This is a genomic window from Actinomadura pelletieri DSM 43383, assembly GCF_003634705.1.
Lineage (GTDB): Bacteria > Actinomycetota > Actinomycetes > Streptosporangiales > Streptosporangiaceae > Spirillospora > Spirillospora pelletieri.
This window is the reverse complement of the sequence record NZ_RBWU01000009.1, coordinates 56,886-113,802: the sequence shown is the minus strand read 5'-3', so window position 1 is coordinate 113,802 and position 56,917 is coordinate 56,886. Positions and strand designations below refer to the sequence as shown.

The window sequence follows — 56,917 nt, the reverse complement described above, 5'->3', positions numbered from 1 at the left end:
CCCCCTCGGGGGTGCGGTGCGCGAGCACCTGCCCGAGCAGGGAGGGCGCCACCTCGTCGACGGGACGGTCGAAGAAGTCCCGTGGCAGCAACGGTCCGTCCATGGCCTCACACCCTATGGCGGCCGTGCGGGTCAGGCGTCCGAACCGGCGGCCCATTCGGCGTGGGCGTTGACGAGGGCGCGCAGCGCGTCGAGCTGCTCGCGGACGCGGTCGGGCGCGGTACCGCCGTGGGCCTTGCGCGACGCGAGCGCCCCCTGGACGTTGAGGACCTCGCGGACGTCCGGGGTCAGGTGCGGGGACACCTTGCCGAGTTCCTCGTCGGTCAGGTCGTCGAAGTCCTTGTCGTGGACCTGGCACCAGACGACGAGATGGCCGACGACCTCGTGGGCGTCGCGAAACGCGACACCGCGCCGGACGAGGAGTTCGGCGAGGTCGGTGGCGAGCGCGAACCCGTCCGGGGCGAGGGCCTCCAGGCGTTCGGTGTTGACCCGCATGGTCGCGATCAGTCCGGACATGGCGGGCAGGACGAGCAGCAGCGTCTCGACGGCGTCGAACACGCCCTCCTTGTCCTCCTGCAGGTCACGGTTGTAGGTGAGCGGCAGGCCCTTGAGGGTGGTGAGCAGGCCGACGAGGTGGCCGATGAGCCGGCCCGCCTTGCCGCGCGCCAGCTCGGCGACGTCGGGGTTCTTCTTCTGCGGCATGATCGACGACCCGGTGGCGTAGGTGTCGTCCATCTCGATCCAGCGGAACTCCTGCGAGGCCCACAGGCAGATCTCCTCGCCGAGCCGCGACAGGTGGACGCCGATGAGGGCGGCGGCGAAGAGGAACTCGGCGACGAAGTCGCGGTCGGCGACCGCGTCCATGGAGTTGGGCGCGGCGCTGTCGAAGCCGAGTTCGGCGGCGGTGGCCTGCGGGTCCAGCGGCAGGGACGAGCCGGCGAGGGCGCCGGAGCCGAGCGGGGAGACGGCGGCGCGCCGGTCCCAGTCGCGGAGCCGGTCGACGTCGCGGGTGAGCGGCTGGACGTGCGCGAGGAGCTGGTGGGAGAACAGCACGGGCTGCGCGTGCTGCAGATGCGTCATGCCGGGCGCGGCGACACCGAGGTTGTGCTCGGCCTGGGCGATCAGCGCGGTCTCCAGCTCCACCAGCCGGGACACGATCTGGCGGGCGTGGTCGCGCAGGTAGAGGCGCAGGTCGGTGGCGACCTGGTCGTTGCGGCTGCGGCCCGCGCGGAGCTTGCCGCCGAGGGCGCCGAGCCGTTCCAGCAGCCCGCGTTCGAGGGCGGTGTGGACGTCCTCGTCGGCGACGGTGGGCCGGAACTCGCCGGTCCGGCACGCCTCCTCCAGGTCGTCCAGGGCGCCGAGCATGCGCGTGAGCTCCTCGTCCGTCAGCAGCCCGGCCCGGTTGAGGACGCGGGCGTGCGCGCGTGAGCCCATCAGGTCGTAGGGGGCGAGCCGCCAGTCGAACTGGACGCTCACCGAGAGCCGCGCCAGCGCGTCCGACGGTCCGCCCTCGAACCGGCCGCCCCACAGCCGCGTCGGTGCCTTCGTCACGAAAATCCTCTTCTTCCCGCCACTGAACGTTGTCGTCTCATCTGACCACGACCATCTCACCATGTCGGCGCGTACACGCACGACCGGGGGACGCCGCGGTCACGGCGTCCCCCGGGGTGGGTCCCGACGCCCGGGTCAGGCCTCCCGGTCGCGCTTGGCGGCGATCTTGCTGGGGAGTCCCCAGAGTTCGACGAAGCCCTTGGCGAGGCTCTGGTCGAAGGTGTCGCCGGTGTCGTAGGTGGCGAGGTCGTAGCTGTAGAGGGACGCGTCGCTGCGCCGTCCGGTGACGACGGCGCGGCCGCCGTGCAGCGTCATCCGGACGTCGCCGGACACGTGCTTCTGCGCGTCGGCGATGAACGCGTCCAGGGAGTCCTTCAGCGGGGAGAACCAGAGGCCGTCGTAGACGAGCTCGCCCCACCGCTGGTCGACCGAGCGCTTGAAGCGGGCGAGGTCGCGTTCGACGGTGACGTTCTCCAGCTCCATGTGCGCGGTGATCAGCGCGATCGCGGCGGGCGCCTCGTAGACCTCGCGGCTCTTGATGCCGACGAGCCGGTCCTCGACCATGTCGATGCGGCCGACGCCCTGCGCGCCGGCGCGCCGGTTCAGCTCGGCGATGATCTGGTACGGGGTGAGCGGGCGTCCGTCCAGCGCGACGGGCACGCCGGACGCGAAGGTGATGACGACCTCGTCGGCCTCGCGCGGCTCGGCGGGGTCGGCGGTGTAGTCGTAGACGTCCTCGATCGGCCCGTTCCAGATGTCCTCCAGGAATCCGGTCTCGACGGCGCGGCCCCACAGGTTCTGGTCGATGGAGTACGGCGACTTCGCCGACACGTCGATCGGCAGGCCCTTCTCCTCGGCGAACGCGATGGCCTTGTCGCGCGTCCACGCGAAGTCGCGGGCGGGCGCGATGACCTTCAGGTCGGGGTTCAGCGCGGACAGTCCGGCCTCGAACCGGACCTGGTCGTTGCCCTTGCCGGTGCAGCCGTGCGACACGGTCGTCCCGCCGAACTGCTCGGCGGCGGCGACGAGGTGCTTGACGATCAGCGGCCGGGACAGCGCGGACAGCAGCGGGTAACGGTCCATGTAGAGGGCGTTGGCCTGCATGGCGGGGACGCAGAAGTCGGCGGCGAACTCCTCCCTGGCGTCCACGACGACGGACTCGGCGGCGCCGCAGGCGAGGGCCCGCTTGCGGATGCTCTCCAGGTCCTCGCCGCCCTGGCCGACGTCGACGGCGACGGCGATGACGTCCCCGCCGGTCTGCTCGGCGAGGTACGGGATGGCGACGGAGGTGTCCAGACCCCCGGAGTACGCGAGGACGACGCGCTCGCTCATGATCGTTGTCTCCTGTGAAGTGTGCGTGAAGTTTCGGTGAGGTGGGATGGGGCCGCGGGCGGCCCTAACTTCGTCGTTCGCGCCCGTTCGTCAGCTTCAGCAGCGCCTGCGCGACGTCGTCGCCGCCGTCCGGGTCGCGGGCGATGACGAGGATCGAGTCGTCGCCGGCGACGGTGCCGAGGATGGACGGCCATTCGGCGTGGTCGATCGCCGAGGCCAGGTACTGCGCGGCGCCCGGTGGGGTCCGGACCATGACCAGGTTGGCCGACGCCTCCGCGGAGACGAGCAGTTCCGCGGCGAGCCGGGAGAGGCGTCCGGTGAAGGTCTCGGCGTTGCCCGTGCGGGCGCGCCTGATCCGTTCACCGCCCTCTCCGGGGACGGCGTAGAGCAGGCTGCCGTCGTCGGCGCGCAACCGTACCGCGCCGATCTCCACCAGGTCGCGCGACAGCGTGGCCTGGGTGACGTCGACGCCCTCGTCGGCGAGCAGGCCCGCGAGTTCGGCCTGCGAGTGGACGGGGTGCCGGGTCAGCAGCTCGATCACCCGGGCGTGCCGGGCGGCCTTGGTCATGGGGGTCGTCACCGGGAGCGCTCCAGCAACCAGATCAGCAGCGCCTTCTGGGCGTGCAGCCGGTTCTCCGCCTCGTCCCAGACCCGGCTGCGTGGGCCGTCCAGGACGGAGGCGGCGATCTCCTTGCCGCGGTAGGCGGGCAGGCAGTGCAGGACGATCGCGTCGGGGTCGGCGAGGGCGAGCAGGTCCTCGGTGACGGCGTACGGCTCGTAGCGGGCGGTGTCCTTGCCGTCCTGGCCCATGGACACCCAGGTGTCGGTGGCGAGGACGTCGGCGCCGGCGGCGGCCTTGGCGGCGTCGTCGTGGACGGTCACCGACCCGCCGGTCGCGGCCGCGATCTCGGTGGCGCGGGCGACGACGGCCGGGTCGGGCGGCTGGGACGCGGGCGCGCCGACACGGACGTGCATTCCGGCGGTGGCGCAGCCGAGGAGGTAGGAGTGGGCCATGTTGTTGGCGCCGTCGCCGAAGTAGGCGAGGGTGACTCCGGCGAGGTCGCCCGTGGTCTCCCGGACGGTCTGCAGGTCGGCGAGGACCTGGCAGGGGTGGAACCCGTCGGTGAGGGCGTTGACGACCGGGACGGTCGTGCCCGCGGCCATCGCGTCGATCCGCTCCTGCCCGGCCGTCCGCCACACGATCGCGCTGACCTGGCGTTCCAGGACGCGGGCGGTGTCGGCGATGGTCTCACCGCGGCCGAGCTGGCTGGTCACCGCGTCCATCACGAGCGGGTTGCCGCCGAGTTCGGCGATGCCGACGGTGAACGACAGCCGGGTCCGGGTGGACGGCTTGTCGAACAGGACGGCGACGGACCGGGGGCCCTCCAGCGGCCGGAACCGGAACCGGTCCCGCTTCACCTCCACGGCGAGGTCGAGCACCTCGGCCTGCTCGGCGGGGGTGAGGTCGTCGTCCCGGAGAAAGTGCCTGGTCGTGGTCATGGTCAGCTCTCCGTCCCGGGGGCGGCGGCGTCGAGGATCGCGGGGAGGGCGCCGGTGAACGACCGTGCCTCGTCGGCGGTGAGGATCAGCGGCGGCGCGATCCGCAGCGCGTCCGGCTGGAGCGCGTTGATCAGGAAGCCGGCGTCGCGGGCCGCCGCCTCGACGGCGGCGGCGTGCGGGCCGGTGAGGACGGCGGCGCGCCACAGCCCGCGGCCCCGCTCCCCGGCGAGCAGCGGATGGTCGATGGCGGCGAGGCCGGACGCCAGGGTCTCCCCCACGGCGGCGGCGTTGGCGAGCAGGCCGTCCCGTTCGACGGTGGTGAGGACGGCGAGCGCGGCGGCGGCGCCGACGGGGTTGCCGCCGAAGGTGCTGCCGTGGTCGCCCTTGGCGAACAGGTCGCCGTGCGGCCCGAACGCGACGCACGCCCCGATCGGCAGGCCGCCGCCGAGGCCCTTGGCGAGGGTGAGGACGTCCGGCCTGGCGTTCTCGTGCTGGAACGCGAACCAGGCGCCCGTGCGGCCGATCGCGGACTGGATCTCGTCGGCGACGAACAGCGCGCCGGTGGCGTCGCAGATCTCCCGGACGGCGGCGAAGTACCCGGCGGGCGGCGGGACGACACCCGCCTCCCCCTGCGTGGGCTCCATGAACACGGCCGCGCAGTGCTCGTCGACCGCGGCCTTGAGCGCGTCGACGTCACCGTAGGGGACGAACCGGACGTCGATTCCGAACGGCCCGAACGGCTCCCGGATCGCCGCCTTCCCGGTCAGCGCCAGCGCTCCCATGGTGCGGCCGTGGAACCCGTTCTCCGACGCGACGAAGTAGGTGCGTCCGTTCGCCTTGCCGTACTTCACGGCGAGTTTCAGCGCGCACTCGTTCGCCTCCGTGCCGCTGTTGGAGAGGAACACCCTGCCGTCGCCGTCCAGCAGTTCGAGGAGCCGCTCGGCGAGCAGCACCTCGGGTTCGTGCAGGAACAGGTTGGAGGTGTGCGCCAGCGTCGCGACCTGCGTCGACACCGCCTCGACGAGGGCCGGGTGGGCGTGCCCCAGCGAGCTGACCGCGATTCCGGCGATCAGGTCGAGGTACTCGTGGCCGTCGACGTCCCACACCCGGCTGCCCGCGCCGCGTGCCAGCGCCACCGGGGGAACGCCGTAGTTCGGCATGAACGCGGCCTCGAACCGGGCCTTGAGGTCGCTCATGCCCGCTCCTCCGCGAGTTCCGGCGCGGACTCCCGCCCGAGGGGGACGCCCGGGGGGCTGGGCAGCACCATCGTTCCGATCCCTTCGTCGGTGAAGATCTCCAGCAGCAGGGAGTGCGGGACGCGGCCGTCCAGCACATGGGCCTGCGGGACGCCGCCGCGCACGGCCGTCAGGCAGGCCTCCATCTTCGGGACCATCCCGGCCGACAGGTCGGGCAGCAGCACCGCGAGTTCGTCGGTGGTCAGCCGGTCGATCACATCGTCGCTGTCGGGCCAGTCGGCGTAGAGGCCCTCGACGTCGGTGAGCACGACGAGCTTGGTGGCGTCCAGCGCGACGGCCAGCGCGGCGGCCGCGGTGTCGGCGTTGACGTTGTAGACCTCGCCGTCGTCGCCGCGCGCGATGCTGGAGATCACCGGGATGCGGCCGTCGTCCAGCAGCGACCGCACGGCCCCGACCTGGACCTCCACGATCTCGCCGACCTGGCCGATGTCGACGGGCTCGCCGTCCACGACCGCGTGCTTGCGCTCGGCGGTGAACAGGTTGGCGTCCTCGCCGGACATGCCGATCGCGAACGGGCCGTGCCGGTTGATCAGGCCGACGACGTCGCGCTGCACCTGTCCGGTGAGCACCATCCGGACGACCTCCATGGCCTCCGGGGTCGTCACCCGCAGCCCGGCGGTGAACGTCGAGTCGATGCCGTTGCGGGCGAGCGCCGCGTTGATCTGCGGGCCGCCGCCGTGCACGATCACCGGCTTCAGCCCGGCGTAGCGGAGGAACACGACGTCCTCGGCGAAGGAGTGCCGCAGCCGCTCGTCGGTCATCGCGTGCCCGCCGTACTTGATCACGACGGTGCGGCCGTGGAACCGCTCCAGCCACGGCAGCGCCTTGATGAGCGTCTCCGCCTTGGCCAGCACGCCCGCCCGGTTCTTGCGCATCTCCGCGCCCGAGGTGACCGCGCTCATGTCGAGTACGCCGAGTTCTCGTGGACGTAGTCGGCCGTGAGGTCGGTCGTCCAGACGGTCGCGCTGTGCGGGCCCGCCGACAGGTCGACGGTGATCGTCACGTCGCGGGGGCGCAGGTCGACCTTGGCGCGGTCGTCGCCGAACGAGCCGTTCCGGCACACCCACACGCCGTTGATCGCGACGTTGAGCTCGTCGGGCTCGAACACCGCGTCGGTGGTGCCGACCGCGGACAGGACGCGGCCCCAGTTCGGGTCCTCGCCGTGGATGGCGCACTTGAGCAGGTTGTTGCGGGCGATGGAGCGTCCGACGGTGACCGCGTCGGTGTCGGACGCGGCGCCGACGACCTCGATCGCGATGGCCTTGGACGCGCCCTCGGCGTCCACGAGCAGCTGCCGGGTCAGATCGCCGCACACCTCGGTGAGCAGCGCGGTGAACTCGTCCTCGGCGGGGACGACACCGGAGGCGCCGGAGGCCATCAGCAGCACGGTGTCGTTGGTGGACATGCAGCCGTCGGAGTCGAGCCGGTCGAGGGTGACGCCGGTCGCCGCGCGCAGCGCCCGGTCCAGGGCGTCGGCGGGCAGGTCGGCGTCGGTGGTGACGACGCACAGCATCGTCGCCAGGGACGGGGCGAGCATTCCGGCGCCCTTCGCCATCGCGCCGATCCGGTAGCCTCCGGCGCCCTGCCGGAAGGAGATCTTGGCGACGGTGTCGGTGGTGCGGATCGCGTCGGCGGCGGCGAGCCCGCCGTCGCCGCGCGACAGCTCGGCGGCGGCCTTGTCGACCCCGGGCAGCAGCAGGTCCATCGGGAGCCGCTCGCCGATCAGGCCGGTGGAGCAGACCGCGATCTCCCCGGCCGAGTCGTCCAGGACGCCCGCGACCTTCTCGGCGGTGGCGTGGGTGTCCTGGAAACCGGGGGACCCGGTGCAGGCGTTGGCGCCCCCCGCGTTCAGCACGACCGCGCGGACTCGCCCGCCCCTGAGGACCTGCTCCGACCACAGCACCGGCGCGGCCTTCACCCGGTTGCGGGTGAAGACCCCCGCCGCGGCGCGGGACGGCCCGTCGTTGACGACGAGGGCCAGGTCGCGGTTTCCGCTGGGCTTGAGGCCGGCGACGACTCCGGCGGCGCGGAAGCCCAGGGGGGCGGTGACGCTCAAGGGGACACTCCGATCGTGGTCAGCCCGAGTTCTTCCGGGAGGCCGAGGGCGAGGTTGGCGCTCTGCACGGCGCCGCCCGCGGTGCCCTTGGTGAGGTTGTCGACGGCGGCGACGGCGACGACGCGTCCGGCGGTCTCGTCGAGCGCGACCTGGAGGAGGACGGTGTTCGCGCCGAGCGTCATGGACGTGGCGGGCCACTGTCCGTCCGGCAGCAGCCCGACGAACGGCTCACCGGCGTACGCCTCATCGTATGCGGCGCGCAGCGCGGTCGCGGTGACGCCGGGTCGGGCCTTGGCCGTGCAGGTGGCGAGGATGCCCCGGCTCATCGGCGCGAGCGTCGGGGTGAACGACACCGTCACCGGTTCGCCCGCGACGCCGCTGAGGTTCTGCACCATCTCCGGTGTATGCCTGTGCGTTCCGCCGACCGCGTAGGCGGAGACCGAGCCCATCACCTCGCTGCCCAGCAGGTGCGGCTTGAGCGCCCGCCCGGCGCCGGAGGTGCCGGACGCGGCGACCACGACCACGTCGGGTTCGGCGAGGCCGGCGGCGAGCGCCGGGAACAGCGCGAGGGACACGGCCGTCGGGTAGCAGCCGGGGACGGCGACGCGGGTCGCGCCGCGCAGGGCGTCCCGGTGGCCGGGCAGTTCGGGCAGCCCGTAGGGCCAGGTGCCCGCGTGGGGCGTCCCGTAGAACCTCTCCCAGGCGGCGGGGTCGGTGAGCCGGTGGTCGGCGCCGCAGTCGATGACAAGGACGTCCTCGCCGAGTTCGGCGGCGAGCGGCGCCGAACTTCCGTGCGGAAGCGCCAAAAACACCACGTCGTGGCCGGACAGGGTCTCCGGGGTCGTCTCGGCCAGCACACGTCCGGCCAGGGATCGCAGATGGGGCTGGTGCGCGCCGAGTTCGGTGCCCGCGTTGGAGCCCGCGGTCAGCGCGCCGATCTCGAACTCCGGATGTCCCGCCAGGATGCGCAGCAGCTCACCGCCCGCGTAGCCGCTGGCGCCGGCGACCGCCGTCCGGATTCCCATGTGCTCACTCCGCCCCTCGATGTACCAGGCAAGAGTATGCATGACAGTGAAAGATTATTCAACCGCCAGACTTAATTAGAGGACTAATGATTTGCCCTCTAAAAATCAGGGGGCTAACATCGGCCGCCATGGAGAACTCCGAGTTCTGCGGGCTACGGGCGGTCGGTCCGGCGGAGGAGTGGCCGATCGGGCAGCTGTTCACGGTGGCCGCGCGGTTGTCGACGCCCGCCACGTGGCGGGTCATCAGCCGGCACGGCATGAGCCCGGTCGGGTTCTTCCTGCTGCGCCAGCTCATCGTCGAGGACGGCCTGCGCCCGAGCGAGGTCGCCAAGCGGCTGGCCGTCACCCCGGCGACCGTCACCTCGGTGGTCGACACGCTGGAGCGCAACGGGCATGTGCGCCGCGAACGCTCCTACCGCGACCGGCGGGGCGTGATGCTGCGCATCACCGACTCCGGGCGCAGGCTGCTCGCCGAGAAGGCCGAGCCGATCGGCAGCGACCTGGACCGCCTCTACGACGTGGTGGACGAGGGCGACGAGGCCGCCGTCCGACGGTTCCTGCTCAACCTCATCACCCGGTTCGGGACCTGCCCGAACTCCGAAGACGAGACCGACAGAGAAGAAGCGAAGGGAGACGGCGCGTGACCGAATCCCCGGCCGCCGTTCACACGGTCGACCTGCGCAAGACCTATCCCGCGTCCGGGCCGCGTCCGGCGGTGCCCGCGGTGCGGGGCATCGATCTGGACGTCCCGCGCGGCGAGTTCTTCGGGCTGCTCGGCCCGAACGGCGCGGGCAAGTCGACGACCATCGGCATGCTCACCACCCTCGTCACCCCCACCGGCGGCAGCGCGCACGTGTGCGGCCTCGACGTGGTGGACGACGCCGTCGAGATCAAGCGCCGGATCGGCGTCGTGTCGCAGAACAACACCCTCGACAGCGACCTGACCGTCGCCGAGAACCTGGAGTTCCGGGGCCGGTACTTCGGGCTCGGCGCCCGCGACGCCCGCGGGCGCGCCGACGAACTGCTGGAGCTGTTCGGCCTCACCGAGCAGCGCACCGGCAACCCGTTCGAGATCTCGGGCGGGCAGGCCAAGCGCGTCATGATCTGCCGTGCCCTGATGCACGGCCCCGAGGTGCTGTTCCTGGACGAGCCGACCGCCGGCCTCGACCCGCAGACCCGCACCAACCTGTGGGACGTCCTGCGCGGCCTCCAGGCAGCCGGGCAGACGATCGTGCTCACCACCCACTACATGGAGGAGGCGGAGGCGCTCTGCGACCGGGTCGCCGTCGTCGACCACGGCGAGATCCTCGCCAGCGGGACCGTGGACGAGCTGAAGTCCACCGCGGGCGCCGACACCGTCATCACCGTCGCCTACGACACCGCGGCCCCCGCCGGGGTCCGCGCCCTCGCCGACCGGGACGGCATCACCAAGGTCGAGGTCAACGACGGCCAGGTCCGCGTGTTCGCCTCCGACCCGGGCGGCCTGCTCGGCGAACTGGTCACGATCGGCTCCCGCGCCGGTGTCGGCGTCACCGACGCCACCCAGCTGCGTCCCAGCCTGGAGACCGTCTTCCTCACCCTGACCGGAAGGGACTACCGCGAATGAGCGCGTCCACCGCCACCACGGGCGGCGGCACCGGCACCGTGCCCGCCGTCCTGGCCCCGCCGCCGCCCGCGCGGGCGACGATCCCCCGCACCTTCGCCGCGATGATGGCGCGCGAGGCGAGGGTCATGCGCAAGAACTTCCTGTCCACGTTCCTGCGCGTGCTGGTGCAGCCGGTGCTGTTCGTCTTCGTGTTCGCCTACGTCCTGCCGAAGCTCGGCGGCGGTGCGATGGCGGGCGGCCCCGGCGGGCCGACCTTCGCCACGATCCTGGTGCCCGGCCTGGTCGGGTCGTCCATCATCATGCAGGCGATGATGGCGGTGATCTTCCCGCTGATGATGGAGCTGAACTGGCAGAAGTCCATCACCGACCGGGCGCTGGCCCCGGTGCCGATCCCGCTGCTGGGCGTACAGAAGATCGTCGCGGCGGCGGTGCAGGGCCTGATCGGGGGGCTGCTGGTGTTCCCCGCGGTGCTGTTCATCCACGCCGACGGCCAGGCGCCGAAGGTGCACGTGGACAACTGGCCCGTCCTGATCGTGGTGATGGTGTCCGGGGCGCTGCTGTCGGCCGCGGGCGGTCTGCTGCTGGGGACGTTGATGAACCCGCAGAAGGTCCAGATGCTGTTCGCGGTGGTGCTGCTGCCCATGACCATGCTCGGCTGCGTGTACTACCCGTGGTCGGCGCTGGAGGACATCCGCTGGCTGCAGATCGCCAGCCTGTTCAACCCGCTGGTGTACCTCAGCGAGGGGCTGCGCAGCGCGCTGACACCGGACGTCCCGCACATGCCGGCGTGGGTGTTCCTGTTGGCCATTATCGGCGGCACGATTCTGCTGACCTGGGCCGCCATGCGCACCTTCACCAAGCGCGTCCTGACCTGACGAACGGTCCGGAACCTTCCCCCGTCAGGAGGCGTCCCAGTCGTCGAGTGGCACAGGACGAAGACATCGTGTGAAGCTTCACCCATCCTCGGCCGTCTTCGTCCTGTTCACTGTTCCCCACACGACGAGAGCTGGAGCCGCAGATGTCGTTCGGGCCGCCACTGGGCAAACCGCCCTGGTCCGAGCATGTGCGCGAGATCTGGCTGCCGTTACTCGGCGTCGCCGTCCCCGCCTCGGCCGCACTGGCGGGCGCCTACGGCGTCGAGCGTCTCCCGCTGTTCTTCGTCGGGTGCGTCGCCGCGCTGCTCTTCGTGGACGGCGTCCTGTACACGACTGATGTTCGCCGTCTGCACCCTCCCCGGATCCGGCGTGGCGGAGGCGGGGTCGGCGTCGTACTCCGTACCGGACTCGCGGCCCTCACCGGCGCGGCCGTCGCCGTGGTCCTCTTCGTCGGTTGGACGACCGTGCCCCGCGCGGTGTCCTCGGGAACCGTAGGCTGCGGGCCGCCGGCCGAAGTGCCCGTCATGGCCGCGCCGGAGAACATCGACGCGGTCCAGGACCAGGCGGAGAAGTACGCCGAGCACGAGGCCGAACAGGACGGAGACGGCTGCGCGCCCGTCCGCGTGACCGTGTTCGAGGCGCCCCCGCCGGGCGAACTGGAGGCGGCGTTCACGGGAATGTGGGACCTCGCGGAGCGGCCGCGCCCGAAGGTCTGGGTGCCCGGGACCCGCGCCGCGGTGAGCCTCGCCACCGGCGAGCCCCTGACCGACCTGCGTCCCGACGGAACGTGGATCCGGCCGCTCGGCGGGAGCCGGGCGCGGCTGCGGACCGACGGGAGCTTCGGGACGCCGTCGCCCCTGGTGCTCGCCGCGTCCCGGCGAGTCGTGGAGAGTCTCGGCCTCACCGGCGCCGGGTCGGTGTCGTGGAACGGCCTGCTCGGCCGGACGACCCGTCTGGTCCTGCCCCGTCCGGAGCGGACCGAGTCGGGGCTGGCCGGTGTCTTCGCGCTCTTCAGCGGCAGCGTCGGCGACGACGGCGCGGCGCAGGCGCGGCGGCGGGAGCTGTTCAACATGATCGACCGTGACGGCGGCGTGCCCGACGACCCCGGCGAGTCGCTGTGCCGGCTTCGCGAACTGGACGCGGACGACGCCACGATCGCCGTGGCGTTCGTGCCGCTGGCCTCCATCGAGGCGTACAACTCCGGCCTGCCCTGCGGGGTCTCCGTCCTGCCCCGGGAGGAACATCTGGTGACGCTGCGTCCCAGCGGATGGACCCCGGCGGTCGACCGGCCCATCGTGCAGGTCCGCTGGGGCGGCGAGGACGAGGAGGGGAACCGGTTCGCGGACGGGTTCGGCGACTGGCTCGCCCGCCACGGCCCGCCACCGGCCAAGGGGCCCGCGGGCTCCACGCTCACACCCGCGCACCTGACGCAGGGCCGGGACCTCATGGCGGAGGCCCGCAGACCGTTCTCCATCGAGTTCCTGCTCGACTACTCGGCGACGATGAACGGGCGCACGCGCGGCGGCACGCGACTCACGAACGCGTTGACGATCATCGACAACGCCCTGACCCGGTTCGGTCGCGGCGACCGGGTGGGCCTGTGGCGTTTTCCCGGCGGCCCGACGGGACGCGCGCCCGCCGTGCTGGTCCCGCACGCGCCCGCCGACGACCCCCAGACCCTGCGGATCAGGACGAAACTGGATCAGCTACGCCGCGCCGACGCCGGAACCACCCCGCTGTACCACGCGATCACCACCGTGGCCGAGCACGGAACCGGCAGGCGCACGCTGGTGGTGCTCACCGACGGGGAGGACGACGACCCGGCGGGCGACGACCTGTCCACCCGGCGGCGGCTCAGGGACGCGCTGGACGACGCGGACAGCCCGGACGTCCACGTCCTCGCGCTGACGGGGGCGGGCTGCGCGAAGGACCTGGTGGCCCTGGAGGCCACCCTGCCCAGGTTCCACTGCGTGGACGGGAAGCGGACCGCCGACGCGATGCTCGACGCGCTGTTCGCCGGCCTGTAGGGAAGGAGCCGGAATGCCGAACCATCTGCGCCTCGCCGCCTTCCTCGGCTTCGCGATCACACTTCTCGCCTTGACCGTCTACGGCGAGACGACGTCGGCGCCGTCCCGGTGCAGGACGGAAGGGCCGCTCACCGTCCTCGGCGGGAGAGACGACACGGGCACGCGCCGCGCGCTCGTCCAGAGCTGGCGGCCCCCGGACGGCATGCGGGCGGAGTTCCGGGAGTTGCCGTTGATCAGCGATCTGGAGCACAGCGAACTGGTCTCCACCGCGCGGTCAGGGAGCTGCTCGGCGGAGGTGTTCCTCATCGACACGCCCTGGATCCCGGAGTTCGTCGAGGCGGGCTACATCGACCCTGTCGGGATCCCCGAACGTGACCTGGGAAGCGTCATCCCGGAGGTCCTCAGCACCGGACGTTTTCGGGACAAGCTCTGGGCCGTTCCGCTGAACACCGACGCGCCGCTGCTCATCTACCGCAAGGACCTGGTCGGGAAGACTCCTCGTACCCATGAGGAGCTGATGGCCGAGGCACGGGCGCTGACCGCACGGCCGGACAGGCCCGTCGCCGGTGGCCTGATGCTCCAGCTCGACGACTACGAGGGGTTCACCGTCAACGTCCTCGAACTGATCCGCGACCACGGCGGGGACATCACCGTGGCCGAGGACGGCACGGTGACGATGGACCGGCAGGCGGTGCTCGCCACGCTCCGCGACGTCGGCGCCGCCATGCGCGGGAACCGCCCGCCGATCTCCCCCGCCTCCCTGGACGCCGACGAGAACGCCGGCATCGACGCCTTCGAACGCGGCGATGTGGCGTTCCTTCGCGACTGGCCCGCCTTCTACACCCAACTGCTCACCGACGGCGCCGAGCTGAGACCGGAGCAGATCGGAGCCGTCCCCTACCCGGGGGAACGGGTCCTCGGCGGGCAGAGCCTCGCCATCGCGGCCTCCCTTCCGGACGACCGCGCCCGCGCCGCCCGCGACCTGATCACCTATCTCACGGACGCGCCGCAGCAGAAGCGGATGTTCGCGTGCGGCGGTCTGGTCCCCGTCCGCGCCGACGTCTACGGGTCGGACGCCGGCGCGTGCGGAAACCAGGGAACCCGGCGCAAGCGTCTCGTCCTGCACGCCGACCCCGAGGTGATCCGGGAGGCGGTCATGGGCGCGCGGGCCCGGCCGTCGTCGGCCTACTACCCGGAGTTCAGCCGGGTCCTGCGGCGGCACCTGCGGGAACGCCTGCGGTGCAGGGCGCTCTCGACATGCCCGGAACCGGCCGATGACGGCGCGTTCCTGGACCGGCTGACCGCCGCCCTGGAGCGGGCGGCGCGCGGCCGGGCCGGCTGAACTCACATCGGATCGACGTCCGACAGGCCCGTCCGGCGGTCCATACGGAGCCAGCGGGTGATGCCGAGCGTCCGCAGGAACGGCACGTCGTGGCTGACCACGATCAGCGCGCCCCGGTAGGCGGCGAGGGCCTGGCCGAGCTGGGCGACGGCGGCCATGTCGAGGTTGTTGGTCGGCTCGTCCAGCAGGAGCAGCCGCGGGGCCGGTTCGGCGAGCAGCAGCGACGCCAGCACGGCACGGAACCGTTCGCCGCCGGACAGGGTTCCGGCGGGCCGCTCGGCGCGGGCGCCGCGGAACAGGAACCGCGCCAGCCCGGCCCTGATCTCCGCCGGCGACGTCGACGGCGCCCGCACGCGGACGTTGTCCATGACGCTGAGCGCCTCGTCGAGGACGTCGAGCCGCTGCGGCAGGTACCGGACGCCGTCCACGCCGACCGTGACGGCGACCCCTTCGGGGGCGCGGTCGCCGGTCAACGCGCGCAACAACGTGGTCTTGCCCGAGCCGTTCGGGCCGGTGAGCGCGATTCGCTCCGGACCGCGAACGACCAGCTCGGTGAGGGTCGCGACATCCGGTTCGGGGGCGCCGAGCCCTGTCACGGTCGCGACCGTCCGCCCGGCGGGGACGTCGGTGGCGGGCAGCTCGATGCGGATCTCCTCGTCGGCGCGAACCGCGTCCTCCGCCTCGGCCAGCCGCGTCCTGGCGTCGGCCAGGCGCTCCTCGTGCATGATGCGGTGCTTGCCCGCCGACTCCTGCGCCTGCCGTTTGCGGGCGCCCATCACGATCTTCGGTTCGCGTTTGTTCTCGTACATCTTGGCGCCGTACCGGCGGCGCCGGGCCAGCTTGACGTGGGCCTCCTCCAGTTCGCGTTTCTGCCGGCGCAGGTCGGTCCCGGCGGCCCGGACGGTCCGTTCCGCGGCCTCCTTCTCGACCGCGAGCAGTTCCTCGTAGGCGGACAGGTTCCCGCCGAAGGTCCGGACGGCGCCGTCGCGCAGGTCGGCGATCTCGTCGACCCGGTCGAGCAGCTCCCGGTCGTGGCTGACGACGACCAGGACGCCCGTCCACGACTCGACCGCGTCGTAGAGGCGGCGCCGCGCGTCCAGGTCGAGGTTGTTGGTCGGCTCGTCCAGCAGCAGGACGTCCGGGCGGGCGAGGAGATGCGCCGCGAGCCCGGTCAGCACGGCCTCCCCGCCCGACAGCGTCGGGACGGTCCGGTCCAGGTGCAGATGGCCGAGGCCGAGCCTGCCGAGTTCGGCGTGGGCGCGTTCCTCGACGTCCCAGTCATCCCCCACGGCGGCGAAGTTCTCTTCGGTGGCCTCGCCGCGCTCGATGGCGTGCAGCGCCGCACGGGTCCCGGCGACGCCGAGCAGGTCGGCGACCGTCGCCGAGTCGTCGAGGACAAGGTTCTGCGGCAGGTACCCGATCTCGCCCTCGACGGTGACCGTGCCCGACGCGGGACGCAGCTCACCGGCGATGATCTTCAGGAGGGTGGACTTGCCGGAGCCGTTGACGCCGACCAGACCCGTCCGGCCGGTGCCGAACGCGACGTCGAGGCCGTCCAGGACGACGGTTCCGTCCTCCCACGCGAACGACAGGTCCGAGCACACGATGGCGTAAGACATGAGGGGTTGCCTCCATGGTGTCGAGCAGGTGCGGGACGCATGGAGACACCGCGGGTCGCGCGACGCGCCGGCGGGCATGAGAAAGCCCGGCGGGACGATGGTCCGCACTGAGGTCACGTGCGCGGGCCGCAGAAACGGCCTCCACGCGGTGTCGGACCTCAGATCCTCAACGGACTCCCCAACCGGGCGACAACAGGACGCCGTCCAACCTACCCGAACCCTTATCGCAACACAAGTAGCGATAAGGGTTCGGTTGTCGGCGCACACGAAGAACGCGCGCCCCGGAGCCGGGGCGCGCGTTCTTCCTCACACGTCGAAGTCCGTCAGCCGCCGCGCAGGACGGCGCCGGTGCGGTCGGACGCCGCCGCCACCGCGGCGTCGCGTACCTGCGACGCCTCCTCGGCGGTGAGCGTCCGGTCCGGGGCGCGGAACCGCAGCGCGTAGGCCAGGGACTTGCGGCCCTCCCCCACCTGCTCGCCGGTGTAGACGTCGAACAGGCGGATCGCCTCCAGCAGGTCTCCCGCGCCGTCGCGCAGCGCCGCCTCCACCTCCCCGGCGGGCACCGTGGAGTCGACGACCAGCGCCACGTCCTGCGTGGCGACCGGGTAACCCGACACATGCGGCGCCCGAACCGGAACCGGGTCGCCCAGGCGACGCAGCTCCAGCTCCATCGCGCACGAGCGCGGCGGCAGCCCGTACGCCTTCGTGACGCGCGGGTGCAGCTCCCCCGCGTGCCCGACGAGCGTGTCGCCCACGTACAGCGCGGCGCAGCGGCCCGGATGCCACGGGGCGTGCCGGTCGGCGCGCGCCGTCAGCTCGACGCCGACCTCGCGGGCCACCGTACGGGCGGCCTCGATCGCGTCCGCCCAGAGCGCCGGGCGGCCCCCGCCCCACCAACCGGACGGCTCCCGGTCACCGGACAGGACCACCGCGACCCGCTGCGGCTGGTCCGGCAGCGCCGCCTCCAGGTCGGCCAGTTCCCCGGGCGTCGGACCGCGGTCGACCGCGAGACGCGGCGCCCGCTCCGGCGCGTCCGGGCGCGGCCGGAACACCGTGCCCATCTCGTACAGGGCGGTGTCGGCGAAGCCGCGTCCCACGTTGAGCGCCAGGGTCTTGAACAGGCCCGGCAGCAGCGTGGTCCGCAGCAGCGGCTCCTCCTCCGACAGCGGGTTCGCCAGCCTCATCGCCCGGCGGCGCGCGTCGTCCGCGGGCAGCTGCAACGCGTCCCAGTCCTTGTCCCCGACGAACGGGAAGGGCAGCACCTCGACGTACCCGGCACCGGCGAGGGCCCGGCCGACCCTGCGGCCCAGCCGCTGCCGGACGGTCAGCCCCTTGCCCGCGGACGGGCGCGGCGCCCGCGCCGGGATGTTCTCGTACCCTTCGAGGCGGATGACCTCCTCGGCGAGGTCGTTGGGGTCGGTGAGGTCGGGACGCCACGACGGCGGCGTCACCGTCAACGTGTCCGCTCCCTCGACCGCGCAGCCGACCTGCTCCAGCCGCCGCACGACGGCGTCCCGCCCGTACGTCACGCCCGCGACCCGGTCGGGATGCCCGGCGGGGATCGTGACGGTGACGGGCTCGACGGGCGCCTCGGCGTGCGTGACACCCGGCATGATCTCCGCGCCGCCGAGGTCGGCGAGCATCCGCACCGCCCGGTACGAGGCGTACAGCGGCAGCTCGCGGTCGACGCCGCGCTCGAACCGGTAGGACGCCTCGCTGTGCAGGCGGTGGCGGCGGCTCATCCGGGCGATCCCGATGGCGTCGAACTGCGCCGCCTCGATCACCATGTCGGACGACCGCTCGTCGATCTCGGTCGCGAGACCGCCCATCGTCCCGGCCATGGAGATCGGCCCCGACTCGTCGGTGATGAGGATGTCCTCGGGGTCGAGGGCCCGCTCGACGTGGTCGAGCGTCTCCAGTTTCTCCCCGGGCTCGGCACGCCGCACCACGATCGGGCCGGTCAGCTTGCCCCGGTCGAAGGCGTGCAGCGGCTGCCCGAGCTCCAGCATCAGGTAGTTGGTGACGTCCACGGCCAGCGACACCGGCCGCATCCCGGCGCGGTGCAGCCGCACCCGCATCCACATCGGGGTCCGCGCGTCCGGGTCGAAACCGCGCACCTCCCGCAACACGAACCGGTCGCACGCGGAGGCGTCACCGATGCTCGCCGGGTAGGACTCACCGTTCTTCGGCGGGAGGTCCACCCGCGCCGGGTCGTGGAACGGCACGTCGTAGGCGATGGCGGCCTCGCGGGCGATGCCGCGGATCGACAGGGCGTAACCGCGGTCGGGCGTGACGGCGATGTCCAGGACGTCGTCGCGCAGCCCGAGCAGCTCCACCGCGTCCGCGCCGACGGGCGTGTCCGGCGGCAGGACGAGGATGCCGCCATGGTCGTCGCCGATGCCCAGCTCGGCGACCGAGCAGATCATGCCCTCCGACATCCGGCCGTAGGTCTTGCGGGCGCCGATCTCGAACCCGCCGGGCAGCACGCCGCCGGGCAGGATCACGACCACACGGTCGCCGACCTCGAAGTTGACGGCGCCGCAGACGATGCTCTGCGGCTCGCCGGTGCCGTTGGCCTGACCGACGTTCACCTGACAGTGCCGGATCGGCTTCTTGAAGCCGGTCAGCTCCTCGATCGCCAGGACCTCGCCGACCACGAGCGGGCCGGTGATGTCGGCACCGGCCTGCTCGACGGTCTCGACCTCCAGGCCCGCCGCGATCAGCTTCTCGGCGAGCGCGCGTCCCGTCACACCGGCGGGCAGCTCGACGTACTCGCGCACCCAGGAAAGCGGGGCCCGCATCAGATCTCCATCCCGAACGGAAGGGTGAACCGCACGTCACCCTCCACGATGTCGTACATGTCCTCCACGCCGTGCCGGAACATCAGCGCCCGCTCGATGCCCAGGCCGAACGCCCAGCCGCTGTAACGGTCCGGGTCGATGCCGCAGGCCACCAGCACCCGCGGGTTGACCATGCCGCAGCCGCCGAGCTCGATCCAGCCCTCCGAACCGCACGTGCGGCACGGGTCGGCGCCCGGCTCGGCGGACGCGCCCCGGCACACGAAGCACTGCATGTCGACCTCGGCCGACGGTTCGGTGAACGGGAAGTAGGACGGCCGGAACCGGGTCTTCAACCCCTCCCCGAACATGCCGGTGACGTAGGCGTCGACCCCGCCGCGCAGGTCGGCCATCGTCAGGCCCTCGTCGACCGCGAGGCCCTCCAACTGGTTGAAGACGGGGCTGTGCGTGGCGTCCAGCTCGTCGGTGCGGAACGTGCGTCCCGGAGCGACCACGTACACCGGCAGTTCCCTGGTCAGCAGCGACCGGATCTGCATCGGGGACGTGTGCGTGCGCATCACCAGGCCCGACTCCTCCGACTCCACGAAGAAGGTGTCCTGCATGGTGCGGGCGGGGTGGTCGGGCAGGAAGTTGAGCGCGTCGAAGTTGAACCACTCCGCCTCGACCTCGGGGCCCTCGGAGACCTCGAAGCCCATCGAGACGAAGACGTCCTCCATCCGCTCCCGCATGGTGGTCAGCGGGTGCCGGGCGCCGCGCGGGGCGCGGTCCCACGGCAGCGTGACGTCGACGGTCTCCTCGACGAGGACGCGCTGGTCGCGTTCCTCCTCCAGTTCGGCCTGGCGCGCCTTCAGCGCCTTGGCGACGGCGCCGCGGGCGGCGCCGATGCGCTTGCCCGCGTCGGCGCGGGCCGCGGGCGGCAGCGCGCCGATCTCGCGGTTGGCGAGGGCCAGCGGGGAACGGTCGCCCGCGTGCGCGAGACGGACCTGCTTCAGCGCGTCGAGGTCGGCGGCGGCGGCGATGGCCGCGAGCGCCTCGTCACGGGCCCGCTCCAGCTCCTCGGGCTGGAGCGCGGACACCTCGACGGGGTCATAGGACTTGTTGGGTGCAGACATGGCTGTGTGATCGACTCCGGTCGGCGTGGGACGCCCGCAGTCTAGTGCGCGGGCGATGAAGATCCGGAAAGCGTGCGCGGAACGCGCCGGCCCGTCAGAAGCCCTGATGCCGGCCGCTGCGCGGCGGCGTACGCCGGCTCAACCGGCGTAGTCGGGGGCCCCTGCGGGCACGGTAAATCGGAACTCGGCGCCGCCGCCGGGCGCCCGCCGCACGGTGATCACACCGCCGTGCGCCTCGACGAGACCCTTGACGATGTAGAGCCCGAGACCGGTGCCGCCTCTGCGGTTGCCGCCGGGACCACGCCAGAACTGCCGGAAGACGCGCGGCACGGCCTCGGGCGGTATGCCCTCGCCCTCGTCCCGCACCGACACGGCCGCTCCCTCCTTGTGCGCGTCCGGCTCCACCACGATGGTGACGGTTCCCGCCCCGTGGCGCACCGCGTTCTCCACCAGGTTACCGAGAATCTGATCCATCTTGTCGGGGTCGAGCCACATCTCGGGCAGTTCGCCGCGGGCCTCGAACCGGAACCGGTCCTCGGGCTCACCGGCGGCGACCCGTCCGGCGATGATCTTTCGGATCTCCTCGGGGAGGTCGACGACCTGGCGGCGCATCTCCAGCCGTCCGGCCTCGATGCGGGACACGTCCAGCAGCTCGGTGATCAACCGGGTGACACGGTCGGCGTCGGCGTTGACGGTCTCCAGCATCACGCGCTTCTGGTCGTCGTTGAAGCGGTGCCACTTGGCCAGCAGCGTCGCGGTGAAGCCCTTGACGCTGGTCAGCGGGGAGCGCAGTTCGTGGGCGACGGTGGAGACGAGGTCGGCGCGGTCGCGTTCCCGGCGGGCGCGGTGCAGGGCGTCGCGCAGGCACACCGTGAACCTTTCCACGCGGCGGTGGGCGTCGCGCCGGTACGCGGCGGTCACCAGGACCTCCGTGCCGTCGGGGAGGAACAGCACGCGCTCGGGGTGCCGGGTGCGGGTGGACAGGCCGTCGTAGGGGGCCAGGCACTTCCACCAGTCGCGGCCCTCGGCGTCGTGCAGCGGAAGGACGTCGCGGAAGTCACGGCCGACGGCGGCCGCGGCGGCGACCCCGGTCATCCGGGTCGCGGCGGCGTTGAACACCTCCACCCGGGCGTCCCGACCGGCGACCATCAGCCCGTCGGGCAGATCGTCCGGGGAGATCCCGGGCGCGCCCGTCCGATGGGGGGGCGGCCCCCCACGCCCCCGGCCCGGGGGCACGCGAGGGGGTTCCTCTCTGCCCACGGCGGCCTCCAGAACACCGAAGAGAACGCGGCCTGTCGAGAAGAGACTCTAGCCGCAGTCGGACGCCTTACGGGACCCGGAAAGCCCTTCGCGGCAAGGCATGTGTAGCCTTCGCGCAGCTCACCGGGACGTGGTGGACGGGTCATGGTCGGCGAGCGCGCCGGTCACGTCCGCGTGGACCGCGAACAGCCGGTCGAGCCCGGTGATGCTCAGCAGCCGCGCCTGCGCGGGACGGACCCGGGCGAGCGCGATCTCACCGCCCGACACCGAGATCCGGTTGTGCGCGGCGACCAGCGCGCCGAGCCCGGCCGCGTCGCAGAACGGAACGCCGGCGAAGTCGGCCACGATGCGGCGCGACCCCTCGCCGTGGATCTCGACGAGGCGGGCGCACAGCGTGTCGGCGGTGCGCAGGTCGATCTCACCGGCCACCGCGACGACGGCCGTGTCGCCCCGAACCCGGGCGATCTCCACGGTCAGCGGGTCCGCGGCGGCCGGCTCCCGAACGCCGGGGGCCGCGACCGGCACCGGGTGCTCGGCGGACACGGGAGCGGTCGGAACGGTCCGGCATCTCACCTCCGGCCCCCGCCGGCCCGGCCTTCTCGCCGGCCTGGTGTGGTCGGTCATCACCTTCGCCCCCAATTCGTTGCGGCAACGTCTCCGCCCTGGTCAACGCACTGATCAACACGGTAGGCCGCGAAACGAGCCGACCGGATCCCTCGTCCGGCCTGTATCCGCTCCTACCTGCGAACGAGTCCGGCGCGGTGGCCGACCCCCCCGGCCCGCCGTCCGCGCGGTGACCATCTTCGCAGCTCACCGGATGGCGAGCGGCGCATTAGGCGACCGATTGCGGCCATCCGATCACGGATCGCACCGAAACACCGTGACCGACATGGCCGCGGACGTCATGTTCCGCGCTGTGCGCGGGCCGAGGCATACAGGCATACGGCCGCGGCCGTGGCGAGGTTCAGGCTCTCGGCGCGGCCGTGGATCGGCACCCGCACGACCTCGTCGACATGATCGAGGATCTCGTCCGGGAGCCCCCACGCCTCGTTGCCGAACACCCAGGCGGTGGGGCGGGCGAGCAGTCCGCCGTCGATGGCGTCGTCGAGGGTGCGGTCGCCGCCGCCGTCCGCGGCGAGGACGGTCAGGCCGGTGCGCCGCAGCTCGGGGATGAGCGCGTCGAACCGGGGGCCGACCACGACCGGCAGGTGGAACAGGCTTCCGGCCGAGGCGCGCACGCACTTGCCGTTGTAGGGGTCGACGGACGCGTCGGTGAACACGACCGCCTCCGAACCGGCGGCGTCGGCGGTGCGCAGCACCGTGCCCGCGTTGCCGGGGTCGCGGACGTGCGCGAGGACGGTCACCAGCCGCGGGCGGGACTCCAGCGCCCTGGCCAGCGGGACGTCGACGAACCCGCAGACCGCCAGCAGCCCCTGCGGGGTGACGGTCTGCGCGAGTTCGGCCATGATCTCGCCGCTGACGCGCAGCACCGGGGCGCCGGCGCGTTCGGCGGCGAGGATCAGGTCGGGATGGCGCGCCTCGGCCTCCGCCGTGGTGAACAGCTCGGCGAGGCCGCCGGGGATCGCCAGCGCCTCCCGCACCGCCTGCGGCCCCTCGGCGAGGAACCGGTTCTCGCGTCGGCGGAAGGCCCGCTTGGCGAGCCGGCGAGCGCCCTTCACCCGCGGTGATCGGACGGAGGTCAGCTCGCGGCCCGCCATATCGTTGTGTTCGCCCGTGTCCGGGAGGGCCCGGATCAGGCGGCTTCCGTGTTGTCCGCCGCGCTTCCCTCGGCGGGCAGCGCGTCCTTGGCGACCTTGACCAGGGCGGCGAACGCGGGCGCGTCGTTCACGGCCAGCTCGGCGAGCATGCGGCGGTCGACCTCGACCTCCGCGGCCTTCAGGCCCTGGATGAACCGGTTGTAGGTGATGCCGTTGGCGCGGGCGGCGGCGTTGATCCGCTGGATCCACAGCCGACGGAACTGGCCCTTGCGGTCCTTGCGGTCCCGGAAGGCGTACGTCATCGAGTGGAGCTGCTGCTCCTTGGCCTTGCGGTACAGACGCGAACGCTGGCCGCGGTAGCCGCTCGACCGCTCAAGGACGACCCGACGCTTCTTGGCGGCGTTGACCGCCCGCTTCACGCGTGCCACGTGCTGAACTCCTTCGTGGGGGCCGGGGCCGTCGGGCCTCGGCCGGTCGCTGATGTCTGGGGTCGAGTGCTACTTGCGCAGCAGCTTCTTGATGTTCTTGGCGTCGGCGTCGGCCACCACGGCCGGGCCGTCGAGCCGCCTCGTCCGCTTGGACGGCTTGTGCTCGAGCAGGTGGTTGCGGTTGGCGCGGCGGCGCATCACCTTGCCGGTGCCGGTCAGCTTGAAGCGCTTCTTGGCACCGCTGTGGGTCTTGGTCTTCGGCATGGTCGCCGTCGTCTCCCTAACTGTTCCGGCCCCGTGCGGACGCGCACGGGGACACGCCTGATCGGCGCATCACACGGCAGGTCGTGGACGCGCCGGGTCAGGCTTCAATGTACGTGCGCCGCGACCCCGCTCGTCCCGCGCGGTCGCGGGATGGTTCGGGGCCGCCGCGCGGCCGGTCCCGGTCGGCCTTTCAGGCGGTCCCGGACGTCTCCTGACCGCGGGCCGCCTTCTTCTTGTGCGGACCGATCACCATGATCATGTTCCGGCCGTCGAGCTTGGGCCGCGACTCGACGAAGCCGAGTTCCTCGACATCGTCGGCGAGCCGCTGCAGCAGCCGGTAACCGAGCTCCGGACGGGACTGCTCACGACCACGGAACATGATCGTGACCTTCACCTTGTCCCCGGCCTTCAGGAACCGTACGACATGACCCTTCTTGGTCTCGTAGTCGTGCGGGTCGATCTTCGGGCGGAGCTTGATCTCCTTGATGACCGTGTGCGCCTGGTTCTTCCGCGCCTCTCGCGCCTTCATCGCGGACTCGTACTTGAACTTTCCGTAGTCCATGAGCCTGGCGACGGGCGGACGCGCGGTGGGCGCCACCTCGACGAGGTCGAGGTCCGACTCACGCGCGATTTCGAGGGCCTTGGCGATGGGCACGATGCCCACCTGTTCGCCGTTCGGGCCGACGAGCCGGACCTCGGGCACACGAATGCGGTCGTTGATACGCGGTTCGGCGCTGATGGGACCTCCTTGGGGCCGTTCTCACGTTCGTTGGACCGGTCGTACCCCAAGGCTTTCAAGAGAAAGCCCCGCACGACTCACGTACGGGGCCACCTTCGGTCTTCCAGGACGGCCGGGCCGCCGGAACGACGGCGGCACGAGCGTCGAACGCCCGTCCGCCGGACCGAACTACCCCCCGGCCTCGCGGCCGGTCAGGTGGGAGGTGGCCTCCGCTTGTGCGCCCGGCGCGCTCTCCGATGCTCGGTGGCGCGCTGGGCCGGTCGGCCAACAAGACTACCACCAATGAGCGATATCGTGCGCCATGCCGGGGGGCTTGCCTCCTGAGGTCACCTGGGGTACGCCGCTCACGTCAACGCCCCGGGGCGGCCGCCCATTCCCCGGGCCGGTGGGCGGGGTGATGATGGTCTGTCTCGCCGGTGCCCTCGGCAGCGCGGTCCATGCCTGTTACGGTGATGCGAAGACGGCCCGGTGGGGCCGGCACCAGGGAGGTAGTTCCCGCGATGCCCTCGGTCGAGGCCGGCGCGACCGGCCCCCTCACCACCTCGTCCCCGATCAGGCTGGAGTTCGCTCAGAAGGCGTTCATCGTCTCGGGCGGGCGGCTCCTGCTGGTGCGCAAGTCCGCGTCCGACCCGTGCCATCCGGGCCGCTGGGAGGTGCCCGGCGGGCGGCTGGAGGTGGACGACGACCTGGACCTGGACGACCACATCCGCCGCGAGGTCTGGGAGGAGGTCGGCCTCAAGATCGAGCCGGGCGCGCCGTTCCATCTGTGGCAGTGGTTCATGCCCGACCGGCGGTCCCCGGGCGGCGGTCAGGTGCGCGTGGTGGCGGCGGCGCGGCGCTGCCGGGCGGTGACGCTGGACGTCAGCCTGGAGAACCAGGACGCCGGCGACCATCTGGACAGGTGCGCGTGGGTGGCGCTGTCCGAGGTCGGGTCCTATGACCTGATCCCGGATCTGCGCCCGGTCATGCGCGCGTTCCTGCTGGCGCCGGGCTGACTCCGGGCATGGCGCGGTCCCCCTCTCCGGCGCGGTGGCCCGGTCTGGACGGCGCGGCCGAGCGCCGGTTCTCGCTGCTCGTCATCGGGGACGTGGGGATCGAGGTCCGCGCGACGCTCCCGGACGTCCGGTTCGCGGAAGTGCGCGCCGACCGGCTCGCCTACGCACCGGCACGGGCGGTCGTCGCGGGAACGGCGGTCAACCTGGCGCGGCCCGCGGCCCGCTACTTCCACCGGGTGGGCGTGCTCGGCAAGATCGGCGACGACGACCACACGCGGACGATCCGCCGGGAGCTGCGGCGCATCGGCGCGGACGACCATCTGTGCGTCGAACCCGGAACGCCGAACGGGGTGTCGGTGATGCTGCGCGACGACCCGGGGAACGGCGGGCGGGGCGTGCGGCTGCTGGTCGTGCATGACGAGCCGCCGTGCCGCCGGCTCCGCGTGCCGGACGTCCGCTCGGCGGCGGCCGCGATCGCGGGCTCGGACGTGCTGGTCACCGACGGGTACTCGCTGCTGTCGCCGGTCTCGCGGGCGGCGCTGCACACGGCGGCGGGCATCGCCAGGGACGCGGGGACGCGGGTGGCGTTCGACCTCGTCCCGCACGACGTGGACGCACGGCTCCCCGCAGACGCGGTGCTGCCGATGCTGACGCTGGCGGACCTGGTGATCTCCGAGGCCCCGACGCTGGCACGGCTGCTCGGACGCCCGGCGCCGACCCGACGAGACGACGTGCGGGAATTGCTGCCGGTACTGGACCGGACGGTTCCGGGCAGCCCACTGTGGCTGCTGCGCCACGGCCCGACGGCCCTGGAGCATGTGCTCGTCCATCAGCGCGAACGCCCTCCCGTGGAGTACCCGACCGGGTACCGGGAGGGCGCGGAGCGCACGGGGTTCGGCGATCGGCTCGCCGCGGCCGAGCTCTACCGGTGGCTGTCCGAGAGTTGATCCTCGTCGGGCGGAGCGTCCGCCGCGCGCAGGACCTGGAGGGTGCGGAAGAAACGGCGCCTGCTCTCGGGAAGGCCGAAGGTCTCCTGCCAGCGCCATTTCTCGTTCCGCCGGGTGGCGGTCACCGCCCAGCGGAGGTACTGGCTCCGCACTCCGTCGCCGGGATGGACGGTCGTGACGCCGCCCTCCTCGATGAGCAGGTAGGAGCGGCCGGCGCGGACGTGGGCGCGCAGTGCCTGGTGACCGGCGGGCGCGCCGCGACGGCCTTCTGCCTCCACCAGCGCGCGGACGCCGTGGGTGCCGGGGATGAAGTGCCAGTGGGCATGGTCGATGCAGGCGCCTCCGCCCTGGGGACTGGCCGGCCCGTGCTCGAACAGCAGCAGCTCGTCCGTCCCGTAGGCGCTGCGGTAGAGGCCGGCGATACGCCGGCGCCACAGCCGTGCCCGCGTCCACAGGTGCGGGTTGAACATCGCGGCGCACTGATGATGTTCGCGGGTCACCAGGAGCAGGTGCCCCTCCACGAGCGGCGCCAGATCCGGGATCAACAGGAATTCGGCGTCGCGTGCGATAACGCCCGATTCTCCCGGCAGATCGGCCATTCCGTTGAACCGGAAACGCAGGGGCGGGCACAGGACGCAGTCGTGACGGGGCTCGGTCCACACCGGCGGCTCGGTCAAGCCTCCTCCAGGTCCATGGGCGAGGTCGGTCGCCTTCCAACGTGCCCGGCACGAGACTTCCGGACCGCCACAGGTCGCTGCGGAAACGGATAGCTGCCTCAGGCCCAAGGGGTACGCGGATCGAAAATACGGGCATAACCAGTGGCAGAAGGCGAAACTGTGAACCAGATACCACCGCTCCCGGCGCCTGTGCCCCGCGTCCCCCGTCCAGCCGCCCCGCCCCGGTCACGGCGGCCCGTCCCCGACGTCCCCGCCATCGACATCGCGCTCCTGCACACCCGGCTGGAGGAGTCGCTCGACGTCCTGCGCGACTCCTACGCGCCCGCGCTCGGCACGGGCGGCGGCTGGTACCACGAGCTGACGAGGCCCGAGCCGGGCACCACCGCGACGGCCGTCGGGCTGCTGGCGTTCGTGGAGGCCGGCCGCCCGTTCGAGTACTTCGACGACGGGCTGGCGTTCCTCGCCTCCCGGCAGGCCGGCTCCGACGACCCGTTGCAGGACGGCGGCTGGGCCACCAAGACCAGCCTCGGCATGCCGGTGGTGGAGGCGACCGCCTGGATCGCGCGGTTCCTCGCCCGTGCCCGCTGCGACCTGCGCGACGACGCCCCCGACGTGCGGCGCGCCTACCACTGGCTGCGGCGCAACCAGAACCCGGACGGCGGCTGGGGGTCGCTGCGCGGCTGCCAGTCCCGGGTGTGGCTGACGTGCCTGGCGCTCCGCGCGCTGAGCCAGCTCAACCCCTACGACCCGGCGGTCGACCGGGGCGTGGAGTGGCTGACCGCGGACCGGACGGCGCGCCGTCCCGGCTGGGGGCCGACGCAGGCGTCCAGGGCGACCGTCACCCACACCGCGTTCGCGCTGGTGACGCTGGCGGAGGCGCGGCCCGACCTGCGGTCCGAACGGCTGCTGGACGCCTACGACTGGCTCCTGGAGCATCTCGACCCCGGTGACGACCACACCTGGATCGAGACCTATGACGTCTCGCCGCACGGCTCGGGGTCCAAACCGGTCTGGCGGCTCGCCCTCTGGCACTACGGGCTGCCGATCGCGCTGGCCGCGCTGCTGCGGGACCCGCGCGGCCCGCACGGCCCCACCGTCGCCCGGGCGTTCCGGACGCTGGTCCGCGGCGAGGCCGGCGACCGGCGGGGGAACGGCCAGCCCGGCACCGGGCGCACCTCGCTGTGGACGCTGTGGTGGCGGCTGGAGACGCTGGTCGCGCTCGACCGGATGCCGCTCGCCGGGAACGCGGACGTCCTGCACTGGTTGCCGGACGCCACCGTCGTGCAGCGCGCCCACGCGCGGGAGGTGCCACTGGAGGAGCTGCTGCCGCGCCGCCGGCTCGTCGACACGGTCTCGCTCCTCCGGGGGCACTGGGCGGCGTTCCTGCTGGCCCTGGTGTGCGTGTGCAGCGCGGCGGGCGTCGCGGTCGGCCTGTGGGGGTGGAAGGACTTCTGGCTGAGCGTGATCCTGCCGATCGTCCTCACCGGCGTCAACGAGTCGATGCGACGACGCCGCACCTCACGCGGCGTGTGTTAACTACAGGCGTGTTTATTGCAGGCCCGGCCCACTCCGCTCGCCTTACAGCTCGCTGTGTTGATTGCAGGACCGGCCCACTGCGCTCGCCTGGCGGCTCGCTACGTGACCGTTCCTGAGGCGAACGCGGCATCGCTTCGCGATCCGCCCGGCTCCGCTCGCCTCCGGCATCGCTCCACCGGGCGGGTAACGCGTTCGCGCGCGGGGCTGAGGCCGCTGTATATAGCAGAACCGGCCCACTTCGCTCGCCTTGCGGTTTGCCGCGTGACCGTTCCTGGAGCGAACGCGCATCGCTTTGCGATCCGTTCGGTTTCGCTCGCCTTCGGCTTCGCTGCACCGGGGCCAGGGCGCGCGTTCGCTTGCGGGGTGAGGGTGCGTCGGAACAGGGCTAGGTGCGGCGTTTGAGTTCTGCCTCGCCTGCCGTGCGCATCGCCTCGACGGGTACGGCCTCGTGGCCGGTCATCAGTGTCACCTGCCGGACGGCCTGGTGGAGGAGCATCGGGAACCCCCCGACGACCGTGCCGCCCGCCTGGGTGACCGCCGTCGCGAGGGCCGTCGGCCACGGTGCGTAGACCACGTCGAACAGGGCCGCGCCGGAGGCGGCCACCGGTTCGGCGAACGGGTCGGCGGCGCGTCCGGGCAGCGTCGACACCACCAGCTCGGCGGGGAGGGTCTCGGCGAACCGGTCGAGCGTCACGACCCGGACCGCGAGCCCGAACCGCTCCCCCACGGCCACGGCGCCGGCGGCGCGGTCCGGTGTCCGCACCGCGAGGACGGCCTCGTCCAGGCCGAGCCCGGCGAGCGCGGCCAGCGCGGACGCGGCCGTCGCGCCGCCGCCGAGCACCACCGCGGAGGCGGGGGCCGTCAGGCCCGCCTCGGTCAGCGCCGTGACGATGCCGTACACGTCGGTGTTGTCGCCGTGGCGCCGCCCGTCCCGCAGGACGATCGTGTTGGCGCCGCCGACCTTCACGGCGAGGTCCGACACCGTGTCGACCAGGTCCAGTGCGACGCGTTTGAGGGGCATCGTCAGCGAGAGCCCCGCCCATTCGGGGCCGAGGCCGTCCAGCAGCCCGGCCAGGGCGTCCTCGCCGCACTCGATGGCCTCGTAGGACCAGGTGTCCAGGCCCATCGCCGCGTACGCAGCCCGGTGCAGGACCGGTGACAGCGAATGCGCGATCGGCGAGCCCAGTACAGCGGCCCGCGTTCCCGACGTCACTGGCCCGGGTTCGCCTTCTGCCATGCCCGGAACTTCTTCTCCAGCCGGACCCGCTCCTCCTCCGTCGTGGCGAACTCGGTGAGCTTGTTCGTCGGGTCTGTGGCGATGAAGAACAGCCACGTCCCCTCCTCCGGTTGCAGCGCCGCCTCGATCGCGTCCGGTCCGGGGCTGGCGATCGGGCCCGGAGGCAGGCCCTTGTACTTGTAGGTGTTGTACGGCGAGTCGACCTCGAGATCCTTGTTGGTCACCGTCAGTGTCCGCCTCTTAAGGGCATACAGGACGGTCGTGTCGAACTGGAGCTTCATGCCCTTGTCCAGCCGGTTGTAGATGACCCGGGAGATCTTCGGTAGGTCGCTGGGCTTGCCGCCCTCCGCCTGGACCAGGCTGGCCAGGGTGATGACCGTCTCCGGTTTCATCCCCGCCTCGCGCGCCTTGCCGACGAGGTCGATGCTCTGCGCCTTCTCGTTGAAGCGGGCCACCATCGCCTTGAGGATCTGCTCCGCCGTCCCGTTCGGGTCGAGGTCGTAGCGCCCCGGGTAGAGGTAGCCCTCCACCTTGCCGCGGGCGTACGGGGGCAGCCCGAGCGCCTCCGGCTTCTTCGCGGCGGCCTGGAACTCCTTGACGGGGATCCCGGTCTTCTCGGACAGCAGCTCGTACAGCTCGATGGCCCGCCTGCCCTCCGGCACCGTGATCTGGTTGCCGGCCCGGGACTTCGGGTCCAGCAGCAGCGCGATCGCCGCGGCCGACGACATCCGCAGCCGCAGCTGGTAGAAGCCGGGCTGGATGCTGGGCGCCCGTGACTCCTTGTTGTAGGCCTTCACGAACGCGCGGGCGCTCTTGACCACGCGGTGGCTTTCCAGCGTCGCGCCGATCATCGAGCCGCTGGCGCCGTCCTTGACCTGGACGGTGACGCTGCCCGTGCCCTGACCGTCGTAGTCCGGCGGGTTCCGCTTGTTGTCCAGCCACGCGTACCCGAGGACGCCGCCGGTGCCGAAGACCGCGACGAGGAACGCCATGGCGAACAGGGCGGCGGCACGGCCGTTGCGCCTACGGCGCTTCTGCCGTCTTCGGACGCGCCTCTGGTCGCGTCTGCCGTACCGCTCGTCGTACGGCCGTCCGTCGTTGCCGTACGGGTCTGAGAAGAGGTCCAAGTCGTTCATGAGCTTCCCCGGACGATCTCGCCTGGCGGACGCCCCGTCAACCGCTCCACGTCAAGTGCCGCCTGGAGCAGCACCGTCGCGGCCGCCTGATCGACGACCGCGCGCCGCGCCCTGCCGCGCACCCCGCCGGCCCGCAGGCCGCTCTCGGCCGTCACGGTGGTGAGCCGCTCGTCGTGCAGCCGCACCGTCTCGGGCGGGAGCCGGTCCGCGAGCCGCGCCGCGAACTCGCGCGCCGACCGCGCCGCCGGGCCCTCCCTGCCCGACAGCGACGTGGGCAGGCCCACGACCACCTCGATCGCCTGGTGCTCGGCGACGAGTTCCACGATCCGGGCGATGTCGCCCCTGCCGCTCCGCACGGTCTCCAGCGGGGTGGCGAGAAGCCCGCCGGGGTCGCACCGCGCGACCCCGATGCGCACGCTTCCGACGTCAACGCCCAGCCGGACGCCGTCCCTCATCGCCGTGCCCCCGTCCGACGGCCCGGTCCCGGTCTCCTGCCCCGACGCCCCGGCCTCACGCGGCCCCTACGGCCTGTTCGACGGCGGCGAGGGCGTCCCCGACCGCCGAGGGGTCGGCGCCGCCGCCCTGGGCGAGGTCGTCCTTGCCGCCGCCGCCCCCGCCGAGCGCCTTCGCGGCGAGGCCGACGAGCGCGCCGGCCTTGAGTCCGCGGTCGCGGGCGCCGTCGGTGACGGCGACGACCACGACGGGACGGTCCTTCGGCACGCCCGTGACCATCACGACGGCGGGCCGGGCGGTGAGCCGGCCGCGGACGTCGACGGCGAGCCTGCGCAGGTCGTCGGCGCCGGTGCCGTCGGGGGCGCGGTGCCCCACGAACGCGATGCCGTGCACGTCCTTGGCGGCGTCGGCGAGCGACCCCGCGATGGCGAGGACCTGCTGCGACCGCAACTTCTCCAGCTCCCGCTCGGCGTCGCGGAGCCGGGAGACGACGCCCGCGACGCGTTCGGGCAGCTCCTCCTTGCGGGCCTTCATCTGCTCGGCGAGCTGCGCGACGAGGACGCTCTCACGGGCCAGGAACCGGAACGCGTCGATGCCGACGAGGGCCTCGACACGGCGGACGCCCGCCCCGATGGACGACTCGCCCAGCACCTTGACCAGGCCGAGCTGCCCGGAGCGGGCGACATGGGTGCCGCCGCACAGCTCGCGGGAGTAGTCGCCGACCTCCACGACCCGGACCTCGTCGCCGTACTTCTCGCCGAACAGGGCGAGCGCGCCCATCGCGCGGGCCTCGTCGATCGAGGTGTGGAACGCGCGGACGTCCAGGTCGCCGACCAGGACCTCGTTGACCTCGTCCTCGACGTCCCGCAGGACGCTCGGCGGGACGGCGCCGGACGCGGTGAAGTCGAACCGGAACCGGCCCGGCGAGTTCTCCGACCCGGCCTGCGCCGCCGACTCGCCGAGCGCGCGGCGGAACCCGGCGTGCACGAGGTGCGTCGCGGTGTGCGAGCGGGAGATCGCCCGGCGCCGCTCCACGTCGACCTCGGCGTGCGCGGAGTCCCCGGCCTGCGCCTCGCCGCTGCGGACGCGGCCACGGTGCACGATCAGCCCGGCCAGCGGCGACTGGACGTCGGTGACCTCGATGACGGCGCCGTTGCCGAGCCTGATCAGGCCGTGGTCGGCGAGCTGCCCGCCGCCCTCGGCGTAGAAGGGGGTGCGGTCGAGGACGACCTCGACGTCGGTGCCCTCCCCCGCCGCGGGGACGTTGGCGCCGCCGACGAGCAGCCCGACGAGGCGGGCGTCGCCGAGCAGGTGCCGGTAGCCGATGAAGTCGACCTTGCCGCCCGCGCCGGTGAGCAGCTCGTCGAGGACGGACACGTCCAGGTTGCCGGTCCGCTTGTCGCGGGCGTCCTTCTTGGCGCGCTCGCGCTGCTCGCGCATGAGCCGCCGGAAGCCCTCCTCGTCCACCTGGAGGCCCTGCTCGGACGCCATCTCCAGGGTGAGGTCGATCGGGAAGCCGTAGGTGTCGTGGAGCTTGAACGCCTGCTCACCGGCGAGCGTCGCGCCGCCGGACCGCCGGGTCTCCGCCACCGCGGTGTCGAAGATGGCGGTGCCGGTGCGGAGCGTCGCGAGGAACGAGTCCTCCTCGGCGTCGATGACGGTGTGGATGTTCGCGGCGGTGCGGACGAGTTCGGGGTACTGCTCGCCCATCGCCGCGATCGCGACGGCGGTCAGCTCGTGCATGAGGCCCGCGTCCTCGCCGCCGAGCAGCCGCAGGTTGCGGATCGAGCGGCGCAGGATGCGGCGCAGCACGTAGCCGCGGCCCTCGTTGCCGGGACGGATGCCGTCCGCGACCATCATCGTCCCGCTGCGGACGTGGTCGGCGATGACGCGCAGCGACACGTCCGCGCGGTGCTCGCGGCCGTACCGGGAGCCGGTCAGGTCCGCGGCCCGGTCCAGGATCCGCCACAGCGTGTCGGTCTCGTAGATGTTGTCGACGCCCTGCAGGATCGCCGCCATGCGCTCCAGGCCCATGCCGGTGTCGATGTTCTTGGCGGGCAGGTCACCGAGGATCGGGAAGTCGGTCTTGCTGTCCCCCGGCCCCCGCTCGTACTGCATGAAGACGAGGTTCCACACTTCGAGGTAGCGGTCCTCGTCGGCGACCGGGCCGCCCTCGCGGCCGTACTCGGGGCCCCGGTCGTAGTAGATCTCCGAGCAGGGCCCGCACGGGCCGGGGACGCCCATCGACCAGAAGTTGTCCTCCATGCCGCGCCGCTGGATGCGGTCGAGCGGCACGCCGACCTTGTCATGCCAGAGCCCGGCGGCCTCGTCGTCGTCGTCGAAGACGGTCACCCACAGCTTCTCCTCGGGGAAGCCGAAGCCGCCGTCCGCACGCGACCGGGTCAGCAGGTCCCAGGCGAACGGGATCGCCTGCTCCTTGAAGTAGTCGCCGATGGAGAAGTTGCCCAGCATCTGGAAGAACGTGGCGTGCCGGGTGGTCTTCCCGACCTCCTCGATGTCGGGCGTCCGCACGCACTTCTGCGCGCTGGTCATCCGCGGGGACGGCGGGGTCCGCTGGCCGAGGAAGTACGGCTTGAACGGGACCATTCCGGCGTTGACCAGCAGAAGGGTCGGGTCCTCGGCCACCAGGCTGGCCGAGGGCACCACCGTGTGCCCGCGCTCCTCGAAGAACGTGAGGAAGCGGCGTGCGACCTCTGCCGACTCCATGATCAGTGGCCATCCTTGTCGTCGATGTCGTTGCTGTGGTCGATGATCGTGTAGCGCGCCCTGAGCACGCGGGGCCGGGCGCCCCGGCGGCCGGGAACGGCGGCGTCCGGCGGGGCCTGGTCGAGGCGGACGGCCTCGCGCAGCTCCTCCTCGCGGGCGCGCATCTCCGTACGCACGTCGGCGGCGAAGTGCCGCAGCCGCGAGCCCGCGCCCTGCCCGGTCGTCACCGCGCGCGCCGCGACGCCCTCCGGGGACCAGGAACGCGCGAACCGCACGACGCGGCGTTTGACGCGATGCGAGACGTAGACGCCCGCGCCCGCGCCGACCGAGAGCCAGAACAGCCGCCTCATCGGCGTCCCCTGCCCGAGGACCTGGCCTGGAGCGCGCGCTCTCCGCTCTCGCGGCGGGCTCCGTCGTCGCGGTTGGCGAGGGCCTTGCGGACACCGTAGGAGAACGCGGCGGCCTTCACCAGCGGCCCGCCCATCACCGACGACATGACGGTGGTGACCGCGGAGACGTTCTGGGTGACGCCCGCGACCTGCTTGGTGATGACGTCGGTGCGGCCGAGTTGCTCGTTGGCGCGGCGGACCGTCCTGGTCATGTCGTCCAGCAACGGACCGGCCTGTTCGCCGAAGTCGCGGACGACCTCGCTCGCCTCGCGGAGGAGACGGGCGAGCCTCAGCAGGGTGAGCGCGATGAACGTGACGAGCACCGCCCAGAACACGGCCACGATGAGACCTGCGAGCTGTCCACCAGTGAGCATCAGGGCTTTCCGTTCGTGCGAGTCCGGCTCGTGGGCCGGGACATGGCCTGACCGACCTTACCGTTCCGTCCGCGCACTGTGCGGGAACACCGGCCGGTCAAGATCGATCACGGCCCTCCGAGCCGCGCAGGACGGACCGGATCCGGGCGAGGACCTCGGTGAACCGCGACTCGGCGCCGTGCCGGGTCGGCCGATAGTACTCCCGTCCGTCCACCGGGTCGGGCGCGTACTGTTGCCGCACCACTCCGCCGGGGTGGTTGTGCGCGTATTTGTAGCCCTCCCCGTGCCCGATCTTCGCCGCGCCCTTGTAGTGCGCGTCGCGCAGATGCGCGGGGACGGGCCCGACGAGACCCTTGCGGACGTCGCCGAGCGCCTCGTCCACGGCCGTGATCACCGCGTTGGACTTGGGGGCCAGGGACAGGTGGATGACCGCCTGGGCCAGGTTGATCCGGGCCTCGGGCAGGCCGACGAACTCGACGGCCTGCGCGGCCGCGACCGCCGTCTGCAACGCGGTCGGGTCGGCCATGCCGACGTCCTCGCTGGCGTGCACGATCAGCCGCCGGGCGATGAACCGCGGATCCTCCCCGGCCTCGATCATGCGGGCCAGGTAGTGCAGCGCGGCGTCGGCGTCGCTGCCGCGGATGCTCTTCACGAACGCGCTGATCACGTCGTAGTGCTGGTCGCCCTCACGGTCGTAGCGGACGGCGGCCCGGTCGACGGCCTTCTCCAGCACGCCGACGTCGATCGCGGCGCCGTCGTCCACGACCAGCGACGCGGCCTCGAGGTAGGTGAGGGCGCGGCGGGCGTCGCCGCCCGCGAGGCGGATGAGGTGGTCCTCGGCCGCCTGGTCGAGGGTCACCGCCCCGGCCAGGCCGCGTTCGTCGGTGAGCGCGCGGCGGATCACCTCGCGCAGGTCGTCGGTTCCGAGGGGCTCCAGGGTGAGCAGCAGCGAACGCGACAGCAGCGGGCTGATGACGGAGAAGAACGGGTTCTCGGTGGTGGCTCCGATGAACGAGACCCAGCGGTTCTCCACGGCGGGCAGCAGGGCGTCCTGTTGCGCCTTGTTGAAACGGTGGACCTCGTCCACGAACAGGACCGTCTGCCGTCCGGCCATGCCGAGCTGGCGGCGCGCCAGGTCGATCTCGGCGCGGACCCGTTTGACGCCGTCGCTGACCGCGGAGATCTCCACGAACCGGCGGGAGGTGACGTGGCTGACGACCGTGGCGAGGGTGGTCTTGCCGGTGCCGGGCGGGCCCCACAGGACCAGGGACATCGGCACGTCCCGGTCGACGAGCTGGCGGATCGGGGTGCCGGGGCCGAGGAGATGCCCCTGCCCGACGACCTCGTCCAAGGCGCGGGGCCGCATCCGCACGGCGAGCGGCTGCCGCGCGTCCACCCCGCCCGGCGCCTCCGGCCCCGGCCCCGGCTCCGGCGCGTCGGGGGCGCCGGACACGTCGAACAGGCCTTCCGGCTCGTCCGATTCCACCCCGCTGGTCACGCTCCGACACTATCCAAGGGCACGGACAACGCCGGCCTCGGTGAAGGACGACGCCGTGAGAAACTGGAACCCGGGGAACCTGACGCCGTCCTCCAGCGTTGGAACGGCGCGAAAGACGCAACCAGGAGTGTGACGGTGTCCGGTACGGCCCCCCGCCGACGGCATGGCCCGGCAGGGCTGCTCGTGATGCTCTTCGTGGTCGGCGGACTGATCTTCAGCTACGGGCTGAGGCATGGACCGCCCGACCAGATGTGCACCGAGCACGCCTTCAGCGTGCCCGTGGCCGCCGTGTCCGCCGCCGGCGACCAGAAGCCGGGCGCCGCGGTCTCGGCGCTCCACGACCTTCACAGGGCCGCCGACACGGCGTTGTCGGCGCCCGCCGAGGACCGGCCCCCGCTGGACGCCTGCCTGTGCGTCGCCGTGCTGTACTCCCTCGTCCTGCTCGGCCTGGCGGCCGTGACGCGCCGCCCCGCCTCGCGCCTGCCCGCCCGCGCCGGCTGGACCCTCGCCCCGCCCGACGGGCGAACGTCCAGGCCCGCGTTCCGCCCTCCCCTCCAGGTGCTCCGGCTGTAGAGGACCGGCCGCAAGGCCGCATCGCCGTGTCCGCGCTCGTGCGCGGCCCGGCGCAGCCCTCATGTCCAGCAGCAACAGCCCCTGAGAGGACCGCTCACATGTCCAAGAGCGCCCGTAACAAGAACGCCCGTAGCAACAACGCCCGCGGCGCGAGGCAGAACGCGCTCACCCAGCGGGAGACGCCGTGGGGACCCATCGTCTTCTTCACCGTGGTCGGCCTGGTCGCGGTCATCGCGATCGGTTACGCGTTCGTCCAGTCCAGGCCGTCGTCGGCCGACGACCGCCCGTCCATCGCCGGACTGGTCACCAAGGACGACCTCGACAGCGGCCACACCAGCGCCCCGGTCGAGTACGCCACCGACCCGCCGATGGGCGGCGACCACCACCCGACCTGGCAGAACTGCAACGGCCGCGTCTACGACGCGGCGCTGCGCAACGAGAACGCCGTGCACTCCCTGGAGCACGGCGCGGTGTGGATCACCTACCGCCCCGGCCTGCCCGCCGCCCAGCTCGACGTTCTCAAGGGCAAGGTCACCCGCACCGACTACACGTTCATGAGCCCGTACCCGTCCCTCGACAGCCCCATCGTGCTGAGCGCCTGGGGCAACCAGCTCAAGATCGACGACGCGTCCGATCCGCGCGTCGACAAGTTCCTGCGCGCCTTCGTGAAGGGCCCGCAGACGCTCGAGCCCGGCGCGCCGTGCGACGGGGCCAAGGACACACCATGACCGAACACGCGCCCCCCGCCTCCACCAAACGCGGGATCACGGTCGTCCTCGCGGTCCTGGTCCTCCTCGTCGGCGCGGTCCTGGTGGCGCTCACCGCGTTCCGTTCGGGCGACCCCGGCACCGGCGATCCGGAGGCCGGGTTCGCCCGCGACATGAGCAGCCACCACGCCCAGGCGGTGCGCATGTCGTTCCTCGTCCGCGACGGCACGGACGACGCCGAGGTCCGGCTGCTGGCATACGACATCATCAACACCCAGTCCGCGCAGATCGGCATGATGACGGGCTGGCTGGACGAGTGGGGCCTGCCCAAGACCGATCCGGCGGGCCCCATGCGGTGGATGTCCGGCCATGGCGGCGGCCACCGGGGCGCGGCAGCGATGCCGGGCATGGCGACGCGCGAGCAGCTCGCGGAGCTGGAGCGGGCGTCCGGCCGCGCCGCCGAGGTCCAGTACCTGCGGCTGATGGTCGCGCACCACCGCGGCGGTGTCGCCATGGCGGAGGCGGTCCTCGCCCGCACCGGCCACGACCGGGTGCGCCGCCTGGCCCGCACGATGGTGACGGGCCAGCGCGCGGAGATCGCCCAGATGAACAGGATGCTCCTGCAGCGCGGCGGCACGGCGGCGTGAGGGAGGCGACTCTCGCGATAGCGCTTGACAGGGCGGTCGGTTCGCGCGTCACTGGCCACCATGGCTCAGGACCTCAGCGGCTACCACCGGTCCCTCGACCTCTTCGAGGACCTGGTCGCGGGCGTCCCCCGGGACGGCTGGGACGCGCCGTCGCCCTGCGCGAGGTGGACCGCCCGGGACGTCGCCGGGCACGTCACCGGTGAACAGCACCTGATCCGGGCGCTGGCCGCCGGCGATCCCAGGCCGGACGTCAACGACGACCCGGCCCGGTTCGTGCCCGGCGACGTCCTGACGTGCTGGCGGTCGGCGCGCAAAGAATGCGCGGCCGCGCTGACCGCGGAGGCCCTGCGCGTCCTCGTGCCCTTCGGCCGACTGGGCGAACTACCGCTCGGCGACTTCCTGGGCGGCTACATCCTGGAGCCGCTCGTCCACGCCTGGGACCTCGCCCAGGCCACAGGCCAGCCGTCCCGCCTGGACCCGGACCTCGTCCACCACGCCTTCGCCACGGCCCACGTCATCGCCGCCCCCCTACGCGCCAGAGGCCACCTGGCCCCACCGCTCCCACCCCCACCCGGCGCCGACGAACAGACCCGCCTCCTGGCCTTCCTGGGAAGACCCCCCACCTGACCCCGTCAGGGGACGCCCTCTCGAACCGAGCGTGGCCGAGTCCCCGCCCCCGCACTTGGACCAAGCCCCAGCCACCCCACGGTTCGCGCGCCCGGACACGCCCCAGAGCCGCAGGCCGCGCGAACCGCCGACCCAGGCGACCGCAGCGACGCCACACACACCCGTAACCGGACACAACAGACCACACACGCGGCGTGAGGATCGCCCGCGTCACAAACGGGCGTTTCAGCGATCCGCCCCCTCGAACCGAACGTGGCCGAGTCGCCGCCCCCGCACTTGAACAAGGCCCCAGCCGTCCCACGGTTCGCGCGGCCGGAGGCGCCTCAGCGCCGGAGGTCGCGCGAACCGTCGAGCAGGTCGACCGCAGCGCCACGCCACAAACCCGCACGGTCACACGAACCCGCGCCGTGGCGTGAGGATCGACCTGCTCGTGACGGGGGTTCCAGGGGGTCGCCCCCCTGGGAGATCACGAGAATTCGGCGAGGGTGCGTTCTGCTTCTTCAAGCCAGGCGCGGCGGGCGTTGAGGGCCTCTTCGGCCTCCTTGACGTCCTTCTCCCGTCCCGCTTCGCGGGCCTTGCCGAGGCGTTTCTCCAGCTGGTCGATGGAGCTGCGCAGCTGTGTGACGGTGGCCTCGGCGCGGGCGCGGGCCTCGGGGTTGGTGCGGCGCCATTCGAGTTCCTCGGCGCCGCGGATGGTCTCCTCGATCTTGCGGAGGCGGCCTTCGAGACGGTCGCGCTGGTCGCGGGGGACCATTCCGGCGGCCTCCCAGCGTTCCTGGATGCCGCGGAGGGCCTGCCGGGCCTGCCGGACGTCCTTGACGGGAAGGAGCCGTTCGGCCTCGGCGAGGAGCTTCTCCTTCTCTTCGGCGTGCTCGCGGAACTCGGCGTCGCGTTCGGCGAACGCGGCGCTGCGGGCCTGGAAGAAGACGTCCTGGGCGCCCTTGAACCGGGCCCAGAGTTCCTCTTCGACGTCGCGGGAGGCGCGGCCCGCCGTCTTCCAGCGGCGCATCAGGTCGCGGTAGACGGCGGCGGTCTCGCCCCAGTCGGTGGAGCCGGACATCGCCTCGGCCTCGGCGACGAGGCGTTCCTTCTCGCGGCGGGCCTCCTCGCGCTGGTCGTCCAGGGTGGCGAAGTAGGCCTTACGGCGTTTGGTGAAGGCGTTGCGCGCGGACGACAGCCGCTTCCAGAGGGCGGTCTCGGTGGGGCGGTCGATGCGGTCGGCGGCCTTCCACTCCTCGACGAGCTGGCGAAGGCGTTCGCCGCCGTTCTTCCAGTGGGTCTCCTCGGCCGCGATCCGCTCGGCCTCGGCGACGATCCGCTCCTTGACCTCGCGGGCCTCGTGGCGGTGCTGCTCGCGTTGCGCCTTGACCTCTTCGCGGCGCCGCCCGACCTGTTCGCTGAGGCCGTCGAGACGGCGACCGAGGGCGTCGAGGTCGCCGACGGCGTTGGCGTCGGCGACGGCCTCGCGGAGCCGGTCGATGCTCTGCTGGGCCTGGGCGGGCTGCAGGTCGGTGGTGCGGACCCGCTGTTCGAGCAGGCCGATCTCGGTGACGAGCGAGTCGTACTTGCGCTTGAAGTAGGACAGGGCCTCTTCGGGAGCGCCCGCCTGCCAGGAACCGACGACCCGTTCGCCGCCGGACGTCCTGACATAGACGGTGCCGTCCTCGTCCACCCGGCCCCAGGGATCGGTCGCGCTGGACACCCTTGCCTCCTGAATCGCGAATCCGAAAGACCTACGCCCTTCGGACTCTCCACACCTTAGTATCCCGTTCGGCTATTTCCCGGCGATCGCCACGTCCTCGATCTCCACCTTCTTCTTGGGCGCGCCGTCGCCCTTCGGTTCCGAGCCGTCGGCGGCGACCTTGGTCAGCACGTCGAGCCCCTTGGTGATCTTCCCGAACACGGTGTAGTCGGGGTCGAGCTGCGAGTCCTTGTACACGAGGAAGAACTGGCTGCCGTTGGTGTCGGGCCCGCTGTTGGCCATGGCGAGCGTGCCCTCGGTGTAGGTGGCGCCCTTGGTGTTCTCGTTGTCGAACTCGTAGCCCGGTCCGCCCGTGCCCTTGCCCGTGGGGTCGCCGCACTGCAGGACGTTGAGCCCGCCGCTCGTCAGCCGGTGGCACGGCGACTTGTCGAAGTAGTTCTTCTGCGCCAGGAAGGCGAAGGAGTTGACCGTGCAGGGCGCCTTCTCGCCGAACAGCTGCATCTCCACGTCGCCGCGGTTGGTCTTGACGGTCGCCTGGACGGTGCCCGTGTAGGCGGGCTTGCCCGGGGGCTTGCCGACGTCCTTGGCGGCCGGGGCCTGCGCGGTCTTGTAGTCGCACTTCGGTCCGGCGGCCGTGGACTCCTCGTCACCGGTCACGACCATGAACACGCCGCCGCCGGCGGCGACGACCGCGACCGCGGCGGCCGAGCCGATGATCTTGAGTCGGCGGGCGCGCGCCGCCTCCTCGGCCCGTCGCTGCTGCTGGCGCTCGTAGCGCTGGCGCGCGAGCTGCTTCTTGCGGTCCTTCCCCGCCACGTCTATGGCCCCTTCGGTGTGATCAGATGAACGTGCAGCGCATAGTAGCGGCACCCGCGCGTAAAATCGCCTCCGCTTTCAGGGAGCGCTTCGCCGGGTCTCGCGACACGGCGACGCCCTATCTCGTTCGCGGAGGCAATGGCCGCGCCGGTACCCTCGGACACGCCCACAGAGATGGTTCGAAGGAAGGACGACCGTGCTCGTCGCCGGGTTCCCCGCCGGGTCTTTCGCCGCGAACTGTTATGTCGTGGCGCCCGCCGCCGGGGAGGAGTGCGTCATCATCGACCCCGGTCAGGACGCCGAGGCCGGGATCGAGGAGATCCTGCGCGAGCATCGGCTGAAGCCGGTCGCGGTGCTGTTGACGCACGGCCACATCGACCATGTCTGGTCGGTGGCGCCGGTGTGCGGGGCGAAGGACGTCCCCGCCTTCATCCATCCGGACGACCGCGACCTGCTCACCGATCCGGCCAAGGGCCTGTCCCTCGCCGCCGGGCAGCAGCTGTTCGGCGGCCTGGAGCTGTCCGAGCCGGACGATGTGCGGGAGCTGACCGACGGATCGGTGCTGGAACTCGCGGGTCTCAGCTTCACCGTCGACCACGCGCCTGGCCATACACCCGGGTCGGTGACGTTCCGGACGCCGAGGACGCGACAGATCCCCGACGTGATGTTCAGCGGCGACCTCCTGTTCGCCGGGTCCATCGGACGCACCGACCTGCCGGGCGGCTCGTACGAGGAGATCCTCGCGAGCCTGTCGCGGGTGTGCCTCACCCTGCCCGACGAGACGGCCGTCCTGCCCGGCCACGGCGAGCAGACCACAATCGGCCGTGAACGGGCGACCAATCCGTTCCTGACCGGACTTGTGCCGGACGATTCAGGGGGCTCGTCCTCCTCGAACGCCCCGGCCGTTCCGGCGGACGGGCCCAACAAGGGATTTTGAGCCTAAGAGACGATGAGTTCGAGTTTCCGGGCCCCCAAGGGGGTCAGTGAATACGTTCCGCCCAGCGCGGATCTCCTCTATGCCGTCCGTGAGGCGTTCGCCGAACAGGCGCGGCTGGCCGGCTACGGCTACATGGAGTTGGCCGTCTTCGAGGACACCAATCTGTTCAGACGGGGCGTCGGCGAGTCCACGGACGTGGTGTCGAAGGAGATGTACACGTTCGAGGACAGGGGCGGCCGGTCGCTGACGCTGCGTCCGGAGTTCACCGCGTCGGTGCTGCGTTCCGTCCTGGAGAACAACCTCCACAAGGGCGCGCTGCCGGTGAAGGTGTGGACGACGGGCCCCGCGTTCCGCGCCGAGCGGCCGCAGCAGGGCCGCTTCCGGCAGTTCTACCAGCTCGACCTGGAGGCGATCGGCAGCGAGGACCCGCGCGTCGACGCGGAGACGATCGCGATCGCGTGGAACTGGTACCGGTCCGTCGGTCTGACGCGGGTGCGGCTGCTGCTGAACTCGCTCGGCTGCCGGGAGTGCCGTCCGGCCTACCGGGCGCTGCTGCAGGACTTCCTGCGCGGCCTCGACCTGGACGACGACACCCGCGCCCGCGTCGAGCTGAACCCGCTGCGGGTGCTGGACGACAAGCGCCCGCAGGTGCGCGCCCAACTCGCGAACGCGCCGCTGGTGGCCGACCACCTGTGCCCGGCCTGCAAGGCCCACCACGACCGGGTCCGGGAACTGCTCGCCGACCTCGGCATCGAGTGGGAGGACACCCCCGCCCTCGTCCGCGGCCTCGACTACTACACCCGCACGACGTACGAGTTCGACCACCCGCTGCTCGGCGCGCAGTCCGGCATCGGCGGCGGCGGACGCTACGACGGGCTGTCGGAGGACATCGGCGGCCCTCCGCTGCCCGGCATCGGGTTCGGCCTCGGCCTGGACCGCACGCTCCTCGCGATGGACGCCGAGGCGCGGGAGCGGGAGTCGGCGGCGGAGAGCGCCGCGTTCACCGTCAGGCCGCGCTGCCAGGCGTTCGGGGTGCCGCTCGGCGAGACGGCCGAACGGCGCCTGTTCACCCTGGTCGCCGAGCTGCGCCGGGCCGGAATCGCCGCCGACATGGCGTTCGGCGGCAAGAAGCTGAAGGGCGCGATGAAGGACGCCGACCGCTCGGGCGCCCGGTACGCCGTGATCCTCGGGGAGCGAGATATCGCCGACGGCGTCGCCCAGGTCAAGGATCTGGCCGAGGGCGAGCAGACCGCCGTCCCGTTGACCGAGATCGTCACGACGTTGAAGGAAAGGCTCGCACCATGATCCGCTCGCACGAGGCGGGGACGCTCCGCAGGGAGCACGCCGGACGGCAGGTCACGCTGGCCGGCTGGGTCGGCCGTCGCCGCGACCACGGCGGCGTCACGTTCATCGACCTGCGGGACGCGTCCGGCGTCGCGCAGGTCGTCTTCAGAGAAGAGGACACGGCGCACGACCTGCGCTCGGAGTTCTGCGTCAAGGTCGTCGGCGAGGTCCGCGTCCGGCCCGAGGGCAACGAGAACCCCGAACTGCCCACCGGCGACGTCGAGGTCGCCGCCACCGACATCGAGGTGCTGTCGGACGCGGCGCCGCTCCCCTTCCCCATCGAGGGCGACGTCAACGTCAACGAGGAGATCCGCCTCAAGTACCGGTACCTGGACCTGCGCCGCGACGCCGTCGCCAAGGCGATGCGGGTCCGTTCCGAGGCGTCGTTCCTGACGCACGAGGTGATGCGCGAGCACGGCTTCGTCAACGTCGAGACGCCGACGCTGACCCGGTCGACGCCGGAGGGCGCCCGCGACTTCCTCGTGCCCGTGCGGCTCCAGCCGGGCCACTGGTACGCGTTGCCGCAGTCGCCGCAGCTGTTCAAGCAGCTGCTCATGGTCGGTGGGCTGGAGCGCTACTACCAGATCGCGCGCTGCTACCGCGACGAGGACTTCCGCGCCGACCGGCAGCCGGAGTTCACCCAGATCGACATCGAGATGTCGTTCTGCGACCAGGACGACGTCCTGACCGTCGGCGAGGACCTCGTCGCCCGACTGTGGAAGGAGATCGACGGGCACGAGATCCCCCGCCCGATCCCCCACATCACCTACGCCGACGCGATGGCGCGGTTCGGCTCCGACAAGCCCGACCTGAGGTTCGGCGTCGAGCTGACCGACATGACCAAGTACTTCGCGGAAACGTCGTTCCGGGTGTTCCAGGCCCCGTACGTCGGCGCGGTCGTCATGCCCGGAGGCGCGTCCCAGACCCGGCGGGAACTGGACGCGTGGCAGGACTGGGCGAAGGCCCGCGGCGCCCGCGGCCTCGCCTACGTGCTCGTCCAGGACGACGGCACGCTCGGCGGTCCCGTCGCCAAGAACCTGTCCGACACCGAGAAGGCCGGGCTGGCCGCGAAGGTCGGCGCCGCCCCCGGCGACGCCGTCTTCTTCGGGGCGGGCAAGCGGCACGCCACGCAGGAACTGCTCGGCGCGGCCCGGCTGGAGATCGGCCGCCGTCGCGAACTGATCGACGAGACGGCCTGGAAGTTCGTGTGGGTCGTCGACGCGCCGATCTTCGAACCGGTGGAGGACGACCGCGGCGAGCAGATCGGCTGGACGTCCGTGCACCACCCGTTCACGGCGCCGAAGCCGGAGTTCGCCGACACGTTCCAGGACGACCCGGGCGGCGCGCTCGCCAACGCCTACGACCTCGTCCTGAACGGCACGGAGATCGGCGGCGGGTCCATCCGTATCCACCGCGCGGAGATGCAGCAGCGGGTGTTCGACGTGCTGGGCCTGTCGAAGGAGGAGGCCGAGTCGAAGTTCGGGTTCCTGCTGGAGGCGTTCAAGTTCGGTCCGCCGCCGCACGGCGGCATCGCGTTCGGCTGGGACCGGATCGTCATGCTCCTCGCCCGGCAGGACTCGATCCGCGACGTGATCGCCTTTCCGAAGGCCGCGTCGGGGTACGACCCGCTGACGGCCGCGCCGACCCCCATCACGCCGCAGCAGCGCGCCGAGGCCGGGGTGGACGTGATCCCCGAGGACGAGCCCGCCGACGGCTGAGCGAGCCGGTCGAGCGAGCCGTACGTACGAGAGGGCGGCGCCGCCCGTTACCGGGTGGCGCCGCTCGTCGTCCGGTAGACGTCGTAGACCCCGTCGATGGACCGGACGGCCTTCAGCACGTGTCCGAGATGCTTCGGGTCGCCCATCTCGAACGTGAACCGCGACACCGCGACCCGGTCACGGGTCGTGGTGACCGACGCCGACAGGATGTTGACGTGCTGGTCGGACAGGACGCGGGTCACGTCCGAAAGCAGCCGGGGACGGTCGAGCGCCTCGACCTGGATCGCGACGAGGAACACCGAGTCCTCGCCGGGGGACCATTTGACGTCGATCAGCCGGTCGGGCTGCGCCTTGAGGCTGGCGATGTTCGCGCAGTCCTCGCGGTGCACGGACACGCCGTGGCCGCGGGTGACGAACCCGATGATGTCGTCGCCCGGGACGGGCGTGCAGCACCGCGACAGGCGCACCCACACGTCGGGGTCGTCGGCGACGACGACGCCCGGGTCTCCGGCGGGACGGCTGCGCTTGCGGCGCGTCGGCAACGCGATCTCGGCGAGGTCCTCGTCGGCGCTCTCCACGCCGCCGAGCGCCTCCACGAGCTTCTGGACGACGTTCTGCGCCGACACCTGGCTCTCGCCGACGGCCGCGTACAGCGACGACACGTCGGGGTAGCGCATGTCGCGGGCGAGGGCGAGCAGCGCCTCACCGGACATCATCCGCTGCAGCGGCATGTTCTGCTTGCGCATCGCGCGGGCGATGGCGTCCTTGCCGGACTCGATCGCGGTGTCGCGGCGCTCCTTGGAGAACCAGTGCTTGATCTTGTTGCGGGCGCGGGCGCTCTTGACGAAGCCGAGCCAGTCGCGGCTCGGGCCGGCGTCCTGCGACTTGGAGGTGAACACCTCGACGGTGTCGCCGTTGTCGAGGGTCGATTCGAGGGGGACGAGACGGCCGTTGACACGGGCGCCGATACATCGGTGCCCGACCTCGGTGTGGATCGCGTACGCGAAGTCGACGGGTGTGGCCCCCTGCGGCAACGCGATCACGTCGCCCTTCGGGGTGAACACGAACACCTCGGAGACCGACAGGTCGAACCGCAGCGACTCCAGGAACTCGGCCGGGTCGGCGGTCTCCTTCTGCCAGTCGAGGAGCTGGCGCAGCCACTGCATGTCACCGGCCTTGCGGCCGCCGACCGTCTCCTCCTTGTACTTCCAGTGCGCGGCGACGCCGTACTCGGCGCGGCGGTGCATCCCCCATGTGCGGATCTGCAGCTCGACGGGCTTGCCCTCGGGGCCGATCACCGTGGTGTGCAGCGACTGGTACATGTTGAACTTCGGCATCGCGATGTAGTCCTTGAACCGGCCGGGGACCGGGTTCCATCGCGCGTGGATCGAGCCGAGCGCGGCGTAGCAGTCGCGGACGCTGTCGACGAGGACCCGGATGCCGACCAGGTCGTAGATGTCGTCGAAGCTGACGTCCCGGGCGATCATCTTCTGGTAGATCGAGTAGTAGTGCTTCGGCCGACCGGTCACGGTGGCCTTGATCCGGGCCTCGCGCAGGTCGGTGGAGACGTTCTCGATCACTTCCTGGAGGTACACGTCGCGGCGCGGGGCGCGTTCGGACACCAGCCGGGCGATCTCGTCGAACCGCTTCGGGTACATGGTGGCGAACGCGAGGTCCTCAAGCTCCCACTTCAGCGTGTTCATGCCGAGGCGGTGGGCGAGGGGCGCGAACACCTCCAGCGTCTCGCGGGCCTTCTTCTCCTGCTTGTGCCGCGGCATGTAGCGCAGCGTCCGCATGTTGTGCAGCCGGTCACCGAGTTTGATCACCAGGACACGGATGTCGCGGGACATCGCCACGACCATCTTGCGGACGGTCTCGGCCTCGGCGGCGTCCCCGTACTTGACCTTGTCGAGCTTGGTGACACCGTCGACCAGGGCGCCGATCTCGTCGCCGAAGTCGGCCTTGAGCTGCTCCAGCGTGTAGGGGGTGTCCTCGACGGTGTCGTGCAGCAGCGCCGCGCAGAGCGTCTCGGTGTTCATGCCGAGCTCGGCGAGGATGGTGGCGACCGCGAGGGGATGGGTGATGTAGGGGTCGCCGCTCTTGCGTTTCTGGTCGCGGTGGTGGTGGGCGGCGACGTCGTAGGCGCGCTCGATGAGCCGCAGGTCGGCCTTGGGGTGGGTGTTGCGGACGGTCTTGATCAGTGGTTCTAGTACCGGGTTCATAGCGGGGCCGCGCTGGGCGCCCAACCTGGCGAGCCTACGGCGCACCCGGGCGGCAGACGGTGGAATCGTGGCCGGCGTGGGCCTGGACGGGACGGAGGGCTCGGACGCGACGGGGTCGGCGGCGTCGGCGGGTGGACCGGAGTCCGGCGGCGTTTCCGGGGCCTTCGGCGGCGCGGACGCCCGGGGGCGCCCGCCCTGCGGAGGCGGCGTCTGTGGCGGCCGGGCCTGCGACGGCTGCGGCCCGGACGGCTGGGTTCGCGATGGCTGGTTCGGCGATGGCCGGGTCGGCGGCGCGGAGGACTGCGCGTCGGAGGCCTGCGGGGCGGCGTTCTGCGATGCGGGGGCGTCAGGCGGTGACGGTTGCGGTCGCGCGGCCCGCGTTTCGGCGATCTGGCCGGACGAGTCCTGCGCGGTGTCGTTCACCGCGTCGGTCGATACCACCTCACCTGGCACCCAGCCTCCTTGGTCCTTACGGGCCTACATCACGGGCCTACATCGCCCGACCCGGCGGGATGCGCCCGTCCCCACCGGGCCCTGATGGCGCCCAGTGTATCCGCCACCCATTTCCCTCTAGACCGTAACCAGCGAATGGATGTCCAAATTTCCCAGTTTGTCGCGCCCGTGCAGGAACGACAGCTCGAGAAGAACCGACAGCCCGGCGACATCGCCCCCGCCACGGCGGACGAGTTCGGCCGCGGCCGCGGCCGTCCCTCCGGTGGCGAGGACGTCGTCGACGATCAGCACCCGGTCTCCCGGGCGGAACGCGTCGTGGTGGATCTCTATGGTCTCGGTCCCGTACTCGAGATCATAGGTCTCCTCGTGCGTCCGCGACGGCAACTTCCCCTTCTTGCGCACCGGGACGAAGCCCGCGCCGAAGTGGTAGGCGACGGGCGCGGCGAGAATGAAGCCCCGGGCCTCGATACCGACGATCTTGTCGATGGTGCCGCGCCCGTGGTGGTTGACGATCGCGTCCACGACACCGGCGAACGCGACATGGTCGGCCAGCAGCGGGGTGATGTCCTTGAACACCACCCCCGGCTTCGGGTAGTCGTCGACGTCCCGGATCCGCTCCCGGATCAGCTTGCCGAGGTCCACGTTCCCGCCCCCACCCGTACTCCGTGCCGCCCGCTCACGGCCTACTTGCCGCCCCGGCGCTGCTGGCGGGTGCCGCGCTTCGGCTGCTGCCGCTGCCCGGTCTGCACCACCTTGCGCACGGTGACGGTGTGGCGGACGTCGGTGGCCTGCTCACCGGTGTCGTCACCGGACGCGTCGGCGTCCGAACCGTCATCCGTCCCGCCGCCGGACGCGCCCGCCGCGGCCTTCACCTTGGTCGCCTTGTTCTGCTTGGCCTGCCGCTTGGCGCTCTGCTCACGCCGGGCCAGGTTCTCGCGGATCTGCCTGTACTTCGGCTCGCGCTCCTTGAACTGGACGAGCAGCGGCGTCGCCACGCAGATCGACGAGTACGTCCCGACGATCATGCCGACGAACAGGGCGAGCGACAGGTCCTTCAGCGTGCCCGCGCCGAACAGCGTGGTACCGATGAACAGGATCGCGCCGACCGGCAGGATCGCGACCAGCGAGGTGTTCAGGGAGCGGACCAGGGTGCTGCTGAGCGCCTGGTTGGCCGCCTCGCTGTAGGTCGTCCTGGAGGTCGGGCCGAGCGGCTTGGTGACCTCCTTGATCATGTCGAACACGACGACCGCGTCGTACAGCGAGTAGCCGAGGATCGTCAGGAAGCCGAGCAGCGTCGCCGGCGTGACCTCGAACCCGGACCAGGCGTACACGCCCGCCGTGATCACCAGGTCGTGGACCAGCGCGACGACGGCGGCCAGCGCCATCCGCCACTCGAACGCCAGCGACAGATACAGGATGATCAGAACCATGAAGACGATCAGCGCCTGCCACGCCTTCTCCTGGATCTCACCACCCCAGGACGCGCCCACGACCTGAGTGCTGATCTTGTCGGTGGGGACGTTCAGCTCCTTGCCCACGCTCGACTTGACCTGGGTGACATGGGTCGAGGACAGGCTCTCGGTCGTGACCCGCCAGTCACCGCCGGCCTTCTGCACGATGACCTGGTGGGCGCCGCCGGCGGAGACCGCGCCGCGGACCTCCTCGATCGAGGCGCTGGAGGCCTTGAACGTGAAGACGGACCCGCCCTTGAACTCGACGCCGAAGTTGAGCCCCTGGACGATCAGTCCCGCGATGGACAGCACCAGCAGGAACCCGGAGATCGCGGTCCAGAGCCGGGGCCGGCCGACGATGTCGGCGCTGATCTCGCCGCGGTAGATCCGCGAGGTGACGGCACGCAGTCCCATGGTCAGGCCTCCTGGCTCGTGCCGGCGGTGGCGGCGGACGACCTCTGTGCCACGCGGTGCAGCTTGCGCGGATCGAGGCCGGAGAGCGGATGGCCGCGGCCGAAGAAGTCCGTCCGCGACAGGAGCGCGACCAGCGGCTTGGTGAAGAAGAACACGACGATGACGTCGATGAGCGTCGTCAGGCCCATCGCGAACGCGAACCCGGCGACACCGCCGACCGCGAGGAAGTACAGCACGAGCGCGGCGAGGAAGGTCACGGCGTCGGCGACCAGGATGGTGCGCCGCGCCCGCTTCCAGGCGCTCTCCACCGACGGCCGCAGCCTGCGCCCGGCCCTCAACTCGTCCCGCAGTCGTTCGAAGTAGACGATGAACGAGTCGGCGGTGATGCCGATGGACACGATGAGGCCGATGATGTGCGGCAGGGAGAGCCGGAAGCCCATCCCCTCACCGAGGATCACGACCGCCACATAGGTGATGGCCGAGGCCACGACCAGGCTGGCGACCGCCACCAGACCGAGGCCCCGGTAGTAGAACATGCAGTAGAGCACGACGAGGCCGAGCCCGATGGCTCCGGCGATGAGACCGCCGGTCAACTGGTCGGACCCGAGCGTGGACGACACCTCGTCGATGGAGCTCTGCGTGAACTCCAGCGGCAGCGCCCCGTACTTGAGGACGTTGGCGAGGTCGGTGGCGTACCGCTGGTCGAAGCTGTCGGGCGGGCCGTCGATGCTGGCGGTGCCGCCGGTGATCGCGCCCTCGCGGATGCTGGGCGCGGAGACGACCCTGCCGTCCAGGACGATCGCGACCTGTGCTCGCGGGGACGACGGGTCCTGCTGGTAGGCCCCGTACGCGTCGGTGGTGACCTCGCCGAACTGGCGGGCGCCCTTGCCGTCGAAGTCCAGCGACACCGACCAGCTGGCCTGGCCCTGCTGGGAGTTCGGCGGCATCGCGTTGGCCTCGTCGACGTTCTCGCCGAGCACCCGGACGGGGCCGAGGATGTACTTGGCGACCTGGTCGGACTCCTCGTCCTGGTCGCAGGCGGCGACGAACTTGCGGTTCGGGTCGTTGGACCCGGGCGCGCGCCGGTCGCCCTGGTAGCAGTTGAGGGCCTCGAACTGCTTGATGACCGCCGGGTCGGTCACGCCGGCGTAGTCCTGGGCGGGGGGCACGGGCGCGCCGGACGGCGGGACCAGCGGCGACGACGGCGAGGCCGGGGCCGACGGTGCCGGGCTCGCCGCCCCGGACGGTGTCGGGGTCGGCGCGGTGAGCGCGTCCGACAGCGCCCTGCCGCGCGGTGTGGCCGACGGCGACGCCTTGGCGCTCGCGGTCGGCGACACCGAGGGCGAGGGGCTCTTGTCGCCCTTCTTCGGCTTGCCGGACGAGCTCGCCGACGGAGCCGGCGCGGGGCCGGTCGACGGCCTGCCGTCGGCGATGGCGAACACCTGGCGGAACTGCAACTTCGCCGTCGTGCCGATCAGGCTGACGACGCGGCTCTGCCCCTCGCCGGGGACGTTCACCACGATGTTGTTGCTGCCCTGCTTGGTGACCTCGGCGTCGGACACGCCCAGACCGTTGACCCGCCGGGTCATGATCTTGACGGCCTGGTCCATCTGCTCGGTCGGCGGGTTCTTGCCGCTCGTCGTCTTGGCGGTGAGCGTCACGGTCGTCCCGCCGGCGAGGTCGAGCCCCAGCTTCGGCGTGGTCTGGCCCTGCCAGACCGCTACGCCGGCGAGGACCAGCAGGGTTGCGAAGAGCGCGAGAAGCGTGCGCCCGGGCTTGGGAGCGTTACTGGGCGGGGCCACTGGTCGTCGTACTTCCCGTCTTGAGTCGTCACCGGCGGAGGGTCAGGCGGACGGCTTGTCCGCGGCCTTGACCTTCAGCCTCCTCCTGGGCTTGGACTCCGCGGCCTCGTCGTCTTGGCCCGACGCCTCCGCCTTGCCCGTCTCGTCCGTCCGGTCGTCCTTGGTGTCGTCCGCGGCCTTGTCGGCGGCCTCGTCCGTGCCCTCGTCCGTGCCCTCGTCCGTGGCCTCGTCCTCGGTCGCGGTCTCGTCCTTGGCGAGGTCGACGCGGCCCTCGTCGCCGTCCTGGTCGTCGTCGAGTTCCGCCGGCTCGTCGTCCTTGAGGACCTGCATGACGGCCTGGCGGAGGAAGTGGACCTCCACACCGTCGGCGATCTCCAGGAGCACGCCGTCGTCGTCGACCGCCACGACCGTCGCGCGCATACCGCTGGTCGTCACCACCCGAGCGCCGGGCTCGATGGCGTTCTGCATCTCCAACTGCTGCTTGCGGCGCTTGCTCTGCGGCCGGATCAGCAGGAGGTAGAAGACCAGGGGAACGGCGAGGAGCAGAAGCAGGTTGAAAGCCCCGCTCCCGCCGGACTCCGCCGCGAGAATAACTTCGCTGCCCATTACCGGGGCATCCTTCCGATGTCGTTTGCCCAGCCTGTGACCGGACCGGTCACGTTCACGGGACCGCCGGCTGGAGGCGGTGAACCAAGTCCCGGAGTCTAGAGAGTACGCGAGACCCCGGCAACGACGCGACGACCGGCGACGCCGGGAAGTTCCCAACCCGTTACCCGAATGATCACTGTTCGGTGGGATCGGCCTTCTCGCCCCGGTCGTCGTCCAGGTCGAACAGCGTCCCGGCCAGCGGCGCGGTCGGCGGCGGGGTCAGCCCGAGATGCGCCCACGCGGCGCCCGTGGCGACCCGTCCCCGCGGCGTCCTGGCCAGCAGCCCCTGCCGGACGAGGAACGGCTCCGCGACGACCTCCACGGTCTCCGGTTCCTCCCCGACCGACACCGCCAGCGTCGACAGGCCGACCGGCCCCCCGCCGAACTTGCGCAGCAGCGACCCGAGGACGGCGCGGTCGAGCCGGTCAAGGCCCCGTTCGTCCACCTCGTACAACGCCAGTGCCGTTCGGGCCGATTCCCTGTCGACCCTCCCGTCGCCGCGAACCTCGGCGTAGTCGCGGACGCGGCGCAGCAGCCGGTTGGCGATGCGGGGCGTGCCCCGGGAGCGTCCGGCGACCTCGGCGGCGCCGTCGTCGGTGATCTCCACGTCCAGCAGCCGCGCCGACCGGCGGACGATGATCTCCAGCTCGGCGGGCTCGTAGAAGTCCATGTGCGCGACGAACCCGAACCGGTCGCGCAGCGGCCCCGGCAGCATCCCCGCGCGGGTGGTGGCGCCCACCAGCGTGAACGGCGCGATGTCGAGGGGGATCGCGGTGGCGCCCGGCCCCTTGCCGACGACGACGTCGACGCGGAAGTCCTCCATCGCCATGTAGAGCATCTCCTCGGCGGGCCGCGCCAGCCGGTGGATCTCGTCCAGGAACAGCACCTCGCCCTCGGCGAGGGTCGACAGTACCGCGGCGAGGTCGCCGGCGCGTTCGATGGCGGGTCCGGACGAGATCCGCAGCGGCTGCCCGAGCTCCGCGGCGATGATCATGGCGAGGGTGGTCTTGCCGAGGCCGGGTCCGCCCGACAGCAGTACGTGGTCGGGCGTACGGCCGCGCCGCAGCGCGCCGTGCAGCACGAGCGACAGTTGTTCGCGGACGCGTTCCTGCCCGATGAAGTCGTCGAGCCGCTTCGGCCGCAGCGCGGCCTCGATCACCTGTTCCTCGGGCCCGTCCGCGTCCGCCGACACCAGCCGCTCGGGTTCGCTTCCGGCGCTCATTTGCTCAGCTTCTTCAGCGCCGACCGCAGCAGGGTCGCGACCGGGGGCGTCTCGCCCCCGTCGAGTTCGGCGGCGACGGCGTCCACGGCGGCGTCGGCGTCCTTGGCGGACCAGCCGAGGTTGATCAGGCCCAGCTGGACCTGCTCGCGCCACGGTTCGGCGCGGAGGGGCACCCGGACGTCGGCCGCGCCGTCCCCGACCGGGCCGCCGAGGCGGTCCCGCAGTTCCAGGACGATCCGCTGGGCGCCCTTCTTGCCGATGCCGGGGACCTTGGTGAGCGCGGTCACGTCCTCGGTGGCCATCGCGTGGCGCAGCGCGTTGGGGGTGTGCACGGCGAGCATCGCCAGCGCGAGGCGCGGCCCGACGCCGCTCGCGGTCTGCAGCAGTTCGAAGACGGCGCGTTCGTCGTCGTCGGCGAAACCGAACAGGGTGAGGGAGTCCTCGCGGACGACCAGGGAGGTCGGGACCGTCGCCTCCTCGCCGACCCGCAGTCCGGCGAGCGTGGCCGGGGTGCACTGCACCGACAGGCCGACGCCGTGCACGTCGATCACCGCCCCGTCGGGCCCGGCGGCGGCCACCCGGCCGCTGACGAAGGCGATCATTCGCTGCTTCCTCCTCTGGTCCGGGCGGCGAGCCGCTCCCGCTCGGCCCGCGCCGCCTCCTCGATCCGCGACCGCCGGGCGTGGGCGAGGCGATGCTGGGCGCCGCCGCGCCACACATGGCAGATGGCGAGCGCGAGCGCGTCCGCGGCGTCGGCGGGCTTCGGCGCGGTGTCCAGGGACAACAGCCGTGTCACCATCCTGGTGATCTGCGCCTTGTCGGCGCGGCCGTTTCCGGTCACGGCGGCCTTGGCCTCGCTCGGGGTGTACAGCGCGACGGGCAGCCCGCGCCGGGCCGCCGCGAGGATCGCGATCCCGGCCGCCTGCGCGGTGCCCATGACGGTGCGGACGTTGTGCTGGGAGAACACCCGCTCGACGGCGATGGCATCGGGACGCAGCTCGTCGACGAGGGCCTCGATGCCCGACTCGATGCCCAGCAGGCGCAGGGGGTGGTCCTCGTCGGGCGCGGTCCGCACGACGGACACGTGCACCAGGTGGAGCCGTTTGCCCGGGGCGCCCTCGACGACGCCCACCCCGCACCGGGTGAGCCCGGGGTCCACCCCCATCACCCGCACGGCCGCTCCTTCGATCATCTGTTCGGCCGAACACGCTACCAACTCGGCGCGCGCCTGTTCACGCGCGCCGGTCCAGTGGGCCGGGCGTGTCGCCGGACGGACCGCGGGGTCAGTCGAGGGTGGCGAGGACCTCGTCGCTCACGTCGAAGTTGGCGTAGACGTCCTGGACGTCGTCGGAGTCCTCCAGGGCGTCGAGGAGCCGGAAGACCTTCTTGGCGTTGTCCTCGTCGAGGGGGACGGTGACGCTCGGCAGGAACTTGCTCTCGGCCGACTCGTAGTCGATCCCGGCGTCGACCAGGGCGGAGCGGACCGCGACCAGGTCGCCGGCCTCGCTGACGACCTCGAAGTTCTCCCCGTCGAGGTCGTTGACCTCCTCGGCCCCGGCGTCCAGGACGGCCATCATGACCTCGTCCTCGGTGGTGCCCGACTTGGGCACGATCACGACGCCCTTGCGGTTGAACATGTAGGACACCGAGCCCGGGTCGGCGAGGGAACCGCCGTTGCGGGTGAGGGCGACGCGGACCTCCGAGGCGGCCCGGTTGCGGTTGTCGGTCAGGCACTCGATGAGGACGGCGACCCCGCCGGGCGCGTACCCCTCGTAGGTGATGGTCTGCCAGTCGGCGCCCCCGGCCTCCTCACCGGCGCCGCGCTTGCGCGCGCGCTCGATGTTGTCGTTGGGGACGGAGTTCTTCTTCGCCTTGTAGATGGCGTCGTAGAGGGTCGGGTTGGCGTCGGGGTCTCCGCCACCGGTGCGGGCCGCGACCTCGATGTTCTTGATCAGCTTGGCGAAGAGCTTGCCGCGCTTGGCGTCGAGTGCCGCCTTCTTGTGCTTGGTCGTCGCCCATTTGGAATGGCCGGACATGCTGTCATTCCCTCTCTGTCGTCCGGCGCACCAGATCGGCGAAGTAGTGGTGCACGCGGAAATCGCCTGTCAACTCCGGATGGAACGCGGTCGCCATCAGGCGCCCTTGGCGGACGGCGACGATCCTACCGGCGTTCGGACCGCCCTCGGCCCGTCCGAGCACCTCGACGGCGTCCCCGACGGACTCCACCCACGGGGCGCGGATGAAAACCGCGTGGTACGGCGTGTCGCCCATACCGGCCAGCGGGACGTCGGCCTCGAACGAGTCGACCTGCCGGCCGAACGCGTTGCGGCGCACGGTCATGTCGATGCCCCCGACCGTCTCCTGGCCCGCGACGCCGTCCCGGATCCGGTCCGCCAGCATGATCATGCCGGCGCAGGAGCCGTAGGCGGGCAGCCCGGCCTCGATCCGCTTGCGCAGCGGTTCCAGCAGGTCGAACGCGCGTGCCAGCCGCCACATGGTGGTGGACTCCCCGCCGGGCAGGACGAGCCCGTCGACCCGTTCCAGTTCGTCGGGACGGCGCACGCGCACCACGCGCGCGCCGGCCGACTCCAGCGCGTGCGCGTGCTCGCGCACATCGCCCTGGAGAGCGAGGACACCGATCGTCGGCACAGCTGTCACGGAGAACCTTCCGGGAGGCGCGTGGGGATCATCCAACCCTAGACGTTCCGTACAACGTCCTCCCAATCGGTGCGTCTTCCCGTGTCGGCGGCGCCGACCGCCGCGTCAAACGTGCTTGAAGCGCCGTAGCGGCAGTTCCAGGGGCAGGAACCCGTCCTCGCCCCGCTCGGCGATGCCACGGCCGAACATGTGGGCCTCGGCGAGCGCGAGCCCGAACTCCTCCTGGTCGAACGGCAGCGGGACGTCCGGGACGCCCTCGTCGATCGGCCGCCAGAACGGCCGTTCGGCGGGAAGCCGTTCCCCCTGGTCGACGACGACGCCGTCCTCGGCCGTGACGAACACGTCGCGGAGCAGTTCGCCCGACTCGTACCAGCGGAACCAGCAGCCGCGGATGACCGTGTGCAGGACGAGCACGCCGCAGTGGGAGCCGGGCAGCGCGGCGGCGGCGGTGTCGGCGATCCGGCGGGCGTCGTCGTCGAGGTAGAACAGCCGCCGGTCG

At 71.8% G+C, this 56,917-nt stretch carries 54 protein-coding genes (2 of these 54 only partly in view); 15 read left to right on the top strand and 39 right to left on the bottom strand.

Annotation, left to right across the window (positions count from 1 at the left end):
- From BZB76_RS33565 to argC, 9 genes are all read right to left on the bottom strand, one after another.
- Positions 1-103 carry the 5' portion of a DNA-3-methyladenine glycosylase gene (locus BZB76_RS33565; RefSeq protein WP_121438484.1) on the bottom strand. The gene continues 533 nt to the left of window position 1, outside the view, so 103 of the gene's 636 nt are visible here — the first part of the coding sequence; its start codon is at positions 101-103; the stop codon falls past the left edge of the window.
- Positions 104-132: 29 nt separating this feature from the next.
- Positions 133-1,551 (bottom strand): argininosuccinate lyase, encoded by a 1,419-nt coding sequence (gene argH / locus BZB76_RS33560; protein ID WP_121438471.1) that lies wholly within the window; start codon positions 1,549-1,551, stop codon positions 133-135.
- Between the two features lie 135 nt (positions 1,552-1,686).
- On the bottom strand, positions 1,687-2,883 hold the full coding sequence (locus tag BZB76_RS33555; protein WP_121438470.1) for an argininosuccinate synthase: 1,197 nt from the start codon (positions 2,881-2,883) through the stop codon (positions 1,687-1,689).
- 64 nt (positions 2,884-2,947) lie between these two features.
- Positions 2,948-3,451, bottom strand: coding sequence for an arginine repressor (locus BZB76_RS33550; RefSeq protein WP_121438469.1), 504 nt, complete (start codon positions 3,449-3,451; stop codon positions 2,948-2,950).
- 8 nt (positions 3,452-3,459) lie between these two features.
- Entirely contained in the window at positions 3,460-4,383 is a 924-nt protein-coding gene (argF, locus tag BZB76_RS33545) for an ornithine carbamoyltransferase (RefSeq protein ID WP_121438468.1), read from the bottom strand.
- Between the two features lie 2 nt (positions 4,384-4,385).
- A complete protein-coding gene (locus BZB76_RS33540) occupies positions 4,386-5,579 on the bottom strand; it encodes an acetylornithine transaminase (RefSeq protein ID WP_121438467.1) in 1,194 nt (397 codons plus the stop codon).
- Entirely contained in the window at positions 5,576-6,514 is a 939-nt protein-coding gene (argB, locus tag BZB76_RS33535) for an acetylglutamate kinase (RefSeq protein ID WP_121438483.1), read from the bottom strand. Before argB ends, BZB76_RS33540 begins: the two co-directional genes overlap by 4 nt.
- Positions 6,515-6,537: 23 nt before the next feature.
- Entirely contained in the window at positions 6,538-7,695 is a 1,158-nt protein-coding gene (gene argJ / locus BZB76_RS33530; protein ID WP_121438466.1) for a bifunctional glutamate N-acetyltransferase/amino-acid acetyltransferase ArgJ, read from the bottom strand.
- Positions 7,692-8,720, bottom strand: coding sequence for an N-acetyl-gamma-glutamyl-phosphate reductase (argC, locus tag BZB76_RS33525; RefSeq protein ID WP_121438465.1), 1,029 nt, complete (start codon positions 8,718-8,720; stop codon positions 7,692-7,694). The genes argJ and argC overlap by 4 nt, the downstream gene beginning before the upstream one ends.
- A 128-nt stretch (positions 8,721-8,848) precedes the next feature.
- Here argC and BZB76_RS33520 point away from each other — a divergent pair, with 128 nt between their 5' ends.
- The 5 genes from BZB76_RS33520 to BZB76_RS33500 all read left to right on the top strand — a co-directional run bounded on the left by BZB76_RS33520 (position 8,849) and on the right by BZB76_RS33500 (position 14,570).
- The gene (locus tag BZB76_RS33520) at positions 8,849-9,364 is read left to right on the top strand and encodes a MarR family winged helix-turn-helix transcriptional regulator (protein WP_121438464.1); all 516 of its coding nucleotides are present in this window, start codon (positions 8,849-8,851) and stop codon (positions 9,362-9,364) included.
- Positions 9,361-10,326 (top strand): ABC transporter ATP-binding protein, encoded by a 966-nt coding sequence (locus BZB76_RS33515; protein ID WP_121438463.1) that lies wholly within the window; start codon positions 9,361-9,363, stop codon positions 10,324-10,326. The genes BZB76_RS33520 and BZB76_RS33515 overlap by 4 nt, the downstream gene beginning before the upstream one ends.
- Positions 10,323-11,201: an ABC transporter permease gene (locus BZB76_RS33510; RefSeq protein ID WP_121438462.1), complete on the top strand. Its 879-nt coding sequence runs from the start codon at positions 10,323-10,325 to the stop codon at positions 11,199-11,201. Before BZB76_RS33515 ends, BZB76_RS33510 begins: the two co-directional genes overlap by 4 nt.
- A gap of 143 nt (positions 11,202-11,344) precedes the next feature.
- Entirely contained in the window at positions 11,345-13,228 is a 1,884-nt protein-coding gene (locus BZB76_RS33505) for a vWA domain-containing protein (protein WP_121438461.1), read from the top strand.
- 13 nt (positions 13,229-13,241) lie between these two features.
- Positions 13,242-14,570, top strand: a complete 1,329-nt coding sequence (locus BZB76_RS33500; protein ID WP_121438460.1) for an extracellular solute-binding protein — start codon at positions 13,242-13,244, stop codon at positions 14,568-14,570.
- A gap of 2 nt (positions 14,571-14,572) precedes the next feature.
- On the opposite strand, the gene BZB76_RS33495 is transcribed toward BZB76_RS33500, so the two are convergent.
- The 9 genes from BZB76_RS33495 to infC form a co-directional block, all read right to left on the bottom strand.
- A complete protein-coding gene (locus tag BZB76_RS33495; protein ID WP_121438459.1) occupies positions 14,573-16,189 on the bottom strand; it encodes an ABC-F family ATP-binding cassette domain-containing protein in 1,617 nt (538 codons plus the stop codon).
- A 323-nt stretch (positions 16,190-16,512) separates the two neighbouring features.
- A complete protein-coding gene (gene pheT, locus BZB76_RS33490) occupies positions 16,513-18,990 on the bottom strand; it encodes a phenylalanine--tRNA ligase subunit beta (protein ID WP_121438458.1) in 2,478 nt (825 codons plus the stop codon).
- Complete coding sequence (gene pheS, locus BZB76_RS33485; protein ID WP_121438457.1) at positions 18,990-20,099, bottom strand: phenylalanine--tRNA ligase subunit alpha; 1,110 nt, start codon at positions 20,097-20,099, stop codon at positions 18,990-18,992. Before pheS ends, pheT begins: the two co-directional genes overlap by 1 nt.
- 138 nt (positions 20,100-20,237) lie before the next feature.
- On the bottom strand, positions 20,238-21,335 hold the full coding sequence (locus BZB76_RS33480) for a PAS domain-containing sensor histidine kinase (protein ID WP_420534846.1): 1,098 nt from the start codon (positions 21,333-21,335) through the stop codon (positions 20,238-20,240).
- 144 nt (positions 21,336-21,479) lie between these two features.
- Complete coding sequence (locus BZB76_RS33475) at positions 21,480-21,902, bottom strand: STAS domain-containing protein (RefSeq protein ID WP_246007375.1); 423 nt, start codon at positions 21,900-21,902, stop codon at positions 21,480-21,482.
- Between the two features lie 359 nt (positions 21,903-22,261).
- Entirely contained in the window at positions 22,262-23,077 is an 816-nt protein-coding gene (locus BZB76_RS33470) for a TrmH family RNA methyltransferase (protein ID WP_121438455.1), read from the bottom strand.
- 35 nt (positions 23,078-23,112) lie between these two features.
- A complete protein-coding gene (gene rplT, locus BZB76_RS33465; RefSeq protein WP_121438454.1) occupies positions 23,113-23,505 on the bottom strand; it encodes a 50S ribosomal protein L20 in 393 nt (130 codons plus the stop codon).
- A 69-nt stretch (positions 23,506-23,574) separates the two neighbouring features.
- Complete coding sequence (gene rpmI / locus BZB76_RS33460; protein WP_067894345.1) at positions 23,575-23,769, bottom strand: 50S ribosomal protein L35; 195 nt, start codon at positions 23,767-23,769, stop codon at positions 23,575-23,577.
- Between the two features lie 190 nt (positions 23,770-23,959).
- On the bottom strand, positions 23,960-24,490 hold the full coding sequence (gene infC, locus BZB76_RS33455; RefSeq protein WP_281273942.1) for a translation initiation factor IF-3: 531 nt from the start codon (positions 24,488-24,490) through the stop codon (positions 23,960-23,962).
- 518 nt (positions 24,491-25,008) lie between these two features.
- Between infC and BZB76_RS33450 the strand changes: the two genes are divergently transcribed.
- Both BZB76_RS33450 and BZB76_RS33445 read left to right on the top strand, forming a co-directional pair.
- Complete coding sequence (locus tag BZB76_RS33450) at positions 25,009-25,503, top strand: NUDIX domain-containing protein (protein ID WP_170180884.1); 495 nt, start codon at positions 25,009-25,011, stop codon at positions 25,501-25,503.
- Positions 25,504-25,511: 8 nt separating this feature from the next.
- Positions 25,512-26,450: a carbohydrate kinase family protein gene (locus BZB76_RS33445; RefSeq protein ID WP_121438452.1), complete on the top strand. Its 939-nt coding sequence runs from the start codon at positions 25,512-25,514 to the stop codon at positions 26,448-26,450.
- On the opposite strand, the gene BZB76_RS33440 is transcribed toward BZB76_RS33445, so the two are convergent.
- Entirely contained in the window at positions 26,426-27,127 is a 702-nt protein-coding gene (locus BZB76_RS33440; protein WP_121438451.1) for an HIT family protein, read from the bottom strand. The genes BZB76_RS33445 and BZB76_RS33440 overlap by 25 nt on opposite strands.
- A gap of 159 nt (positions 27,128-27,286) precedes the next feature.
- On the opposite strand from BZB76_RS33440, the gene BZB76_RS33435 reads away from it, so the two are divergent.
- A complete protein-coding gene (locus tag BZB76_RS33435; protein ID WP_147449651.1) occupies positions 27,287-28,663 on the top strand; it encodes a prenyltransferase/squalene oxidase repeat-containing protein in 1,377 nt (458 codons plus the stop codon).
- Positions 28,664-29,048: 385 nt separating this feature from the next.
- On the opposite strand, the gene BZB76_RS33430 is transcribed toward BZB76_RS33435, so the two are convergent.
- The 7 genes from BZB76_RS33430 to BZB76_RS33400 form a co-directional block, all read right to left on the bottom strand.
- Positions 29,049-29,900, bottom strand: coding sequence for a shikimate dehydrogenase (locus BZB76_RS33430; RefSeq protein ID WP_121438449.1), 852 nt, complete (start codon positions 29,898-29,900; stop codon positions 29,049-29,051).
- Positions 29,873-31,036: an endolytic transglycosylase MltG gene (mltG, locus tag BZB76_RS33425; RefSeq protein ID WP_121438448.1), complete on the bottom strand. Its 1,164-nt coding sequence runs from the start codon at positions 31,034-31,036 to the stop codon at positions 29,873-29,875. The genes BZB76_RS33430 and mltG overlap by 28 nt, the downstream gene beginning before the upstream one ends.
- Positions 31,033-31,491 carry a Holliday junction resolvase RuvX gene (gene ruvX / locus BZB76_RS33420; RefSeq protein WP_121438447.1) on the bottom strand — a complete coding sequence of 153 codons (459 nt, stop codon included), beginning with the start codon at positions 31,489-31,491 and terminating at the stop codon, positions 31,033-31,035. Before ruvX ends, mltG begins: the two co-directional genes overlap by 4 nt.
- 55 nt (positions 31,492-31,546) lie before the next feature.
- Entirely contained in the window at positions 31,547-34,216 is a 2,670-nt protein-coding gene (gene alaS, locus BZB76_RS33415; RefSeq protein WP_121438446.1) for an alanine--tRNA ligase, read from the bottom strand.
- Between the two features lie 2 nt (positions 34,217-34,218).
- On the bottom strand, positions 34,219-34,566 hold the full coding sequence (locus BZB76_RS33410; RefSeq protein WP_121438445.1) for a hypothetical protein: 348 nt from the start codon (positions 34,564-34,566) through the stop codon (positions 34,219-34,221).
- Complete coding sequence (locus BZB76_RS33405) at positions 34,563-34,979, bottom strand: DUF948 domain-containing protein (protein ID WP_121438444.1); 417 nt, start codon at positions 34,977-34,979, stop codon at positions 34,563-34,565. The genes BZB76_RS33410 and BZB76_RS33405 overlap by 4 nt, the downstream gene beginning before the upstream one ends.
- Before the next feature lie 97 nt (positions 34,980-35,076).
- Positions 35,077-36,345 carry a replication-associated recombination protein A gene (locus BZB76_RS33400; protein ID WP_246007377.1) on the bottom strand — a complete coding sequence of 423 codons (1,269 nt, stop codon included), beginning with the start codon at positions 36,343-36,345 and terminating at the stop codon, positions 35,077-35,079.
- 267 nt (positions 36,346-36,612) lie between these two features.
- Here BZB76_RS33400 and BZB76_RS34445 point away from each other — a divergent pair, with 267 nt between their 5' ends.
- The 4 genes from BZB76_RS34445 to BZB76_RS33380 all read left to right on the top strand — a co-directional run bounded on the left by BZB76_RS34445 (position 36,613) and on the right by BZB76_RS33380 (position 39,031).
- Positions 36,613-37,050: a hypothetical protein gene (locus BZB76_RS34445; RefSeq protein WP_147449650.1), complete on the top strand. Its 438-nt coding sequence runs from the start codon at positions 36,613-36,615 to the stop codon at positions 37,048-37,050.
- A gap of 98 nt (positions 37,051-37,148) precedes the next feature.
- Complete coding sequence (locus BZB76_RS33390; protein WP_121438442.1) at positions 37,149-37,778, top strand: DUF3105 domain-containing protein; 630 nt, start codon at positions 37,149-37,151, stop codon at positions 37,776-37,778.
- The gene (locus BZB76_RS33385) at positions 37,775-38,404 is read left to right on the top strand and encodes a DUF305 domain-containing protein (protein WP_121438441.1); all 630 of its coding nucleotides are present in this window, start codon (positions 37,775-37,777) and stop codon (positions 38,402-38,404) included. Before BZB76_RS33390 ends, BZB76_RS33385 begins: the two co-directional genes overlap by 4 nt.
- Before the next feature lie 60 nt (positions 38,405-38,464).
- Positions 38,465-39,031, top strand: coding sequence for a TIGR03086 family metal-binding protein (locus BZB76_RS33380; protein ID WP_121438440.1), 567 nt, complete (start codon positions 38,465-38,467; stop codon positions 39,029-39,031).
- Positions 39,032-39,497: 466 nt separating this feature from the next.
- Here BZB76_RS33380 and BZB76_RS33375 read toward each other — a convergent pair whose 3' ends face one another.
- Both BZB76_RS33375 and BZB76_RS33370 read right to left on the bottom strand, forming a co-directional pair.
- The gene (locus tag BZB76_RS33375; RefSeq protein WP_121438439.1) at positions 39,498-40,733 is read right to left on the bottom strand and encodes a DUF349 domain-containing protein; all 1,236 of its coding nucleotides are present in this window, start codon (positions 40,731-40,733) and stop codon (positions 39,498-39,500) included.
- Positions 40,734-40,805: 72 nt separating this feature from the next.
- Positions 40,806-41,549, bottom strand: coding sequence for a peptidylprolyl isomerase (locus BZB76_RS33370; protein ID WP_121438438.1), 744 nt, complete (start codon positions 41,547-41,549; stop codon positions 40,806-40,808).
- Between the two features lie 196 nt (positions 41,550-41,745).
- Here BZB76_RS33370 and BZB76_RS33365 point away from each other — a divergent pair, with 196 nt between their 5' ends.
- From BZB76_RS33365 to aspS, 3 genes are read left to right on the top strand one after another with little or no spacing between them, the layout of a single operon-like run.
- The gene (locus BZB76_RS33365) at positions 41,746-42,486 is read left to right on the top strand and encodes an MBL fold metallo-hydrolase (protein ID WP_121438437.1); all 741 of its coding nucleotides are present in this window, start codon (positions 41,746-41,748) and stop codon (positions 42,484-42,486) included.
- A gap of 12 nt (positions 42,487-42,498) precedes the next feature.
- Complete coding sequence (gene hisS / locus BZB76_RS33360; RefSeq protein WP_121438436.1) at positions 42,499-43,791, top strand: histidine--tRNA ligase; 1,293 nt, start codon at positions 42,499-42,501, stop codon at positions 43,789-43,791.
- On the top strand, positions 43,788-45,548 hold the full coding sequence (gene aspS, locus BZB76_RS33355) for an aspartate--tRNA ligase (protein ID WP_121438435.1): 1,761 nt from the start codon (positions 43,788-43,790) through the stop codon (positions 45,546-45,548). The genes hisS and aspS overlap by 4 nt, the downstream gene beginning before the upstream one ends.
- A 47-nt stretch (positions 45,549-45,595) precedes the next feature.
- On the opposite strand, the gene BZB76_RS33350 is transcribed toward aspS, so the two are convergent.
- From BZB76_RS33350 to BZB76_RS33300, 11 genes are all read right to left on the bottom strand, one after another.
- The gene (locus BZB76_RS33350) at positions 45,596-47,770 is read right to left on the bottom strand and encodes a RelA/SpoT family protein (protein ID WP_170180887.1); all 2,175 of its coding nucleotides are present in this window, start codon (positions 47,768-47,770) and stop codon (positions 45,596-45,598) included.
- Between the two features lie 570 nt (positions 47,771-48,340).
- A complete protein-coding gene (locus BZB76_RS33345) occupies positions 48,341-48,865 on the bottom strand; it encodes an adenine phosphoribosyltransferase (protein WP_121438433.1) in 525 nt (174 codons plus the stop codon).
- Positions 48,866-48,906: 41 nt separating this feature from the next.
- Positions 48,907-50,088: a protein translocase subunit SecF gene (gene secF, locus BZB76_RS33340; protein WP_121438432.1), complete on the bottom strand. Its 1,182-nt coding sequence runs from the start codon at positions 50,086-50,088 to the stop codon at positions 48,907-48,909.
- A gap of 2 nt (positions 50,089-50,090) precedes the next feature.
- Complete coding sequence (gene secD, locus BZB76_RS33335) at positions 50,091-51,890, bottom strand: protein translocase subunit SecD (RefSeq protein WP_246007373.1); 1,800 nt, start codon at positions 51,888-51,890, stop codon at positions 50,091-50,093.
- A 42-nt stretch (positions 51,891-51,932) separates the two neighbouring features.
- On the bottom strand, positions 51,933-52,496 hold the full coding sequence (gene yajC, locus BZB76_RS33330; protein WP_121438431.1) for a preprotein translocase subunit YajC: 564 nt from the start codon (positions 52,494-52,496) through the stop codon (positions 51,933-51,935).
- A 175-nt stretch (positions 52,497-52,671) separates the two neighbouring features.
- Positions 52,672-53,760: a Holliday junction branch migration DNA helicase RuvB gene (gene ruvB, locus BZB76_RS33325; RefSeq protein WP_121438430.1), complete on the bottom strand. Its 1,089-nt coding sequence runs from the start codon at positions 53,758-53,760 to the stop codon at positions 52,672-52,674.
- Positions 53,757-54,362, bottom strand: coding sequence for a Holliday junction branch migration protein RuvA (gene ruvA / locus BZB76_RS33320; RefSeq protein WP_121438429.1), 606 nt, complete (start codon positions 54,360-54,362; stop codon positions 53,757-53,759). Before ruvA ends, ruvB begins: the two co-directional genes overlap by 4 nt.
- On the bottom strand, positions 54,359-54,934 hold the full coding sequence (gene ruvC / locus BZB76_RS33315) for a crossover junction endodeoxyribonuclease RuvC (protein WP_121438479.1): 576 nt from the start codon (positions 54,932-54,934) through the stop codon (positions 54,359-54,361). Before ruvC ends, ruvA begins: the two co-directional genes overlap by 4 nt.
- A 109-nt stretch (positions 54,935-55,043) precedes the next feature.
- Positions 55,044-55,796, bottom strand: a complete 753-nt coding sequence (locus tag BZB76_RS33310; protein WP_121438428.1) for a YebC/PmpR family DNA-binding transcriptional regulator — start codon at positions 55,794-55,796, stop codon at positions 55,044-55,046.
- Between the two features lie 4 nt (positions 55,797-55,800).
- On the bottom strand, positions 55,801-56,418 hold the full coding sequence (pdxT, locus tag BZB76_RS33305) for a pyridoxal 5'-phosphate synthase glutaminase subunit PdxT (protein WP_121438427.1): 618 nt from the start codon (positions 56,416-56,418) through the stop codon (positions 55,801-55,803).
- A 105-nt stretch (positions 56,419-56,523) separates the two neighbouring features.
- A protein-coding gene (locus BZB76_RS33300) for a DUF6928 family protein (protein ID WP_121438426.1) crosses the window boundary here: on the bottom strand, positions 56,524-56,917 show its 3' portion. The gene runs 221 nt beyond the window's last position; the window shows 394 of its 615 coding nt (coding positions 222-615); the start codon falls outside the window, past its right edge; it ends in the stop codon at positions 56,524-56,526.

Excerpts from the sequence above, each read along its gene's own strand:
- BZB76_RS33385 (WP_121438441.1), top strand. The coding sequence starts at position 37,775 with ATGACCGAACACGCGCCCCCCGCCTCCACCAAACGCGGGATCACGGTC.
- pheT (WP_121438458.1), bottom strand. The coding sequence starts at position 18,990 with ATGCGGGCCCCGCTTTCCTGGGTGCGCGAGTACGTCGAGCTGCCCGCC.
- BZB76_RS33510 (WP_121438462.1), top strand. The coding sequence starts at position 10,323 with ATGAGCGCGTCCACCGCCACCACGGGCGGCGGCACCGGCACCGTGCCC.
- BZB76_RS33500 (WP_121438460.1), top strand. The coding sequence starts at position 13,242 with ATGCCGAACCATCTGCGCCTCGCCGCCTTCCTCGGCTTCGCGATCACA.
- BZB76_RS33310 (WP_121438428.1), bottom strand. The coding sequence starts at position 55,796 with ATGTCCGGCCATTCCAAATGGGCGACGACCAAGCACAAGAAGGCGGCA.
- BZB76_RS33430 (WP_121438449.1), bottom strand. The coding sequence starts at position 29,900 with ATGGCAGAAGGCGAACCCGGGCCAGTGACGTCGGGAACGCGGGCCGCT.
- BZB76_RS33550 (WP_121438469.1), bottom strand. The coding sequence starts at position 3,451 with ATGACCAAGGCCGCCCGGCACGCCCGGGTGATCGAGCTGCTGACCCGG.
- mltG (WP_121438448.1), bottom strand. The coding sequence starts at position 31,036 with ATGAACGACTTGGACCTCTTCTCAGACCCGTACGGCAACGACGGACGG.
- BZB76_RS33380 (WP_121438440.1), top strand. The coding sequence starts at position 38,465 with ATGGCTCAGGACCTCAGCGGCTACCACCGGTCCCTCGACCTCTTCGAG.
- BZB76_RS33540 (WP_121438467.1), bottom strand. The coding sequence starts at position 5,579 with ATGAGCGACCTCAAGGCCCGGTTCGAGGCCGCGTTCATGCCGAACTAC.
- alaS (WP_121438446.1), bottom strand. The coding sequence starts at position 34,216 with ATGGAGTCGGCAGAGGTCGCACGCCGCTTCCTCACGTTCTTCGAGGAG.
- BZB76_RS33495 (WP_121438459.1), bottom strand. The coding sequence starts at position 16,189 with ATGTCTTACGCCATCGTGTGCTCGGACCTGTCGTTCGCGTGGGAGGAC.
- pheS (WP_121438457.1), bottom strand. The coding sequence starts at position 20,099 with ATGTCTGCACCCAACAAGTCCTATGACCCCGTCGAGGTGTCCGCGCTC.
- argB (WP_121438483.1), bottom strand. The coding sequence starts at position 6,514 with ATGCGCAAGAACCGGGCGGGCGTGCTGGCCAAGGCGGAGACGCTCATC.
- BZB76_RS33390 (WP_121438442.1), top strand. The coding sequence starts at position 37,149 with ATGTCCAAGAGCGCCCGTAACAAGAACGCCCGTAGCAACAACGCCCGC.
- BZB76_RS33410 (WP_121438445.1), bottom strand. The coding sequence starts at position 34,566 with ATGAGGCGGCTGTTCTGGCTCTCGGTCGGCGCGGGCGCGGGCGTCTAC.
- BZB76_RS33350 (WP_170180887.1), bottom strand. The coding sequence starts at position 47,770 with ATGAACCCGGTACTAGAACCACTGATCAAGACCGTCCGCAACACCCAC.
- yajC (WP_121438431.1), bottom strand. The coding sequence starts at position 52,496 with ATGGGCAGCGAAGTTATTCTCGCGGCGGAGTCCGGCGGGAGCGGGGCT.
- rpmI (WP_067894345.1), bottom strand. The coding sequence starts at position 23,769 with ATGCCGAAGACCAAGACCCACAGCGGTGCCAAGAAGCGCTTCAAGCTG.
- aspS (WP_121438435.1), top strand. The coding sequence starts at position 43,788 with ATGATCCGCTCGCACGAGGCGGGGACGCTCCGCAGGGAGCACGCCGGA.
- BZB76_RS33555 (WP_121438470.1), bottom strand. The coding sequence starts at position 2,883 with ATGAGCGAGCGCGTCGTCCTCGCGTACTCCGGGGGTCTGGACACCTCC.
- ruvX (WP_121438447.1), bottom strand. The coding sequence starts at position 31,491 with ATGAGGGACGGCGTCCGGCTGGGCGTTGACGTCGGAAGCGTGCGCATC.
- argF (WP_121438468.1), bottom strand. The coding sequence starts at position 4,383 with ATGACCACGACCAGGCACTTTCTCCGGGACGACGACCTCACCCCCGCC.
- argC (WP_121438465.1), bottom strand. The coding sequence starts at position 8,720 with ATGGGAATCCGGACGGCGGTCGCCGGCGCCAGCGGCTACGCGGGCGGT.
- ruvA (WP_121438429.1), bottom strand. The coding sequence starts at position 54,362 with ATGATCGCCTTCGTCAGCGGCCGGGTGGCCGCCGCCGGGCCCGACGGG.
- hisS (WP_121438436.1), top strand. The coding sequence starts at position 42,499 with ATGAGTTCGAGTTTCCGGGCCCCCAAGGGGGTCAGTGAATACGTTCCG.
- BZB76_RS33445 (WP_121438452.1), top strand. The coding sequence starts at position 25,512 with ATGGCGCGGTCCCCCTCTCCGGCGCGGTGGCCCGGTCTGGACGGCGCG.
- BZB76_RS33450 (WP_170180884.1), top strand. The coding sequence starts at position 25,009 with ATGCCCTCGGTCGAGGCCGGCGCGACCGGCCCCCTCACCACCTCGTCC.
- BZB76_RS33400 (WP_246007377.1), bottom strand. The coding sequence starts at position 36,345 with ATGCGGCCCCGCGCCTTGGACGAGGTCGTCGGGCAGGGGCATCTCCTC.
- BZB76_RS33520 (WP_121438464.1), top strand. The coding sequence starts at position 8,849 with ATGGAGAACTCCGAGTTCTGCGGGCTACGGGCGGTCGGTCCGGCGGAG.
- secF (WP_121438432.1), bottom strand. The coding sequence starts at position 50,088 with ATGGGACTGCGTGCCGTCACCTCGCGGATCTACCGCGGCGAGATCAGC.
- ruvB (WP_121438430.1), bottom strand. The coding sequence starts at position 53,760 with ATGAGCGCCGGAAGCGAACCCGAGCGGCTGGTGTCGGCGGACGCGGAC.
- BZB76_RS33405 (WP_121438444.1), bottom strand. The coding sequence starts at position 34,979 with ATGCTCACTGGTGGACAGCTCGCAGGTCTCATCGTGGCCGTGTTCTGG.
- BZB76_RS33505 (WP_121438461.1), top strand. The coding sequence starts at position 11,345 with ATGTCGTTCGGGCCGCCACTGGGCAAACCGCCCTGGTCCGAGCATGTG.
- BZB76_RS33470 (WP_121438455.1), bottom strand. The coding sequence starts at position 23,077 with ATGGCGGGCCGCGAGCTGACCTCCGTCCGATCACCGCGGGTGAAGGGC.